General features: G+C 63.1%; 37 protein-coding genes and 1 tRNA gene. 30 read left to right on the plus strand and 8 right to left on the minus strand.

Features of this window, described 5'->3' with window-relative positions:
• Window positions 1–8: 8 nt before the first annotated feature.
• Together DWV48_RS07015 and DWV48_RS07020 are read right to left on the minus strand one after the other, a co-directional pair.
• Window positions 9–947, minus strand: coding sequence for an N-acetylglucosamine kinase (locus tag DWV48_RS07015; protein ID WP_118654105.1), 939 nt, complete (start codon window positions 945–947; stop codon window positions 9–11).
• A complete protein-coding gene (locus DWV48_RS07020; protein ID WP_118654106.1) occupies window positions 944–1,588 on the minus strand; it encodes a hypothetical protein in 645 nt (214 codons plus the stop codon). The genes DWV48_RS07015 and DWV48_RS07020 overlap by 4 nt, the downstream gene beginning before the upstream one ends.
• Before the next feature lie 202 nt (window positions 1,589–1,790).
• Between DWV48_RS07020 and DWV48_RS07025 the strand changes: the two genes are divergently transcribed.
• The 4 genes from DWV48_RS07025 (at window position 1,791) to rplL (ending at window position 6,772) form a co-directional block, all read left to right on the plus strand.
• On the plus strand, window positions 1,791–2,492 hold the full coding sequence (locus DWV48_RS07025) for a histidine phosphatase family protein (RefSeq protein ID WP_118654137.1): 702 nt from the start codon (window positions 1,791–1,793) through the stop codon (window positions 2,490–2,492).
• A 241-nt stretch (window positions 2,493–2,733) separates the two neighbouring features.
• On the plus strand, window positions 2,734–5,160 hold the full coding sequence (gene feoB / locus DWV48_RS07030) for a ferrous iron transport protein B (protein ID WP_233546216.1): 2,427 nt from the start codon (window positions 2,734–2,736) through the stop codon (window positions 5,158–5,160).
• A gap of 606 nt (window positions 5,161–5,766) precedes the next feature.
• Complete coding sequence (gene rplJ / locus DWV48_RS07035; protein WP_118654107.1) at window positions 5,767–6,288, plus strand: 50S ribosomal protein L10; 522 nt, start codon at window positions 5,767–5,769, stop codon at window positions 6,286–6,288.
• 106 nt (window positions 6,289–6,394) lie between these two features.
• On the plus strand, window positions 6,395–6,772 hold the full coding sequence (gene rplL / locus DWV48_RS07040; protein WP_118654108.1) for a 50S ribosomal protein L7/L12: 378 nt from the start codon (window positions 6,395–6,397) through the stop codon (window positions 6,770–6,772).
• A gap of 674 nt (window positions 6,773–7,446) precedes the next feature.
• On the opposite strand, the gene DWV48_RS07045 is transcribed toward rplL, so the two are convergent.
• Both DWV48_RS07045 and DWV48_RS07050 read right to left on the minus strand, forming a co-directional pair.
• Window positions 7,447–8,457 carry a calcium/sodium antiporter gene (locus DWV48_RS07045; RefSeq protein WP_118654109.1) on the minus strand — a complete coding sequence of 337 codons (1,011 nt, stop codon included), beginning with the start codon at window positions 8,455–8,457 and terminating at the stop codon, window positions 7,447–7,449.
• A gap of 237 nt (window positions 8,458–8,694) precedes the next feature.
• Complete coding sequence (locus tag DWV48_RS07050; protein ID WP_118654110.1) at window positions 8,695–10,014, minus strand: homoserine dehydrogenase; 1,320 nt, start codon at window positions 10,012–10,014, stop codon at window positions 8,695–8,697.
• Between the two features lie 339 nt (window positions 10,015–10,353).
• On the opposite strand from DWV48_RS07050, the gene DWV48_RS07055 reads away from it, so the two are divergent.
• The 7 genes from DWV48_RS07055 (at window position 10,354) to DWV48_RS07085 (ending at window position 17,953) form a co-directional block, all read left to right on the plus strand.
• A complete protein-coding gene (locus tag DWV48_RS07055; protein WP_199588920.1) occupies window positions 10,354–11,550 on the plus strand; it encodes an ABC transporter substrate-binding protein in 1,197 nt (398 codons plus the stop codon).
• Window positions 11,551–11,673: 123 nt separating this feature from the next.
• Complete coding sequence (locus DWV48_RS07060) at window positions 11,674–12,555, plus strand: branched-chain amino acid ABC transporter permease (RefSeq protein WP_040360995.1); 882 nt, start codon at window positions 11,674–11,676, stop codon at window positions 12,553–12,555.
• Window positions 12,556–12,559: 4 nt separating this feature from the next.
• Window positions 12,560–13,642 carry a branched-chain amino acid ABC transporter permease gene (locus tag DWV48_RS07065; RefSeq protein ID WP_118654111.1) on the plus strand — a complete coding sequence of 361 codons (1,083 nt, stop codon included), beginning with the start codon at window positions 12,560–12,562 and terminating at the stop codon, window positions 13,640–13,642.
• On the plus strand, window positions 13,635–14,486 hold the full coding sequence (locus tag DWV48_RS07070) for an ABC transporter ATP-binding protein (RefSeq protein ID WP_118654112.1): 852 nt from the start codon (window positions 13,635–13,637) through the stop codon (window positions 14,484–14,486). The genes DWV48_RS07065 and DWV48_RS07070 overlap by 8 nt, the downstream gene beginning before the upstream one ends.
• 5 nt (window positions 14,487–14,491) lie before the next feature.
• Window positions 14,492–15,217, plus strand: coding sequence for an ABC transporter ATP-binding protein (locus tag DWV48_RS07075; RefSeq protein ID WP_118654113.1), 726 nt, complete (start codon window positions 14,492–14,494; stop codon window positions 15,215–15,217).
• Window positions 15,218–15,542: 325 nt separating this feature from the next.
• A complete protein-coding gene (locus DWV48_RS07080) occupies window positions 15,543–16,874 on the plus strand; it encodes a uracil-xanthine permease family protein (RefSeq protein WP_118654114.1) in 1,332 nt (443 codons plus the stop codon).
• A 434-nt stretch (window positions 16,875–17,308) separates the two neighbouring features.
• The gene (locus DWV48_RS07085) at window positions 17,309–17,953 is read left to right on the plus strand and encodes an NTP transferase domain-containing protein (RefSeq protein ID WP_118654115.1); all 645 of its coding nucleotides are present in this window, start codon (window positions 17,309–17,311) and stop codon (window positions 17,951–17,953) included.
• 101 nt (window positions 17,954–18,054) lie between these two features.
• Here DWV48_RS07085 and yqeC read toward each other — a convergent pair whose 3' ends face one another.
• Window positions 18,055–18,756 carry a selenium cofactor biosynthesis protein YqeC gene (gene yqeC / locus DWV48_RS07090; RefSeq protein ID WP_118654116.1) on the minus strand — a complete coding sequence of 234 codons (702 nt, stop codon included), beginning with the start codon at window positions 18,754–18,756 and terminating at the stop codon, window positions 18,055–18,057.
• 73 nt (window positions 18,757–18,829) lie between these two features.
• Here yqeC and yedF point away from each other — a divergent pair, with 73 nt between their 5' ends.
• The 9 genes from yedF to DWV48_RS07135 all read left to right on the plus strand — a co-directional run bounded on the left by yedF (window position 18,830) and on the right by DWV48_RS07135 (window position 28,894).
• Complete coding sequence (gene yedF / locus DWV48_RS07095; protein WP_118654117.1) at window positions 18,830–19,471, plus strand: sulfurtransferase-like selenium metabolism protein YedF; 642 nt, start codon at window positions 18,830–18,832, stop codon at window positions 19,469–19,471.
• 175 nt (window positions 19,472–19,646) lie between these two features.
• On the plus strand, window positions 19,647–20,801 hold the full coding sequence (locus DWV48_RS07100; protein ID WP_118654118.1) for an aminotransferase class V-fold PLP-dependent enzyme: 1,155 nt from the start codon (window positions 19,647–19,649) through the stop codon (window positions 20,799–20,801).
• Window positions 20,798–21,037, plus strand: a complete 240-nt coding sequence (locus DWV48_RS07105; RefSeq protein WP_118654119.1) for a DUF3343 domain-containing protein — start codon at window positions 20,798–20,800, stop codon at window positions 21,035–21,037. The genes DWV48_RS07100 and DWV48_RS07105 overlap by 4 nt, the downstream gene beginning before the upstream one ends.
• An 87-nt stretch (window positions 21,038–21,124) precedes the next feature.
• The gene (gene yqeB / locus DWV48_RS07110; RefSeq protein WP_118654120.1) at window positions 21,125–21,979 is read left to right on the plus strand and encodes a selenium-dependent molybdenum cofactor biosynthesis protein YqeB; all 855 of its coding nucleotides are present in this window, start codon (window positions 21,125–21,127) and stop codon (window positions 21,977–21,979) included.
• Window positions 21,980–21,984: 5 nt separating this feature from the next.
• Window positions 21,985–23,025, plus strand: coding sequence for a selenide, water dikinase SelD (gene selD / locus DWV48_RS07115; protein WP_118654121.1), 1,041 nt, complete (start codon window positions 21,985–21,987; stop codon window positions 23,023–23,025).
• Window positions 23,026–23,123: 98 nt separating this feature from the next.
• Window positions 23,124–24,128: an XdhC family protein gene (locus DWV48_RS07120; protein WP_118654122.1), complete on the plus strand. Its 1,005-nt coding sequence runs from the start codon at window positions 23,124–23,126 to the stop codon at window positions 24,126–24,128.
• A 117-nt stretch (window positions 24,129–24,245) separates the two neighbouring features.
• Window positions 24,246–25,169: a xanthine dehydrogenase family protein subunit M gene (locus DWV48_RS07125; protein ID WP_118654123.1), complete on the plus strand. Its 924-nt coding sequence runs from the start codon at window positions 24,246–24,248 to the stop codon at window positions 25,167–25,169.
• Window positions 25,166–28,021: a molybdopterin cofactor-binding domain-containing protein gene (locus DWV48_RS07130; protein ID WP_199588921.1), complete on the plus strand. Its 2,856-nt coding sequence runs from the start codon at window positions 25,166–25,168 to the stop codon at window positions 28,019–28,021. Before DWV48_RS07125 ends, DWV48_RS07130 begins: the two co-directional genes overlap by 4 nt.
• Window positions 28,022–28,213: 192 nt before the next feature.
• A complete protein-coding gene (locus DWV48_RS07135) occupies window positions 28,214–28,894 on the plus strand; it encodes a copper homeostasis protein CutC (protein ID WP_118654124.1) in 681 nt (226 codons plus the stop codon).
• On the opposite strand, the gene DWV48_RS07140 is transcribed toward DWV48_RS07135, so the two are convergent.
• Window positions 28,881–29,900, minus strand: a complete 1,020-nt coding sequence (locus DWV48_RS07140) for a bile acid:sodium symporter family protein (protein ID WP_118654125.1) — start codon at window positions 29,898–29,900, stop codon at window positions 28,881–28,883. The genes DWV48_RS07135 and DWV48_RS07140 overlap by 14 nt on opposite strands.
• Before the next feature lie 317 nt (window positions 29,901–30,217).
• Here DWV48_RS07140 and recJ point away from each other — a divergent pair, with 317 nt between their 5' ends.
• Both recJ and DWV48_RS07150 read left to right on the plus strand, forming a co-directional pair.
• On the plus strand, window positions 30,218–33,580 hold the full coding sequence (gene recJ, locus DWV48_RS07145) for a single-stranded-DNA-specific exonuclease RecJ (RefSeq protein WP_118654126.1): 3,363 nt from the start codon (window positions 30,218–30,220) through the stop codon (window positions 33,578–33,580).
• 76 nt (window positions 33,581–33,656) lie between these two features.
• Window positions 33,657–35,963, plus strand: a complete 2,307-nt coding sequence (locus tag DWV48_RS07150) for a bifunctional (p)ppGpp synthetase/guanosine-3',5'-bis(diphosphate) 3'-pyrophosphohydrolase (protein ID WP_118654141.1) — start codon at window positions 33,657–33,659, stop codon at window positions 35,961–35,963.
• A 206-nt stretch (window positions 35,964–36,169) separates the two neighbouring features.
• Here DWV48_RS07150 and DWV48_RS07155 read toward each other — a convergent pair whose 3' ends face one another.
• Together DWV48_RS07155 and DWV48_RS07160 are read right to left on the minus strand one after the other, a co-directional pair.
• Complete coding sequence (locus DWV48_RS07155; RefSeq protein WP_158574844.1) at window positions 36,170–36,385, minus strand: hypothetical protein; 216 nt, start codon at window positions 36,383–36,385, stop codon at window positions 36,170–36,172.
• Window positions 36,386–36,516: 131 nt separating this feature from the next.
• Window positions 36,517–37,566, minus strand: a complete 1,050-nt coding sequence (locus tag DWV48_RS07160; protein WP_233546219.1) for a helix-turn-helix transcriptional regulator — start codon at window positions 37,564–37,566, stop codon at window positions 36,517–36,519.
• Between the two features lie 1,006 nt (window positions 37,567–38,572).
• On the opposite strand from DWV48_RS07160, the gene DWV48_RS09215 reads away from it, so the two are divergent.
• The 8 genes from DWV48_RS09215 (at window position 38,573) to rplT (ending at window position 42,923) form a co-directional block, all read left to right on the plus strand.
• Window positions 38,573–38,740 carry a hypothetical protein gene (locus DWV48_RS09215; RefSeq protein WP_158574846.1) on the plus strand — a complete coding sequence of 56 codons (168 nt, stop codon included), beginning with the start codon at window positions 38,573–38,575 and terminating at the stop codon, window positions 38,738–38,740.
• 35 nt (window positions 38,741–38,775) lie between these two features.
• Window positions 38,776–39,204 carry a hypothetical protein gene (locus DWV48_RS07165; RefSeq protein ID WP_118654129.1) on the plus strand — a complete coding sequence of 143 codons (429 nt, stop codon included), beginning with the start codon at window positions 38,776–38,778 and terminating at the stop codon, window positions 39,202–39,204.
• Between the two features lie 128 nt (window positions 39,205–39,332).
• The gene (locus DWV48_RS07170; protein ID WP_118654130.1) at window positions 39,333–40,025 is read left to right on the plus strand and encodes an MBL fold metallo-hydrolase; all 693 of its coding nucleotides are present in this window, start codon (window positions 39,333–39,335) and stop codon (window positions 40,023–40,025) included.
• 127 nt (window positions 40,026–40,152) lie between these two features.
• Window positions 40,153–41,019, plus strand: coding sequence for a class II fructose-1,6-bisphosphate aldolase (gene fba / locus DWV48_RS07175; RefSeq protein WP_118654131.1), 867 nt, complete (start codon window positions 40,153–40,155; stop codon window positions 41,017–41,019).
• Window positions 41,020–41,227: 208 nt separating this feature from the next.
• Window positions 41,228–41,313 (plus strand) — tRNA-Leu (locus DWV48_RS07180).
• 380 nt (window positions 41,314–41,693) lie between these two features.
• Window positions 41,694–42,296, plus strand: a complete 603-nt coding sequence (gene infC / locus DWV48_RS07185; RefSeq protein ID WP_118654132.1) for a translation initiation factor IF-3 — start codon at window positions 41,694–41,696, stop codon at window positions 42,294–42,296.
• Window positions 42,297–42,323: 27 nt separating this feature from the next.
• Window positions 42,324–42,521 (plus strand): 50S ribosomal protein L35, encoded by a 198-nt coding sequence (gene rpmI, locus DWV48_RS07190; protein WP_006720997.1) that lies wholly within the window; start codon window positions 42,324–42,326, stop codon window positions 42,519–42,521.
• 42 nt (window positions 42,522–42,563) lie between these two features.
• On the plus strand, window positions 42,564–42,923 hold the full coding sequence (gene rplT, locus DWV48_RS07195) for a 50S ribosomal protein L20 (RefSeq protein WP_118654133.1): 360 nt from the start codon (window positions 42,564–42,566) through the stop codon (window positions 42,921–42,923).
• The last annotated feature ends 265 nt before the right edge of the window (window positions 42,924–43,188 follow it).

The following is a 43,188-nucleotide window of genomic DNA, read 5'->3' on the forward strand; positions in this document are numbered from 1 at the left end:
CGTTGGGATCAGATGCCGCGGGTTTTGTTTTTGAGGAGGAGGACGGGGCCGAGGTCGGGTTCGTGTGCCGGTGCAACGAGGCGACAACCGGGACCGAGCGCGCGGGCAAGCGGTTCGAGCAGAAGGTCGCCCGCGGCGAAGGTCCCGCCCACATACGTGACGGGGATGGGCGCGCTCTGTGGCCCGCTGCGATGGAATAGCCCCCGGACGATCGCGTCGACCATGTCGGCCTCTTCTCGAGCGGCGCATTCGAGGATGGTGAGAGCGGAGATGTCGCCGGCACGGGCGGCATCCGTGACGATCGGCGCGAGCGCGGACACCGATGAGCGCTCGGCGTAATGACGCTGAGCCCACCTGATTACGTCGAAGTCATCGTCGATACCGAGTCTTTCGCGCACGAGCGTGTACAGGGCACCGCGCGCGTCGCGCCCATCGGCTTGGCGGGTGAACGCTCGCAGGGCCTCCTTGCCCAGCCAGCCGCCGGACCCCTCGTCACCGAGTTCGTAGTCCCATCCGCCGCAGCGCATGCTCTCGCCTTGGCGGACGCCCAGCGCGATGGACCCGGTGCCGGAGATGATGGCGATGCCGTCCGCACAGTCCAGTCCCGCGGCCCAGGCGGCCTCGACGTCGTTGACTAACAGATGGGGCCGTGCGCCGGCGATGCGTTCCACCACTTCGTCCATGCGTCGCGATACATCGGCGCCCTCGCCGTAGCCGCAGAGGGCGAAGCCGATGCCCATGCTGGGAGCACCGGGCTCGATGCACGTGTGGGCGGCTCGATCGAGTCCCCAGCAGACGCCTTCGGAAAGGACGCGCTCCATGCCATCGAAGCCCACTTGCGCGTAATGGCAGGTGCCCAGCACCAGCCGATCGACGAGGGTGATGTCATCGTCATACAGGGAGAAGGCGGTTTTAGTTCCGCCTCCGTCGACGCCGAGCCACATCATGGGCAATGCCTTTCGTAGAAGTTGGTCGCTAAGGGGTAGAGGGGTGCGGGAAGGGGGCATGGGGCGAGCAGGATGCCCGAGGCGGGTCCATCGATCATGTCGTTCACGGCACGGCGTGAGCGGATGGCGGCGATTAGCTGGTCGATGCGCTCGGAGCGTGCGCGGCGCATACGGCCCATACGAGGGCTGCGTGCACACGGCTCGATGAGGGAGCCGCCGCCGCACGCAAGTCCGCCGCCCCAGGGGACGCCGGCCTCGCGACAAGACGCCGCGAGGCGCATGAGCGCGTGTTCGGCGGGAGTGCAGGCATAGGCGTCGGTTGCGGCGAGCGCGTATAGGGGGCGCACGTGGCCGGGAAGCGCCCCGGCGATGCGCGCAGCCTCTTCTGGACCTGCCGATTCGGCCGCGCTTGGGATGGGCGGCACGATGCGTTGGACGCGGATATCCCGCGTTTGGGCGATGCCGTCTAGCTGTTGGGAGGCGAACGTGCGCTCGTAGACGCCGAGGGCCTCCTCGAGGTCGTCCGCAAGGTGGAGCAATGCGGCTCCGAGCTTCCCTGTGCCCGCGTCGAGCAGTGCGAGGCCGATGGTGAACCCGCAAGCGGGATCGGCATCCTCGGAGTGTGGGAATTGAGCGGCCATCACGGGTCCTTGCGGGGTGGAGGGCAAATGAGATTGAGGATTACTCTAACGCGTCCGCGCCGCAACGGAAAGGGCGAAGTTCTCGGTGAAGCTCGATGAGGATGTCGCATGATGTGAGGGCGTAGCGATGGGGAAGGGGCCGTATAATGCCGTACCGTAACGATGCCCGCTCCGCGAGTGAAAGGTCTGGCTCGTGTCCCGCATGATCTACCTCGTCCGCCATGGTCAGACGGTATTCAACACACGCCTGCTGATCCAAGGCCGCTGCGACTCGCCGCTTACCGACCTCGGCCGCGAGCAGGCCCGCGCCGCGGCCGCCTGGCTGCACGGGCGCGGCGTCCAATTCGATGCGGCGTTCTCCTCGCCCGCCGAGCGCGCCTGCTCGACGGCGGAGATACTGTGGGGTGGGCCGTATGCGCGCCTCATGGGCCTGAGCGAGCGCTCTTTCGGTGCGCTCGAGGGGACCGACGTGCTTGCGCTGCCCAAGCCGATGGGCGATTATCCGGTGGCGTTCGGGGGAGAATCCGAACAGGAGCTGACCGAGCGCCTGAACAGGGCCATGCGCGCGATCGCATGTGGGGACCTGGAGCGGGACGCGGCTACCGAGCACACTTCCGCGTCCGCAGCGCTACCCATTCCGGGCCGCAGCGACGCTCCCATCGAGGCGTGCGCGATCGAGCCCCTTCCGACGGGTGCTCCGCGCACGGGAAACGTCCTCGTCGTGAGCCACGGGGCCGCGTGCAAGACGTTTGCACGAGCCTGGAGCGAGTTCGCCCAGGACGAACTCCCCGACCCCTTCCCCAACTGTTGCGTGCTCGTGTATCGATACGACCATGGCCGCTTCACCTTGCTCGAGGCTGCCGACCCCGCCTCGCACCTCGGTGGCGAGGGGCTCCCCATCTAACGCGTCTGCTGGGATGGCGTGTCCCGCGGCTCGCGTGCGGCGCCCCGTGCCTCCAGGCGCTTTGCGCGACGTTCCGCTTTGCCCCTCGGTTCGCTCGTTTCGCGACCGAGATCGAGATTGCGGAAATCTGGCTGCATGGCTCCTGTCGTTGTCGGTCGCGTTATCATCATCACGAATGACAGCCATGGGTAACATGTGCCGCGCCCTCGTGAGACTGGATCGGGCGCGATGGGAGGGCGGAATGGAACACGCAATCGACACGTCATCAGAGCCGACGGGCACGGAGCCCGAAGCTTGCGTATGGCCCCTGCGCCTCGATCATCTGGAGATCGGCAAGGACGCCGTCGTCGCATCGGTTGACTCGGACGACCAGGCGCTTCGTCAGCATATTCTCGACATGGGCCTCACCCCGGGCACCGAGGTGACCATGATGAAGTACGCGCCCATGGGCGATCCGATCGAGATTCGCCTGCGCGGTTACGAGCTCACGTTGCGCCGTGCGGATGCGGCCCGCATCGCGTTGGCGAATATCCACGACGCGCACAAGCTTCAGCGCGAGAACGCCGCGGTCGGTTCGACCGAGCATCCGGCTCTGGGGGAGAAGGCCTATCGCCCCCGTCCCGGTGCCCATTCGATTCCCGCGGGGAATCCCATCGCCTTCGCCCTCGCCGGCAATCAGAACTGCGGCAAGACCACCTTGTTCAACCGGCTCACCGGATCGAACCAGCACGTGGGCAACTTTCCCGGCGTGACGGTCGACCGCAAGGACGGCCAGATCAAGGGGCATCCCGAGGCGACCATCACCGACCTGCCCGGCATCTACTCGCTTTCGCCTTATACGAGCGAGGAGGTCGTGAGCCGCAATTTCATCCTACAGACGAAGCCCGACGCCCTCATCGACATTGTCGACGCCACCAACATCGAGCGCAACCTCTACCTTACGATGCAGCTCATGGAGCTCGATTGCCCCATGGTGCTCGCCCTCAACATGATGGACGAGGTTGCCGCGAACGGCGGCACCATCGACGTCAACCTGCTCGAGAGCATGCTGGGCATTCCGGTCGTGCCCATCTCCGCCGCCAAAAACGAGGGGACGGGGGAGCTCGTGGAACACGCGATGCATGTCGCGCGTTACCGCGAACGTCCGGGTCGTCTCGACTTCTGCGCGCCCAACGGACCCGATGGCGGCGCCCTGCATCGCTGCATCCACAGCGTCGCGCACCTGATCGAGGACCACGCGAAGGCAGCGGGGATTCCCGTGCGCTTCGCTGCGACCAAGCTTGTCGAGGGCGATACTCTGGTGCAGGAGGCGCTCGGCCTCGATCAAAACGAGCTCGATGCGCTTGAGCACATCATAAGCCAGATGGAGGGGGAGTCCGGGAAGGACCGGCTCTCGGCCTTGGCGGACATGCGCTTCGCGTTCATCGGCGAGGTGTGCCGTGCCTGCGTGGTCAAGCCCCGCGAGAGCCGCGAACACAAGCGCTCGGTGGCGATCGACCGCATCCTCACCGGTAGGTTCACGGCGTTTCCCGCGTTCCTGCTCATCATGGCGCTCGTGTTCTGGGTCTCGTTCGGCTCCCTCGGTGCATGGCTGCAGGGCCTGATGGAGGAGGGGGTTTCGTGGCTGACCGGCCTCGCGGCCGGCGCGCTGGCGGCCGCCGGCGTGAACCCCGTGGTCCAGTCGCTCGTTATCGACGGCGTGTTCGCGGGTGTTGGCAGCATGTTGTCGTTCCTGCCGCTTATCGTCGTGCTCTTCCTGCTGCTCTCGATGCTCGAGGACTCCGGCTACATGGCGCGCGTCGCGTTCGTGATGGACAAGGTCCTGCGCCGCTTCGGCCTGTCGGGGCGCAGCTTCGTGCCCATGCTCGTGGGCTTCGGCTGCAGCGTACCGGCGATCATGGCGACGCGCACCCTGCCCTCCGAATACGACCGCAAGATGACCGTCATGCTCACCCCGTTCATGAGCTGCTCTGCTAAGTTGCCCGTGTACGGCCTGCTCACCGCAGCCTTTTTCGCTCGCAACAGCGTGTTGGCAATGGTGTCGCTCTACTTACTGGGCGTCGCCGTCGCCGCCGTGGTGGCGCTCGTGCTCAAACGTACGGCGTTTAAGGGCGAGCCGGTGCCGTTCATCATGGAGCTGCCAAATTACCGCCTACCCTCCGCCAAAACGACGGTGATGCTCGCGTGGGACAAGGCGAAGGACTTCATCCAGCGCGCCTTCACCATCATCTTCGCGGCGAGTATTGTCGTGTGGTTCCTGCAGACCTTCGACGGCCAGCTCAACGTGGTGTCCGACCAGTCGCAGAGCCTCCTTGCGGGCCTCGGCGGCATCATCGCGCCCGTGCTCGCGCCGCTCGGCTTTGGCGATTGGCGCGCCTCGACGGCGCTCGTGACCGGACTGCTCGCCAAGGAGAGCGTGATCTCCACGCTCGCGGTGCTGCTGGGGACGGAGTCCGCCTCGGCGCTTACCTCGCTGTTCACGCCGCTTACCGCCTATGTCTTCCTCGTGTTCACGCTGCTGTACCCGCCGTGCGTGGCGGCAATCGGTGCGGTGAAGAACGAGCTGGGCCCGCGTTGGGCGGTCGCGGTCTTTGCCTTGCAATGCGGGGTGGCGTGGATCGCTGCGTTCGTCGTGCGCATAGTCGGCACCGCCTTGGGCTTTGCCTAGCGGCACTGCGTGTGATTTGGGAGCGGCCGTGCCTTTGACCCGTGCCCTTTGCGCGGCCTTGCCCGGGGCTCTGGCGCCCCCCCTGCCCGGGACCCCAGTTCCGCCTAGCCCGGGGCCCTAGCACCCCCTTGCCCGGGTCTCAAATTCCGCCTAGCCCGGGACCTTTGTGAGGAATCCTATGTTTGAAATAGCCGTTTCGTTTCAAATCCATGATTCCTCACAGAAAAGGGCCTGGTAACGTGATTTATCATGGGTTTGAAACGAACGAGGATGTTTCAACGAGCTCAGGGCCAACGAGCGCACCGTCAATGTGTGCAGCTTGTGCGCGATTAGCGTCGCCACCGTTGCCACTTGACGCCCACTTCCTTACTTGCGATACTACCTAACCGCACACGCACGATTCGCTGCCAGAGACAGCCGGTTCCCGCGTGCCCGCTCAGACGGGTGCAACGGAGTAAAGGGGCAACCCGCCAGCCGAGGTGGTTGAGTAGATATGTCTTCTCACCCCCGTCGCTCTTGCAGCGCGGGGGTTTCTTTTTCGAGACACACCCCCGCCACTCTTAAGGCGGGTCGTGCCCGGGAAAGAACAAGAAGGAGGTGTACCACATGCCAAAGCAGTACAAGATCGATGCAGTTGCCGAGATCGAGTCCAAGCTCGAGTCCAACGCCGGCGTCTTTGTCGTGGCTTACAACGGCCTCACCGTTCTTCAGGCTCAGGAGCTCCGCAAGCAGCTTCGTGAGTGCGGCGCTCAGATGAAGGTGTACAAGAACAACCTCGTCCGCATCGCCCTGGAGAACAAGGAGCAGCCGAACCTCGACGAGATCCTCGCTGGTCCGCTCGCCTACGTGTTCTTCGAGGAGGAGCCTGTCAGCGCCGCCAAGGTGCTCAAGGAGTTCGCCAAGAAGTCCAAGGGCGTTCTCGAGATCAAGGGCGGTATCTCTGACGGTCAGGCTGTTACCGCTGCCGAGGTCGACGCCATCGCCGAGCTCCCCAGCAAGGATCAGCTCCTGGGTCAGATCGCCGGTCTCATCAACGGTTTCGCTCGCGACATTGCTGTTTGCGTCAACGGCGTTTCCTCTGGTCTCGCTCGCACCGTTCAGCAGATCTCCGAGCAGAAGGCGGCCTAGTCGGCGGCCTTCCCGCGGCCGCCTAAGGCCGCACCTCTGGCGCTTTGCGCGCCGTACTTTAGTTTGATCTCCCTGCCAGATGCAGGGAAACCGAAAGGACTTAGAAATGGCTAAGCTTACCACCGATGAGATCATCGAGGCTCTGAAGGAAATGACCCTGCTCGAGGCTTCCGAGCTCGTGAAGGCTATCGAGGAGACCTTCGGCGTTTCCGCCGCCGCTCCTGCCGCCGTCGTGGCCGGCCCTGTTGCCGCTGCCGAGGAGGCCGAGGAGAAGACCGAGTTTGACGTCGTGCTCGAGGGCTTCGGCGACAACAAGATCCAGGTCATCAAGGTCGTCCGTGAGCTCACCTCTCTCGGCCTCAAGGAGGCCAAGGAGGTCGTCGAGAACGCTCCTAAGGCCGTCATCGAGGGTGCCAAGAAGGAGGACGCCGAGGCTGCCAAGGAGAAGCTCGAGGCTGCCGGCGCTGCCGTCACCCTCAAGTAGTTTCCTGCAGGTGCATCGCCTGCAAGCTGCCTGAGCGTACAAGCTCTTTGCAAGGCGGGATCCACTCAAGTGGGTCCCGCCTTTTTTATGGATGAACACCTTAGAATGGGATTTCTGGCTAAAAAATACCGTTTTGTATCGCTGATGGCCTTGTCGAACTCCGCGCAGAGCCTCGATTCTGCTTCCGCATGGGCTTCGGGTTGTATTTCTCCGCTTTGTGAGCCTCTGGGTAGTGCAATATGTGCCCAGGGAAGTCTAAAACCGTGGCGAAAGGGTTGAATGCTCAACAGTCAAGTACAGCTAACGGTACAAAACGGTACTTTTTAGCCATTTTCATTGCCCTTGCGAAATCTGAGACTACAAATAGAGCGGATATGTCAAGAAGTCTGGGAGGGGCGGAGCAGCTAAAGGATCTTGACGCCTAGATATCTGGTGCTTTTTCGTCTATGGAAGTCCTGCGTCCGACCTGCTCTTAAATTAGCTCGAAAACCGTCCAATTAACGGCGCGCACCTTCTTTGTGAGATCGCGCGCGATGAAAAAGTCCCGATGCGCCCAAACAAACCGCCTCCCATCCTTCGAGGTCCGAGAGATGGGAGGCGGTTTGTGTGAAGCGGGCTTTTCGCGTGCAGCTGTGGCGTGCGACGGGAGTGTTTCGCCGCATGATCGCGATGTGTTACAGCACGGCAGAGGCAACAATGTAGACGATATAAATGAACACAAAGAAAACGCCCTCGCGTCGAGTCATGGTGTGCTTGGTGCCCACAAAGGCGAAGCCCACGAGGACGACGGAGAAGATCGCGAGCAGGGCGAAGTCGATGTTGTAGCTGAATGCATACACAATGGGGGAGAACAGCGCGGGCACGCCCATGACAAGCAGGACATTGGTGATGTTCGAGCCCACGACGTTGCCCACGGCGATGTCGGTGTTGCCCTTGAACGCGGCAACGACGCTGGTGACGAGCTCGGGCAGGCAGGTGCCGAGCGCGATGACGGTGAGGCCGATGATGCGCTCGCTGATGCCGAGCGCGGTGGCGATCTCGACGGAGTTGTTCACGACGTAGTCGGCGCCGAACTTGAGCAGGGCGATGCCGAACAGCACTAGGGCGATCGAGACGTGCATGCCACGGGGCTCGCCCTCGTCTTCCTCCTCGGCGACATCGTCGTCTTCGTTCTCGAGTTCATGAGGCATGAGCTGCGTCTCGGGGTCGAGCTCCTCGTGGCCGCTGTCGCCTTCGCGCAGGCCGAGGAACACGGTGTAGCCCATGAACGCCGCGAAGACGGCAAGCAGGATCAGACCCTCGACGGCAGTGAGCTCGCCCCCGGTATTGGAGAGGAGCATGAGCAGGAGCACCGAGGCGACGCTCACGGGGATCTCGAAGCGCTGGGTGTGGCGGGCGAGCGGTAGGCGCGTGATGACCGCGCTCATGCCGAGAATCAGCAGGAGGTTCGCCATGCAGCTTCCGGCGACATTGCCGAACGCCATGTCGGCGTGTCCATCCACGGCGGAGACGACCGAGACCACGAGCTCGGGCATGGCGGTGCCCACGGCGACCACCGTGAGGCCAATGACGCGGTCGGGAAGGCCAACACGTGCGGCGATCTGACTCGACCCGTTTACGAGAAGGTCGGCGCCCCAGACGAGCAGGGCGAATCCAACGATGATGAGGAATAGTTGCAGGAGCATGTCTGCCTTTCGTTAGGAGATGGATGATGCGGACGGCGGTTTTCAAGAAAGAGGGCGCGGAACGCGTGCGCTCCGTGCCCTCTCAGTCGTTTAACTGACACGCTTATCTAGATTACCCAGATTTTTGCAACGGTGGCAAGGATTCAAGCTTCGTATCCGCAGGAAATCTGGGGGTTGCCGAACGAAAGAAGCGACAGAAGACTCATGCGAAGCAAAAGCCGCAGCGTGAAGGCCGTGCTAATTCGCCTCGACGCCTTGTGTCCAATCGGCAATGTCCTCGATGCGGATGACGTTGGCCACCTCGACGGCCGCAGCGGCGCCAGAGAGCGCCCCAAGCGCGGCGAACATGTTTCCCTCACGGCAGGTGTTGGTGAGCAGTGCAAACGATCCGTTCTCACGCGGGATGACGCGTTCGACAGTGACGCCGTGTTGATTGAGAACCTCTGTGGCGCCCGTCGCGACACCGTCCGTGCCGTCAGCGGTCAGGCGCACGTAGTAGCGGGTCTCGAGGTCCGCCACGTTGCGGATGGGAAGCTCGCGTGCGAAGGGCGCGGGTTCGGGCAGGGGCTTCACGCCCGCGGAGATGTCCTCGGCGAGATTCATGACGTCGCCCACGATGGCACTCGCGGTGGGGAAGGCGCCCGCGCCGGCACCGTAGAACATGGTTTCGCCCACGGCATCGCCCACCACGTACACGGCGTTCATGGCGCCGTTCACGCCGGCGAGCGGGTGGCTCGCGGGGATCATGGCGGGGTGCACGCGGATATCCACGCCCTCATCGGTGCGGCGTCCGATGGCGAGCATCTTGATGGCGTAGCCGAGCTCGCGCGCGACCTCGATATCCTCAGCGGAAATCTTGCGGATGCCCTGCATATACACATCGTCGGTGGTGATGCGCGTGGTAAAGCCGATGGAGGAGAGGATGGCGATCTTGCTCGCGGCGTCGAAGCCATCGACGTCTGCGGTGGGATCGGCCTCGGCGTAGCCCAGGCGCTGGGCGTCGGCCAGGACCTCCTCGTAGCCCAGGCCCTCGGTCGTCATGCGCGAGAGGATGTAGTTGGTGGTGCCGTTCACGATACCGGCGATGGCAAGGATGTTGTTGCCGGTGAGGTCGTGCTCGAGCGTGCCCACGATGGGGATGCCGCCGCCGCAGGACGCCTCGCAGCGCAGCTGAACGCCCGCGGCGCTGGCGGCACCCGCAAGTTCGGCCATATGGCGGCCGAGCAGGGCCTTGTTAGCCGAGACGACATGCTTGCCGGCGGCAAAGGCCTCCGTGAAGATCTCGGTCGCGGGATGCTCTCCGCCGATGACCTCGACGACGATGTCGATGCGCGGGTCACTTACGACGTCACGCCAATCGGTGGTGAATTGCTCCGCGGTGACTCCGAGTTCGCGGGCGCGCGACTCGTCGAGGCCGCAGGCGCGGGCGATGCGCAGGTCGATGCCGTAGGCCCGGCGGTATTTCTCGGCATGGGATTCGATCAGCTGGAAGACGCCGCCACCGACGGTACCCAAGCCGATGAGTCCGACGTTGACGGTGCGGGTGCTCTGGTGCATGACGCGCTCCTTTATCTGCTGTCGCGCGAATGCGCGCGACGGGGCTGATTCTTGCATAGCCTGCATTTTACCCGCTTGCATACGGATGCGGCCTCTGTGCTGCGTAACAACTGTGTTACATGGTGCCTTAGATGCAATCAAGTCCCTACCGAGGCTGATACATGCATATTTTCGGAACGACTTCGCATGAATGGGCACGCAATTGTTTCACCGATATTTCGAGGGGATTTTCCTTACTCCGGTATGCTAAAGCGTGTACCCTAGAGCAACCGCGCAAATAAACCCGCGGGCCAGCTCATCGCCGTGCTTTCAGCCGGCCTCGTTTGAAAGGAGAGCCGCATGTCGTGCCTCACCGGTAAGTCATTCAACCCTGTAATGAATCGCAGAAGCGTTATCGCGGGCGTAGCAGGTTTGGGGGCTGTAGGTATTCTAGCCGGCTGCTCCGGCAACGAGTCCGAGGGCGGCTCCACCGCTGCCGCTGACGATGGCTCCGCGTTCAAGATCGGTGCCATCGGCCCGCTGACGGGCTCCGCCGCGTCGTACGGCACTTCCGTGTGCAACGGCGTCGAGCTCGCCTGTAAGGATTTCTCCACCGACGACCTCAAGTTCGTCAGCAAGTCCGAGGACGACGTCGCCGACGGCGAGAAGTCCGTCAACGCCTTCAATAGCCTCGCCGACTGGGGCATGCAGGCACTCGTCGGCCCCACCACTACCGGCGCTTCGCTTGCCGTGGCCGAGGTCGCCAATCAGGACCCGCAGATGTTCATGATCACCCCGTCCGCCTCGAGCCCCGATGTCACTGCCGACAAGACCTGCGTGTTCCAGGCCTGCTTCAACGACCCCAACCAGGGTGCCAACGCCGCCACGAAGCTCGCCGAGATGTTCCCCGACGAGAAGTTCGTCGTGTTCTACAACTCCGGTGACACCTACTCCTCCGGCATCCGCGACGCCTTCGTGGCAAAGGCCGAGGAGCTCAAGCTTAACATCGTGGATGAGGAGACCTTCAAGGACGATTCCGCCACGAGCTTCACCAACCAGCTCACCAAGGCCAAAGACGCCGGCGCCACGATGATCTTCGCCCCTATCTACTACACCCCCGCCTCCGTTCTGCTGGCTAACGCCAACGAGATGGGCTATGACGTGAAGATGATGGGCTGCGACGGCATGGATGGTATCTTGGGCGTCGAGGGCTTCGATACCTCCCTGGCCGAGGGCCTCTACCTCATGACCCCGTTCTCTGCGGACGAGGAGAAGAACGCCGATTTCGTCGCTGCCTACAAGGACGCTTACGACGAGGTGCCCGATCAGTTCGCCGCCGACGCCTACGACGCGGTCCACGCGGTCTCCCTCGCACTCGCCGAGGCCGGTCTGGGTGCCGACGCCGATCCGGCCGACGTCGCCGCCAAGCTGCCCGAGGCAATGACCAAGATCACCGTCGAGGGCCTCACCGGCACCCTCACCTGGAACGACAAGGGTGAGGTCGAGAAGGACCCGATGGTCTACGTAATCAAGGATGGAAAGTACGTAGCGGCCTAAGCGCCGTCCGTCCTGTGCCGCCGCGCGGTGCATCAAGCTACGATGGGGACGGGCCTTTACCGAGGGTCCGTCCCTTTGCCTGTTGCGCCATGCGGCGCGTGAAAGAAGAAAGGGGGAGAGACTATGACGGTCTTTTTGCAGTACCTCGTCAACGGCCTGTCGATGGGAAGCGTCTATGCCATCATCGCCCTGGGCTATACCATGGTGTACGGCATCGCCAAGATGCTCAACTTCGCCCACGGAGACGTCATCATGATCGGCGCCTATATCTCGTTCGTGGTGACCTCGTACATGGGGCTGCCGGCGATCGTGTCGGTCATCGCCGCCGTCGCCGTCTGCACGGCGCTCGGCATTCTCATTGAGGGGCTTGCGTACAAGCCCTTGCGCCAGGCCGGCCCGCTTGCCGTGCTGATCACCGCCATCGGTGTGTCCTATTTCCTGCAGAACGCAGCGCAGCTCATCTGGGGCGCCACGCCCAAGAACTTCACGTCCATCGTGAGCTTCCCGGTACCGGCGTTCCTCAAGGCTTATAACGTCTCGGCGGTCTCGCTCGTCACGGTGATCGCCTGCCTGCTTATCATGGCGGGTCTCATGTGGTTCACCGGAAAGACCAAGATGGGCAAGGCCATGCGTGCGGTCTCCGAGGATAAAGCGGCCGCCCAGCTTATGGGCATCAATGTCAACCGCACCATCTCCATGACCTTCGCCATCGGTTCGGCGCTCGCCGCCATCGCCGGTGTCCTGCTGTGCTCCTACTCCCCGGTGCTCCAGCCCACCACGGGTTCCATGCCCGGCATCAAGGCCTTCACCGCTGCCGTTTTCGGCGGCATCGGCTCGATCCCCGGCGCCTTTGTGGGCGGCATCCTGCTCGGCATCATCGAGGCAATGGCCCAGGCCTATATCTCCACGAGCCTCGCCAACTCCATCGTGTTCGGCGTGCTCATCGTGGTGCTGCTCGTCAAGCCCGCCGGTCTGTTCGGCAAGTACGTCCCCGAGAAGGTGTAGCGCCATGTTTAAGTTCCTCCAGAACAAGAAGACGCGCAGTGACTTTTTGACGTACGCCCTAGTCATCCTCGCGTTCATCGTCGTGTCCTTCCTCAAGGACGCCGGTATGATCCCGCGCATGATCGCGGGCCAGCTCGTGCCCATCTGCGCCTATATTGTCATGGCCATCTCCCTCAACCTCGTCGTCGGTGTCGCGGGCGACCTGTCGCTCGGCCATGCGGGCTTCATGAGCGTGGGCGCATACAGCGGCATCGTCGCCGCGATGAGCCTTTCCGAGGCGATTCCCAATGACACGGTCCGTCTCGTGATCGCGCTCATCGTGGGTGCCGCCTGCGCCGCCCTTGCCGGATTCCTCATTGGCATCCCGGTTTTGCGCCTGTCCGGCGATTACCTCGCCATTGTGACACTCGCGTTTGGCGAGATCATCAAAGAGGTCGTCACCTGTCTGATCGTGGGCGTGGACGAGCGCGGACTCCACGTGCTGTTCAATCTCACGGGCAAGCTCACGGTCGATAACCTCGGCCTTTCCGAGACCGGCGTCGCCATTATCAAGGGCGCGCAGGGAGCTTCGGGCACGGATATGATCTCGACGTTATTCGCCGGCTTCGTGCTGGTCATGGTCGCACTCGTGATCGTGCTCAACCTCGTGCGCAGCCGTACCGGCCGCGCCATCCTAGCCGTGCGCGACAACCGCATCGCCGCGGAGTCCGTGGGCATTTCCACTACTAAGTACCGTATGATCGCCTTTGTGGTCTCCGCCGCCCTCGCAGGTGCCGCGGGTGCGCTGTTCGGCAACAGCTTCTCACAGCTGTCCGCCACCAAGTTCGATTTCAACATGTCCATTCTCATTTTGGTCTTCGTCGTCCTGGGTGGATTGGGCAACATGCGCGGCTCGATCATCGCCGCGACGATCCTCACCATCTTGCCCGAAGCGCTGCGTCAGTTCTCCGACTACCGCATGCTTGTCTACGCCATCGTGCTGATCCTCGTGATGATCGGTACCAACAACGACTCGCTCAAGAACCTGGTGGCCCGCGTTATCCCCAAGCGCAAGACGTCCGAAGAGGAGGTGTCGGCAGATGCCTAAGTTCGAATTCGAGCGCGGCAAGATGGTGCCGGTCCCCAGCCACTCCATCGTGCCTGAGCGCGATGTCGATTCCGCTCCCGTTCTCGAGGCCTTGCACCTGGGCATCGATTTCGGCGGCCTCAAGGCGGTCGAGGACTTCAACCTCACCATTGGCAAGACCGAGATCGCCGGACTCATCGGTCCCAACGGAGCAGGTAAGACCACGGTGTTCAATCTGCTCACCAAGGTGTACGCTCCCACCCGCGGCACCATTCTGCTTAACGGCAACGATACGAGCGGCAAGTCCGTCTACCAGGTCAACCGCATGGGCATCGCCCGCACGTTCCAGAACATCCGCCTGTTCAACACCATGACGGTGGAGGAAAACGTCAAGGTCGGCCTGCACAACACCAAGGCCTACTCCACGCTCTCGGGCATCCTGCGCACGCCGGCGTACTGGCGTCGCGAGGCCGAGGCGCACGAGCGCGCCCTCGAGCTGCTGTCAATCTTCGACATGCAGGATCTCGCCAATCATCAGGCGGGGAGCCTCCCTTACGGTGCCCAGCGCCGCCTGGAGATCGTGCGCGCGCTCGCCACGAACCCGAGCCTGCTGCTGCTCGACGAGCCCGCCGCCGGCATGAACCCCTCCGAGACCGCCGAGCTCATGGAGAATATCGTCAAGATCCGTGATACCTTCAACATTGCGATCATGCTCATCGAGCACGACATGAGCCTCGTCATGAACATCTGCGAGGGCATCTGCGTGCTGAACTTTGGCAAGGTCATCGCCAAGGGCACGCCCGAGGAGATCCAGAGCAACGAGGCGGTCATCGAGGCGTACCTCGGCAAGCAGAAGGAGGCGTAAAGACGATGGCTGCGGACACTGCCAACAAGGTCCTCGAAGTCGAGGACATCAACGTCTACTACGGCGCGATCCACGCCATCAAGGACGTCTCGTTTGAGGTCCATGAGGGCGAGATCGTCGCGCTCATCGGCGCAAACGGCGCCGGCAAGTCCACGACGCTCAAGACGCTCTCGGGCCTGCTGCGCTCGAGTACGGGTTCGATCGAGTTCATGGGCGAGGACATCATGCATGTCCCCGCAGATAAGCTCGTCGAGCGCGGTCTGGCGCATGTGCCCGAGGGCAGGCGCGTCTTCGCCCAGATGAGTGTCGAGGAGAATCTCGAGATGGGCGCCTACACCCGTCCCAACTCCGAGATCGCCCCCGGGCTCGAGCGCGTCTATGCGCACTTCCCGCGCCTCAAGGAGCGCCGCCGCCAGGTCGCAGGCACGCTTTCCGGCGGCGAGCAGCAGATGCTCGCCATGGGTCGCGCGCTCATGAGCGCACCCAAGTTGCTGATGCTCGATGAGCCCTCCATGGGCCTCGCCCCCATCTTGATCGAGCAGATCTTCCAGATCGTGAAGGACCTGCATGCCGCTGGTACCACGATCCTACTCGTTGAGCAGAACGCCCAGATGGCGCTCTCCATCGCCTCGCGCGCCTACGTCATGGAGACGGGCCACGTGACCCTTTCGGGCACCGGTGACGAGCTGCTCCACAACGACGACGTTCGTCGCGCCTACCTTGGAGGGTGACGCCCCCCCATACGGTCCACGCCATCCCGCCCTCGGCGCGAGGGGCCCTGCCCGCCCGCTCGCGCCGAAACCCCATCGCGCGCCCCCCTCATGCCATCCGACGGGGGCGCGCCCATCTGCATCGATGTCCCGCGGACCCTGTCGCCCGGGCGCTTCCCCCGATGTGCGCCGCGGGCCTCGAAAGATCGCCGCACGGGCGAGATTCTCGCAGTTCCATGGCTTGGATTCCAGTAAAGTTGAGGGGTTGGAAATCCGCAGCGTGCCCTAAGGGGGCTCTCGATCTTAAACTCGCGAGGTCGGGGAGTTGCACAGGAAGGAGTCTTGAATGACCGAAAAGGTTTCAACGGGGGAAAAGGGCGAACTTTTCAAACTCGACGGTAAGCCGTCGTTTGGAGAGGCGTTCCCGCAGGCCATGCAGCACGTCCTTGCCATGCTCGTGGGCAACATCACGCCGCCCATGCTCATCGCCGGTACCTGTGGCCTTTCCGCCGCCGACCAGACCATGCTCATGCAGTCCGCGATGATCATCGGCGGGCTTACCACGCTTGTGCAGCTGTTCCCGGTGCTCGGGTTCGGCATGGGGCTGCCGAGCGTCATGGGTGTCGCGTTTGCGTACATGCCCATTCTTACCACGATTGGCATGCAGTACGGTATCGCCGCGATCTTTGGTGCCCAGCTCGTGGCGGCGTTCGTCTCGATTTTCATCGGCATGTTCATCGGCAAGATCCGTAAGTTCTTCCCGCCCATCGTGTGCGGCACGGTCGTGCTCGCCATCGGCCTGTCGCTCTATACCACCGCCATCAATTACTTTGGCGGCGGCGCAGGCGCCAAGGCCGCAGGGACCTTCGGCTCTCCCGAGTTCTGGATCCTCGCGGCGGTCACCCTCGGTGTCACGCTGGCCTGCAGCCTGTTCGGCAAGGGATACATCAAGATCTCCGGCATGGTCATTGGCGTGGGCGTGGGCTACGTGGTCGCGCTCATCATGGGAGGCCTGATCGACTTCACGCCGGTCGCCGAGTCCGCGATCATCTCTGCGCCCATCCCGCTACACTTTGGTCTCGAGTTCCACCCCGACGCGATCATCATGATGATCCTTATGTACATCGTCCAGGCCGTGCAGACCATCGGCGATGTGTCCTCCACCACCATGGGTGGCTTTGGTCGCGACGCGAAGGACACCGAACTTGGCGGCGCCATCAAGGGCCAGGGCATCTGCGGCATGATCGGCGCGCTCATCGGCGGCCTGCCCACCGATCCGTTCAGCCAGAACGTCGGCCTCATCTGCACCACCAAGGTCGTCGCCAAGCGCGTGTTCGCCATCGTGTCCGGCATCATGCTCGTCGCGGGCTTCTGCCCCAAGCTCATGTCGCTCATTGCCACGGTCCCGCAGCCGGTGCTCGGTGGCGCGACCATCACGGTGTTCGCCGCCATTACGCTCTCCGGTATCCAGCTCATTTCCGAGCAGCCGCTCAACTACCGTAACCGCATGATCGTGGGCATCTCGCTCGCGTTGGGCGTCGGCATCGCCAGCGTGCCCGAGATCCTGCAGTTCGCTCCGCAGCTTGTGCAGAACGTCTTTGGCAGCTCGCTCGTGGTTGCCTTCATCGTCGCCTTTGTGCTGAACATGATCGTTCCCGAGGACGATAGCGAGGAATAAATACGCCAAGAGCGCTTCAAACCGATAGCTCCTCGAGTTGAAGGGGCTTCGCGCCTAAGGCGGCTCGCGCGCACGGCGCAGTCAGGGCCCTTCCGCAATGCGCGGGAGGGCCATTCTTGTCATGAATGCGGTTTAATTTCAAACCCCTATACGTTTCGCCGATTGCGCTGATTGCGGTATTTCCCTCTTCGGGAGGGAGCCGAACGGTATTCTTGCGTCGCGGTTATAGCTGTCGGCCTCGGAGACTTCTTGGCTTGAGCCGCTTTACAACGAGATTCGTCATGCGCTGTTGCTGTGGGCCTCTTGGGGGAAGGGAGACCGCGAACCCAGTTCCGAAAATGACGACTTGCGCGCAAACGGTTGGCGTGTGGCGACCCCATCTTTCGTTTTTTGGGAGATACTGGGGCGATGGATAAGAGTTCGAAGGGACTTGCATGAAGCTCGGTTGCATTGTCATGGCGTCAGGGGCGGGCGAACGTTTCCGCATGGCAGGAGGCACGGGCTCCAAGTTGCTCACGTCCATCGACGGACCGCTTGGTGAAGTTCCGCTTGTGGTCCAGACGGCGGCGAGCGTGCCTGATGACCTATTCGAAATTGCGGTTGTTGCCTGGCGGTCTGAGGTCGACTCGGTCGTGCGGTTCGCGGGGCTCAACGTCGCCGTGGTGAGCCCCTGCGTCGATATCCAGCCGCGGAGGAGCGACACGGTTCGTGCCGGCGCCGCCTATGCCGATGCGCGAGGCTGGGACGGCGTTCTGTTTCTTCCGGGTGACCAGCCATTGGTGATGCGTGAGAGTTTCCGTGCCCTTGCGGAGGCGTTCACACGCGATCCCTCGCGAGCATGCCGTTTGAGTTGGCGCGGCGTTCCGGGCTCTCCCGTGCTTTTTCCCGCACGTTGCATTCCGGTGCTTATGGCGTTGCAGGGCTCCGATGGGGGCTCATCGCTCTTCAGGTCGGGGGAGCTCGAGGTGTCGTTGACCGAGGCACGAGAAGCGTGCGAACTTATCGACGTCGATATCCCCGCTGATCTCGAGCGCATCAAGGAAGCATGTCGGCAGCGGCGTCATTTGGAAATCGTATAGGCCGCTTCGGGTGAGCGCCTTTCGTGCGTTGCACTCATGTGAAACGGACGAAAGGCGCTCGCTCGGCGAGGGATCGAGTTCGCAAAGCGCGCTCGCGGGATTCAAATGCGCTGCAGCCGGTCGGTTCGCAGGGATCCGGCGTATATGGAGGCGGGGCACGAGCGACGGAGCTCCGCAGCGAAGGAGCGCGTCTGCCGCGCTGCTCGGTCATCGTCGACTTGGTTGACGATGACGAGGCCGTTCGCGTCCACGAGGCCCTCGGCGGCGATGGCGCGTGCGACGAGTTCGGGTGTTGCGGAAGCCTCCAGCTTCGCCCCGGTGAGCGTGCAGAAGACTTCGGGTCGGTGTACGGTCCGGGCGATTGGTCGCTCGAAGCCACTCGCCCCCACCACGAGGACGGCTAGGGACGCGCGGGCGGGGATAACCGGCTCCCAGGTTGCGTGGGCCTTGAGGGGCAGACATCTCGACCCATCCGCCTCGACGAGCACGTAATCGGCATGCGCGGCGAGCGCATCGATGCCGCACGGGGGCTCGGCGACCTTGCCCGTCGTGGCGTCAAACGCTCCGACCGCCGCGATGCCGTCACGCGCGAGGACGGCATCGAGCCGCTCCACGCCGTCCAGGAGCGACATGTTCGACGGGGGGAGCATATGCGTCGAGGTCGCGAGCACCACGCGCGCCCCTTGGGCGGAGAGCGCGCGTCCGCCGCTGGTGAGCAGTGTCGACTTGCCCCCGCTTCCCACCACGGCGATGATGCCTCGGTGACGTGCGAGCAGGTCGGCGATGCCCCAAGTCGTGTCCATGCATCCTCCGTTCGGTCTTCCGTAACGGTACCATGTAGATGCGCGCCGAGCCTCGCGCGCGAAAGGAGTTCACATGTCCGTTGTAGATGCCCTGGGGAAGACATGCCCCCAGCCCGTGATCATGACGTCCAAGGAGCTCGACGCCCTCGCCGCCGCCGGACGTTCAGCCGAGGCGGTCGAGGTACTCGTCGACAACATGGTCGCGGTCGAGAACCTCAAACGCTTGGCGGGATCGCGCAAGCGCGGGGTCGAGATTGCGCAGGAGGAGCCCGGTGCCCGATGGCGCGTCGTCATCGCCGGTGGAGAGCCGGGTGACGAGACCCCCGCGGAACCGTTCGAGCCCTCATGCGACATCCCGCTGCCCGCGGTTGCCCAAGTTGCCGGCAAGGTCATCGCCGTGGGCAGCGAGTTCATGGGGCGCGGCGACCAGGAGCTCGGCTCGATTCTCATGAAGGGCCTCATCTACGCCTTCGCCAACGCCGACACCCCGCCTGCCAAGATGGTCTTCTTTAACGGGGGCGCCCGCCTCACCTGCGAGGGCTCGGTCTCTCTCGAGGACATCCGCCAACTCGAGGAACGCGGTTGCGAGATCCTCACCTGCGGCACGTGCCTGGACTTCTTTGGCATCAAGGAGAAGCTCGCCGTGGGAGGCGTGACGAACCTGTACGCCCTATCCGAGATTTTCCTCGCCCCCGAGGGCGTCGTATCCCTGTGATGCAGGTATCCCATCGCCCCCGGGGACCTGCGCGCATCATCCCGTGCTCGGACAGTCCTGAGCTCGCGCGGAGGGCACATTAAGTGCCCTCCAGCTCGTGCGGAACTGCGCGCGGGACGATGCGCTCAGGTCCCCGGAGCGATGGGATGGTTGGAGCGAAAGGAAGGCGAATGCGGTGATATATCTCAATTGCGCGGCGACATCGCTCGTGAGGCCGCCGTGCGTAGTCGATGCGGTGGCCACCGCGATGACGGCACTCGGGAGTTCGAGCCGCGGTACGGCTGAGGGCGACCTGGCCGCGGCGCGCACCGCGCTCACGTGCCGCATGGCCGTGGCCGACCTTTTGGGCAGCAGCCATCCCGACCGCGTCATCTTCACCGCCAACGCCACGCAGGCGCTCAACACGGCCATCTTCGGGCTCGTACGCGCGCATGACCGCGTGGTCACCACGGTGACGGAGCACAACTCGGTGCTTCGCCCGCTCAACGTGCTGGCGCGCGACGCCGACGTCGAGATCGAGCACGTGGGCCTCGACGTCGCCCACGTGCTCGATTATCGTGCGCTCGAGCGAGCGGTCACGCCGGCCACGCGCGTGGTGGTGTGCAGCCACGCCTCGAACCTCACGGGAGACGTGGTCGACATCGAGCGTGTCGCCGCCATCGCGCACGCAGCCGGTGCCTTGCTCGTGGTCGACGCGGCGCAGACCGCAGGGCATATCCCCGTGGATATGGAGCGCACGGGCATCGACGTCCTGTGTTTCACGGGTCACAAGGCCTTACTCGGCCCTACGGGGACAGGCGGTCTCATCGCGGCACCCGGCATCGACATCGAGCCTTTGCTCCAAGGCGGCACGGGCGTGCATTCCGCCGATCCGTTCCAGCCCGAGGCCTGGCCCGAGCACCTCGAGGCGGGGACGCTCAACGGCCATGGTCTCGCTGGTCTGGAAGCCGCAGTGCGCTATCTGGATGAACGCGGCGTCGAGGCCGTGGCAGCCTACGAGGAGCGCCTGCGGTCGCGCTTCGCCCGGGCTGCGCGGGCCATCCCGGGCGTCGTGCCCTATGGTGCGGGTGACGCCGCCTTTGGCCACACGCCGGTTGTGGCGCTGAATCTCGTCGGCATGACCAGCTCACAGTTGGCCGACGTCCTCGCCAGCCGGTACGGTATCGCCGCGCGGGCGGGCCTGCATTGCGCCCCGCTCATGCACCGCGCGCTGGGAACGATCGAGACGGGCTCGGTGCGCTTCTCCTTCGGCCAGTTCACGACCGAGGCGGAAGTGGACGTCGCCTTGGCTGCCCTGGCAGAGATCTCGGCTGAGGAGGTGCGCGCATGAGCACTCGTGCGCCCGAGCCCGTCTGCGTGGTCTCGTTTTCCAGCACGCACGATGCCGTGCGCGCGGAGCTCGCCTGCACCCAGGCGGGGGTTCCGGGGCGCATCATCCCCACGCCCGTGCAGATCCACGCCGACTGCGGGTTGGCGTGGAAGATGCCACCCGCCGCGCGCGCGGCGTTCGAGGCGGCCGTCGCTGGCGCCGTCGAGCCGGCGGGGTATCACGACCTGATGTTGTAGTGTTCGGGCCAGGGCCCCACGTATGCGTCATCGCGGTTCGCATCGACGTGCGCGGGTGCCCATCTGGGCTTGATGGGAGGAATGGACATGCTGGTCTACATGAGAGGGGCGGGCGATATCGCCACGGGCATCGCGCTGCGCCTGCATCGTGCCGGCCTCGCCGTGGTGATGGCCGACATCGCCGAGCCTACGTGCATCCGCCGCACCGTGGCGTTTTGCGAGGCCATCCGCCTGGGCGAGGCGTGCGTCGAGGGCGTGTGCGCCCGCCTGGCGCACGATGCGGCGCAGGCACGTGCGATCGCGGATACGAGCGACATCGCCGTCGTCGTGGACCCCGCAGCCGATATGCTGGGCGAGATGGCTCCCGATGTGGTCGTCGATGCGATCCTCGCCAAGAAAAACCTCGGCACGACGATCGACATGGCCCCGGTCGTCATAGGCGTGGGGCCCGGTTTCACCGCGGGCGTGGACTGCCATGCGGCGGTGGAGACCAAGCGCGGCCACTATCTCGGCCGGGCCCTCTATGAGGGAAGCCCCATCGCGAACACGGGCATCCCCGGCATCATCGGCGGGCATGGGTCCGAGCGCGTCCTGCGCGCGCCGGCCGACGGCACCTTCGATCCCCTCGCCGCGATCGGCGACATCGTCCGCACGGGAGACGTGGTCGCGCGCGTCGATGGCGTGCCGATGCCCGCCACGATAGACGGTGTCCTGCGCGGTCTGCTTGCCCCCGGTGTCCACGTGCTGCGTGGCATGAAGTCCGGCGATATCGACCCACGGGGCGATGCGTCGTTCTGCGATACGGTGAGCGACAAGGCGAGTGCCGTGGGCGGCGGCGTGCTTGAGGCGATCTTGCGGCTGAGCGGCGCCCTTGGTCGCCTGACCGCGGCGCCGGCCCCGCGTGTCGAAGTGGCCCCGACGGCGTTTCCGGAAGGGGAGTGACGGCAATGTCCGAAGACGTGAAATTGACTAAGCTCGCCGCATGCGCCGGGTGCGGCGCCAAGGTGGGCGCGGGCGAGCTCGCAAAGCTCTTTGAGGGGTTCGAGCAGCCGCGCGACCCCAACCTGCTCGTGGGCTTCGACCGCGCCGACGACGCCGCGGTCTACCGCGTGAGCGATGACGTCGCCCTGGTCCAGACCCTCGATTTCTTCCCGCCCATCGCCGATGACCCCTTCGTGTTCGGCGCGATCGCCGCCACGAACGCGCTGTCCGACATCTACGCCATGGGAGGGGAGCCCAAGACGGCACTCAACATCATGATGATCCCCGAGGACCTTGATCCGGGCACGGTGCGCGAGATTCTGCGCGGCGGCGCCACTAAGGTCGCCGAGGCCGGTGCCATTGTGTGCGGAGGACACAGCATCTACGATCGCGAGCCCAAGTACGGTATGGCGGTGACCGGTCTCGTGCATCCGCGGTGCATCCTCACCAACGCCGGCGCGCATGTGGGCGACGCGCTCATCTACACCAAACCGCTCGGCATCGGCATCGTGACGACCGCCGCCAAGGCGGGTTTGGTGGGGAGGGCCGCCGCGGACGAGGTCGAATCCCTTATGATGACGCTCAACCGCCCCGCGCGTGACGCGATGGTTCGTTATCGCGTCCACGCGTGCACGGATGTGACGGGTTTCGCCGTTATGGGGCATATGCTCGAGATGGCGCAAGGGGCGGATGCGGCAATCGAACTCGAGGCCGCTGCCTTCGAGCTACTCGATGGGGCGCGCGACCTGGCGGCTATGGGCATCGTACCGGCAGGCGCCTATCGCAACCGCCGGTACGCGGAGGACGCGGCGGACCTCTCGGGTATCCCACTCGACATGGCAGACGTGCTCTTCGACCCGCAGACTTCCGGTGGCCTCATGATCTCGGTCGATCCTGCCGACGCGTCCGCGTTGCTCGCAGATCTCGACCCGGTCGTCCCCGCGGCGCGTCTGGTGGGGCATGTAGTGGAGCGCGAGCCGGGATCGTCCCGCGTCCGCGTGCATTAGGGCACGCCTGACAACACGCAGACGCTCGCTCGGCGGAAGAGGGCCCGTATCGAGCCGCTCGCGCATGCGCAAGAGACCATTCGAGAAAGGAAGTCCCCATGCGCAAGATCGAAACTATCGACAGCTTGATCGGCGCGCTCGACCGGGATGTGCCTGCGGTGCTCGTCATCGTGGTCGAGACGGCAGGCTCCGCCCCGCGCGAGCCGGGTGCCTGGATGGCGGTGTTCGACGACGGCCGCATCGAGGGCACGGTCGGCGGGGGAGCGTTGGAGGCCCGGGCCATCGAGGACGCTCGGTTGCTGCTGGCGTCGGGTGGGTCGAGGCTCGTGCGCTATACCATCGGCGGGGCGCAAAGCGACACCGGCATGGTGTGCGGCGGTGCCGTTGAGCTGCTTTTCATGCGCATGGGCGGGGAGCATCGTCTCATGTTGGAGAAGATGACCGCCATGTTCGGCGCGCGTTCCGAAGGCGTGTTCGCTATTGACCTCGCCGCATTCGGCGGGTCCCTCGGGCCGGGGAAACACGGCCCGGACGCCTCCCGCACGGTGCAGGGCACTCCGCGCATGCGTATCGAGTGCTCTGGCGATGGGGGCGCCCGACCGGGCGTTGTCGGCACGTGGTATCGCGAGCCGATCTTCCACGAGGGTCGTGCGTACGTTTTCGGGTGCGGACATGTGGGTCGTTCCCTCGCCGAGGTCTTGGCGTTCGCGGGATTCGAGGTCGTGGTATGCGATGATCGCGCCGAAGTCCTCGGGCTCGCCCATCTGCCCCGCACCGTGGAGCGCCTCCGCGTCGATTACGGGGACCTCTCTGTGAGCGTCTCGATTGATGCGCGGGACTTCGTGGTGGTCTGCACGGCGGGCCACGCATCGGATTTCGACGTCTTGGCGCAGGTCTTGTCCGCCCGTCCTCGGTACGTGGGGTGTTTGGGCAGCAAGAAGAAGGCGGCGCATACTCGGGCGCGTCTGCGGGAAGCCGGGTTTCCTGCCGACGCGATCGATTCGATCCACATGCCGGTGGGTGTTCCGATCGCCTGCGAGACACCGGAGGAAATCGCCGTCTCCATCGCCGCCCAAGTGGTGGACGTGCGCCGCTCGATGTAGACCGGGGCTTGGCCGGAGCTTCGGAGCCTCGTTCACATCTTCCGGTGGCTCATATCCTCCACTGGTGCCGTCAAGGTAAAATGACGAGGTTGCCTTCAAACGTGAAAAGGGGAGGATATGCTGAAGTTCGCCAAGCGCCTCGTTCCGGCGACGACCGCCGAGGCGCATGAGATGCTGCTCGCCAACCGCGGCGCCCGTGTGCTAGGGGGCGGCCTGTGGCTGCGTCAAGGGCGCCGAGCCATCGCGTGCGCCATCGATCTGTCCGCTTGTGGTCTGGATTATATCGAGGAGAGCGACGATGCCTTCGTCGTCGGCGCCATGACTCCGCTGGCGGACCTCGAGCACGATGCGGCGTTCAACAGCGCGACTTGCGGCGTGTTCGAGCACGCGGTGCACGACATCGTGGGCGTCCAATTCCGCAACCTCGCAACCGTGGGCGGCAGCTTGTACGGCAGATTCGGCTTTTCTGATGTCCTCACGGCGCTCATGGCCCTCGACGCCGGGGTCAAGTTCACCGGCGCCGGCCGCATCGACCTGTCCACCTTTGCCGCGAGTCCCTATGAGCGCGACGTGCTCGAGCACCTCGTGGTCCATCGTCGTCCGTACAAGGCCGCCTACGGCTGCCTTCGTCGTCAGGCGACTGATTTCCCCGTGGTGAACGTGTGCGCCGCCTGGTGGGGCGATGCATGGCACGTGTCGGTGGGCGCCCGACCGCTGCGTGCGCGCCTGCTCGCGGATGAGGAGCTCGGCTGCGGCACGCCCAAGCCTTCTCGCGAGGAGCTCTCCTGCGCCCTCGAGGCCGTTCGCTCACTCGATTACGGCACGAATTACCTTGCCGGTGCCGCCTACCGTCGCCACCTTGCGGGCGTGCTCGCCGTCCGCGCGATCTGCGAAGCGGCCGGTATCGAGGTGCCGCCTTCTCTCGAGGAGCGTTTCGAGCTGGAGGCGCGTGCATTCGAGGGCGATGCTGCCGCGTCCCCGTCGGGCTCTTGCGTCCCAACAGCCCCGATTGATTCCGCTGCCAAGGAGGCCGCTCGATGAAACTCACCCTGAACGGACGGCGCATCGTTGAGGACGTCGCCCCGGACATGACCCTGTTCGACTTCCTGCGCTCGCACGGATGCAAGTCCGTCAAGTGCGGCTGCGAGACCACGAGCTGCGGCTTGTGCACGGTGTGGCTCGACGAGCGCCCCGTCCTCTCGTGCGCCGTGCCCATGGCGCGCGTGGAGGGCCGCGCGGTCACCACGCTCGAGGGGCTGCAGGCGGAGTCCGCCGGTTTGGCGCGCTGCATGGCCGAGGAGGGCGCCGAGCAGTGCGGCTTCTGTTCCCCGGGCCTCATCATGAACGTGCTCGCGCTCGCCCGCGCCGCCGACGACGACCCCTCGCTCGTCGCCACGCGCGAGGACCTCTCCCGCAAACTCTCGGGCAACCTCTGCCGTTGCACCGGCTACGAGAGTCAGCTGCGCGGCATCGTGCGCTACCTGCGCGAGGAGGGCGTGACGGTCGGTTTCAAACTGCCCGTCATCGAGCAGCGTCCGACCTGCGACGAATCCGACGCGCGCACCGGTGACGGCTTTGAGCGCATTGCGCACCCCACGGTCAAGAAGGACGCGGCGGCCCTGCTCGCCGGCAAGCCCGCCTACACGGATGACCTTGCTCCTACGGATGCCCTAGCGGTCAAATTCCTCCGCAGCCCCCACGCCCATGCGCGTATCCGCCGCATCGATACCTCCCGCGCGACGAAGGTCCCCGGGGTCATCGGCGTGTACACGTACGAGGATGTGCCGCGCACGCGCTTCACGCTCGCCGGCCAGTCGTATCCCGAGCCGAGCCCCTATGACGGCCTGATCCTCGAGGACAAGGTGCGCTACGTGGGCGATGAGGTGGCCATCGTCGCCGCGGAGACCGCAGAGGCCGCCGAACGCGCCCTGCGTCTCATCAAGGTCGATTACGAGGTGCTGCCCGCCGTCCTCGACCCGCGCGACGCGCAGGATGCCGCCGCTCACGGCGCCGTCATCCATGACGAGTCCGATTACCATCTCAACTACGACCTCGGCGGCGACCGCATGAGGAACCTCATGGCCCATGGCGAGAACACGGTGGGCGACCTCGATGCCGCCTTTGCCGAAGCCGACGTCGTGGTCGATCGCACGTACGAGACGCAGGCCGCCGCCCAGGCGATGATGGAGCCCTTCTGCGCATTCGCGGCCATCGACGCGTTCGGTCGCATTTCGGTGACGAGTTCCACGCAGGTGCCGTTCCATATCCGCCGCCAGGTCGCCGGAGCACTCGAGATTCCGCAGTCGCAGGTGCGCATCGTCAAGCCGCGCGTCGGCGGTGGCTTCGGCGCCAAGCAGACGGGATGCTGCGAGGTCTTCGCCGCGTTCGTGGCGCAGCGCACCGGCCGCCCCGCCAAGGTCGTCTACACGCGCGAGGAGACGCTGGCCGCTTCGAACTCGCGTCATCAGATGGTGCTCCACGTGCGCGTGGGCGCCAAGAAGGATGGCACCATCACCGCGATCGACCTGCATACCCTCTCCAACGCCGGCGCGTACGGCGAGCACGGTTCCACCACGGTGGGGCTCTCGGGCGCCAAGTCGCTGCCCATCTACAATCATGTACTCGCGAGTCGCTTCACCTACGATGTCGTGTACACGAACACGATGCGCGGCGGGGCCTATCGCGGGTATGGTGCCACGCAGGGCTGCTTCGCCGTCGAATCGGCGGTCAACGAGCTCGCCGACGAGCTGGGCATCGACCCGATCGAGCTGCGCCGCCAAAACCTCGTGCAGGCGGGCGAGATCATGCCCCAGTACCACAACGAGCCGCTCAACAGCTGCAAGCTCGACGACTGCCTGCTGACGGCGCGCGAGATGATCGGCTGGGACGAGAAGGGGCTTGTGCACGACCTCGGCGATCGGGTCCGCGGCCTCGGCGTCGCGGTGACCATGCAGGGGTCGGGTATCTCGAGCATCGACATCGGCTCGGTCGACCTGCGCCTCGAGGAGTCGGGCTTCATCGCCATGCAGATCGGCGCCACCGACGTGGGTACCGGGTGCGACACCATCCTCGCCCAGATCGCCGCCGAGGAACTCGGGTTCGACCCCGATGCCATCGTGGTGCGCGGCGTCGACACGGATGTCTCCCCGTTCGACACGGGCGCCTATGCGTCCTCGGGCACCTACATCTCGGGCATGGCCGCCAAGCGCGCGGCCGCCCAGCTGAGGGAGAAGATCTGCGCCCAGGCCGCCTCCTGGTGGGGCCTCGAGCCCGAGCGGGTCGCCTTCGACGGCGAGCACGTCTACGAGGCCGGTGAAGACGGGGAGCCTGTCGAGGGGGCGCTCGAGGCCGGCCGCGTGCTCGATGTGCGCGCCTTCGCCAACGAATGCGTGCGCGGCGGCGCGGGCGATTGCCTCACCGCCCACGCCGCGGCGAGCTCCCCGGTGTCGCCGCCGCCGTTCATGGCGGGCATCGCCGAGGTCGAGGTCGAGAAGGCGACCGGCAAGGTCAGCCTCGTGGACTACGTCGGCGTGGTCGACTGCGGCACCATCGTCAACAGCGCCCTCGCGCGCGTGCAAGCCGAGGGCGGCATTGCGCAGGGCATCGGCATGGCGCTCACCGAGGAGGTGTCCTACAGCGCGGCGGGCCGTTCACGCGGCCGTTCGTTCATGACGTACCGCCTGCCCACGCGCCTGGACATCCCGCAGATCCGCGTGGCGTTCGAGCCGAGCTACGAGCCGACGGGCCCGTTTGGCGCCAAGTCCATCGGCGAGGTCGTCATCAACACGCCGGCGCCCGCCATCGCGAGCGCTGTGGCCCATGCCACCGGCGCGTACGTGCGCGACCTGCCCATCACGCCCGAGAAGGTGCTCGTCGCCCAACCCGAGTCCTAGTCCCAACCCGAGGCGTGTGCAAGGCGGAGTCGAGGGCGGGAATGTCGAAAAAACGGCCCGCGAGGGTCCCGATTTTCGACATTCCTACCCTTAGGCTCATCGTATCCCTGCCCATGCGCTAGGATGGACGCGCCGATGCCGGGGCCGATGACGACCGGCTGGAACCGAGACACATTTCGAGAGGAAAGCGCCATGCTGTTCGAATACTGCGCCGAGAACTTCACCAACATCGAGGCCGCGCTGCGTGCCGGCGCCGGCCGCATCGAGCTGTGCGACAACCTGGCGCAAGGAGGCACCACGCCGTCGGCGGGCGTGATCGAGCAGGCGGTGGGCATCGTGCATGCCCACGAAGATGCCGAGGTGCGCGTGATCATCCGGCCGCGCAAGGGCAATTTCGACTATTCGAAGGCCGAGATGAAGGCCATGGAGACTGACATCCGCTATGCGGGCGCCAACGGCGTGGACGGCATCGTGATCGGGTGCCTCAAGCGTCGCTCCAAAGGCAAGGGCTTCGAGCTTGACGCAGATGCTACGACGCGCCTCATCAAGGTCGCGCGCGGCGTGGGCGAGATGCGCGGCCGCAGCATGGGCGTCACGTTCCATATGGCGTTCGATGAGCTTTCCGCCTCCGAGCAGCTCGAGGCGATCGACGTCCTCGCCGGCCTCGGCGTCGACCACATCCTCACGCACGGCGGCGCCGCGGGCGCCCCGATCGAGGACAATTTCGATCAGCTCCGCGCCTGCATCGAGCGCGCAGCGGGACGCCTGGTCATCCTGCCAGGAGGCGGCATCACCCACCAGAACGCCGCACGCGTCGCCGAGGCGCTTGGCGTTGACGAGTTGCACGGTACGAAGATCGTCAAGCTCGGCTAGACGGGCCATGCCCCTTCGCCGACGCCCATCCGCGCCGCACGAGCTTGACCTCGGCGGCGCGTTCGCGTTCGGTGAGACGCGTCATGATGCGCCCAAAGATCGCGGCGAGGAGTTGCTGGAAGATGGTCCCGCACATGACGGGGAAGACCGCCTCGCCGGGGAAATACTGCGTCGCTATGACCGCGCCCGATGAGATGTTGCGGAGCCCGCAGTCAAACCCCATGGTCACGAGCGTGGAAAACGGTTGATTCAGCAGGCGCGCGGCGATCATGCCCCACAAAAAGCCTGTGCTTGCGAACAGTAGGATAAACAGGGCGACCCCTGCCCGCTCCCAGGTCATATTCAGGACGTACTCGCTCAGCTCCGTTGAGTTCGCGGTGATGATGACGACGAGCAGAACCTTACACAGCGGGTCGATGACGGGGGAGAGCTTCTCGTGCCCCCAGCCGCGCGAGAGGTCGTTCACCGCCATGCCGGCAAGGGCCGGCAGCGCGATCATGAACACCATGTTGACCATCATGCCGATGGTGTCCATCTGGATGGTCGCGCCCATGAGGACGCTGAGTGTGAACGGGATGGAGAACGGCGAGAGCACCGTCGAGACGAGGATGGCGCTGAGCCCAAGCGCCGTGTTGCCCGAGAACATGCCGACCCACATGAAGCTGACGATGCCGATGGGCACGCTGTATTCCAGCAGAACTCCGGTGATGATCTGCGTGTCCCCGGCGAATAGGATCGACGCCATGCCGAATGCAACAACCGGCATGAACACAAGCGTGACGCCGAGTATGACCAAGAGGGGGAGGGGATGCCGCACCGTCTCGGCGAGTTGGCGGAAGGTGTTGTTGAGCGATCCCTGGAAGGTCATGAAGGCGAAGAGGAACGGGACGACCGTCTCGATGGGGCCGAACACCCCGGGGAACAGGACGCCCGCGGTGACGCAGAGCGGGACAATGAAGGGCATTCGCGCGCCAATCGCCTTCCCCAGTCGTCTCCATGCGCCCATGCTGCTCCTTTCGCCGCCTCCTATGGGTACCCAAGCATAGTCCGTACGCGTTACAGGGTTGTTACGACCCAAGGCGATGCGCATGTCGAATATGCGTCGACGCTTGTCTTTACGGGAGCATCTCCGCCGCCTGCCGGGAAGGAGACGTTTTGTCGAGTCACGCGTGTATACTGGGAGACGTTCAAAACGCACGCCCGCCGCAGCGGGCAATCATCAAGGATTTGATCTTATGTCGAGCGTGATCCGCATCGGCCGCGCATTCGCTGCAAGCGGCCCCACCCATTCGTCCCTCCTTTCTTTGGGAAAGGAGGATGGCCATGGCATCGCTTAAGACGACTCATCACTGGTGCGTGGCGGCAAGCGATCCCGAGCTTGAGGGCGAGCTCGCCGCGGGGCTGGACGTGGCGCCGCTCGTGGCGCGCATCATGGTCGCCCATGGGATCCGCTCGGTTGAGGAGGGTCGCCTGTTCCTCACTCCCTCGCTGGAAAGGGACTGGGCGGATCCCCTTATCATCCCCGGCATGGCCGAGGTGGCGGATCGTGTGGAGCGGGCGGTGCGGAGCAGCGAGCCCATCGCCGTGTTCGGCGACTTCGACGTCGACGGCATCACGTCCACCTGCCTGCTCACCGAGGCTTTGCGCGCGCTCGGTGCGCGTGTCCAGCCCTTCATACCTCATCGATTCGACGAAGGCTACGGCTTGACCTGTCAGGCCCTCGACCGCGTGATCGAGGCGTGCTCGCCATCGCTCGTCATCACGGTCGACAACGGCATTGCCGCTCGTGATGAGGTGGGCTACCTCACGGAGCGAGGCATCGACATCGTGGTGACCGATCATCACGAGCCCGCCGACCTTGTGCCCCAGGGCATTCCCGTCACCGACCCGAAGATTGACGGGCGAGGCCCCAGCCGCGAGCTCGCCGGCGTCGGCGTTGCCCTCAAATTGGTGCAGGTCCTGGGATCGCGGCTGGGCATGCCCGAGCTATGGCGTTCGTTTACCGAGGTCGCCGCCCTCGGAACGGTGAGCGACATGATGCTTCTTACGCCCGAGAACCGCGCGCTGGTGGCAGACGGTATTGCCCACATGCGCACAACGACAAGGCCCGGTTACGTCGCGCTCGCGGCGGTGACCAGAACGGACCTCTCTGCCATCACCGCCGATGGGCTTTCGTTCTCGCTCATTCCGCGCTTGAACGCCGCCGGACGCATGGCCGACCCCACCCTGGCGCTCGACCTGCTTATGGCCCGTGACCCCGATGAAGCGGCGTCGCTTGCCTCGCGCCTTGAGGAGATCAACCAGGAACGCCGCACCATCGAGGCAGAGCTCACCGAGCAGGCTGAGGAGCTCGTCGAGAGGACGTATGACGGCGGCCGTTGCATCATCGTGGGCGGCGAGGGGTGGCATGAGGGCGTGAAGGGCATTGTGGCGAGCAGGCTGGTCAACCGCTACCACGTACCGGCCCTTCTGTTCTCGATTGAAGACGGCATTGCCCGCGGCTCCGGTCGCTCCGTGGGTAACGTGAACCTCTTCGAGGCGGTCGAGAAGTGCTCGGACCTGCTCATTCGTTTTGGCGGTCATGCCGGTGCGGTGGGCGTGACGTGTGTCGCGGAAAATCTCGATGCGCTGCGCGAACGGCTCGATGCGGTGCTCGCGGAACTCCCGCGGGAAGATTTCGAAGACCGCGGCGAGGTGGCGGCGACGGTGCGCCTCTCGGAACTTGATATCGACACCATTCGCCAGATCGGCATGCTCGAGCCATTCGGGCAAGGCAACAAAGTGCCCCTGCTCGCTGCTTGCGGTGTCACCATGTGCGATCGTGCCGTGGTGGGCAAGACGGGCGACCATATGCGGTTCGTGGCGACCGATGGCGCCGCGAGCGTTCCGGCCATCATGTTCCGCGTCGCGCAAGTCGACGCGCTCGTCAACTGCGATACGGTGGTCGATCTCGTCTTCGAGGCGGTCGCCGAGTGCTGGCAGGGCCGCGTCAAGCCCAAGCTCATGGTCAAGGATATCCTCTGCCGGTCGTGCTCCGACGGCGGGCGCGTGGGGCTGCCCGAGCTTCCGCCCCTCTCGTGCGACGCTTCGACGGCCCAAAACCCCCTCACCGACGGCACGCCATGTGCGGCACCCGCCGCCGAGGTGCCCGTACCGGTTGACGCCGACCGTCGCGCCGCCCTGGCTCGACTGCCGTATGACCAGCTCACGCGCTCACTCATCCATACGATGATTGGTTCCGCCACTCCGCATCGCGCGCAGCTCGAGGCCCTCGACGCCCTCAAGGGCGGTCGCAACACCCTTGCCGTCATGGGCACGGGCCGGGGCAAATCGCTCATCTTCCATGTGCATGCCATGCGCGAAGCAATCGCCAATGGCATGGTGAGCGTGTTCGTCTACCCGTTGCGCGCCCTCGTGGCCGACCAGTCGTTTCACCTCACCTCAACGCTCGCCAAACTCGGCGCGCGCGTCGGCGTGCTTACGGGAGAGACCCCATCGGCTGTTCGCGACCGCCTGTTTAACCAGCTTGTCGCTGGCAAAATCGATATCGTCCTCACCACGCCCGAGTTCCTCTCCATTCATCGCGACCGTTTCGCCGTCTCGCGCCGCGTTGGGTTCGTCGTCGTGGACGAGGCACATCACATGGCGGGAGCAAAGGGCGGGGACCGCGCCGCATACCTCGATTTTCCAGCGATTTTGGACCAGTTGGGCGCCCCCCGTGTCCTTGCCGCGACCGCGACGGCATCGACGGACGTCGCGACCGAGATTTGCCGTCTTGCTCGCATCGACAACGTCGTCGTTGACGCCGCCATACGCGACAACCTCGATCTCGATGACGAGCGTGATCTCTCCAGTCGCGAGAACCGTCTGGTCTCCATCGTCGCCACCGGGGAAAAATGCGTGGTGTACGTCAACTCGCGCGACCAGTCCGTCGCGCTTTGCCGTACGCTGCGCCGACGCGTGCCGGAATTGGGGGAGCGCATCGCCTTTTACAACGCCGGTCTCAGCCGGGCCGATCGCGCCGTCGTCGAATCGGCGTTTCGTGACGGTGCACTCACCTGCATCGTCTCCACATCTGCGTTCGGCGAGGGCGTGAACCTGCCCGATATCCGCCACGTGGTGCTGTACCACATGCCCTTTGGTTCTACCGAATTCAACCAGATGAGCGGTCGTGCTGGACGCGATGGTGCCCCGGCTCGCATCCATCTGCTTTACTCGCGTCGCGACGCCCGCATCAACGAGCGGCTGCTCGATGCCGCCGCCCCCGAACGCGGGGAGCTCGTTACGCTGTACCGTGCGCTCCAGACCATGTGGCGTCGCCATCGCGGTGAGGCGTCCGGGGCGCCCCTGAGCGCCAGCGACCTCGATATCGCCCAGATGTGTCTGGCCATCGACGCGCGTACACCGGTGGATGAGCGCGCGGTCCCGCATGGGCTTGCGATCTTCGAGGAGCTCGGCTTTGCCCGCGTGGCCGGCGACGAGCGTTCCCGTCAGGTCGAGATGGTCGAGAATCCCGGGCACGTGGACCTCGATCGCTCGATTAGGTACCTCGAGGGCATCCACGCCCGCATGGAATTCTCCGCATTTAGGGACTGGGCTCTCACCGCCTCCGCCCGTGATATGCTGACACGCGTGAACCGTCCAATAACCCCGCAGGTGAGCGAGGGAGGTACCATCGATGGATAAACAGCCGATTGCAACGCGGCAACCCAAGGCCACGGAATGGAAACAGGGCTCCGAGCCCTTGCGCCCGAGCGCCGAAATGGTGCACTACGCTCATGCCGACGACCTTCCCACCGAGTTCATGGCGGACAATTTCGACAAGCTCGCGAACCTGGTGGGCAGGTACATGGGCAAGGAGGATTGCGACCTGGTCGAGCGGGCGTACTGCTTTGCCGCCGAGAAGCACTGTGCACAGAAGCGCCGCAGCGGCGAGGCGTACATCAATCATCCCGTCGAGGTCGCGATAATCCTGGCGGAACTCAAGATGGATTGCGACGTGGTGTGCGCCGCACTGCTGCACGACACCGTCGAGGACACGACGACGTCTTTGGATGATGTGACCACGTATTTTGGCGAGACGGTCGCGGAGCTCGTCGACGGCGTGACCAAGCTCACCAACATCGACGTGGACACCATGGATGAGAAGCAGGCGCTCAACTTGCGCAAGATGTTCCTCGCCATGAGCCGCGATATCCGCGTGGTCATCGTCAAACTCGCCGACCGCCTGCACAACATGCGCACCTTGGCGGCGCTTCGCGAGGATCGCCGCCTGTTCAAGGCGCGCGAGACCATGGACGTGTATGCCCCGCTCGCCGACCGCTTGGGCATGAGCTCAATTAAATGGGAGCTCGAGGACCTTTCCTTCTTCTACCTGGAGCCCGAGGCCTATCAGCGCATCGCCCGCATGGTGAGCGAGAGCCGCGAGGTTCGCGAGCGCTTTTTGGCCGAGACTATCAAGGCGCTCGATGACGAACTAAGGGGTGTGGGTCTCACCGGGTATCAGATCGCCGGTCGCTCTAAGCATTATTGGTCGATCTATCAGAAGATGAAGCGCAAGGGTAAGGAGTTCTCCGAGATCTACGATTTGGTGGCCCTGCGCGTCATCACCAACTCGATTGCGGACTGCTATTCCGCCCTCGGCGCCGTCCACTCGCTGTGGACGCCCATGCCGGGGCGCTTTAAAGACTATATCAACATGCCCAAGGCGAATAACTACCAGAGCCTTCACACCACGGTCATCGGTCCCACGGCGCGCCCGCTTGAGATTCAGATCCGCACGTACGAGATGCACGAGCAAGCCGAATACGGCATCGCCGCGCACTGGCTCTATAAGCGCTCGGGTGGTTCGAGTGCGGTCAAGGCAACGAGCGCCCAGCGCCTCGACGACCAGATCAACGCCCTCAAGCGCAGCCTCGACTGGGCGGCCAACGACGAGATTGACGATCCCAAGGAGTTTCTCCACTCGCTCAAGGTCGACCTCTACGACCAAGAGATCTTCGTCTTCACCCCCAAGGGCGAGGTCATGAACTTGCGCATGGGATCCACTCCGCTCGACTTTGCCTACTCGGTACATACCGAGGTCGGTAACCATTGCGTGGGCGCCAAGGTCAACGGCGCCGTGGCTCCGCTTACGCACACGCTCGCCATGGGCGATCGCGTCGAGATCCTCACCAATAAAAACGCCAAGCCCTCGCGCGACTGGCTGAACATCGTCAAGACGCCGAGCGCCAAGTCCAAGATCCGCCGTTACTTCGCTGCGGCGACCAAGGACGAGGACGCCACGGCCGGTCGCGAGATGCTCGCCCGCGACCTTCGCAAACGCGGATACGGCATCTCCACGCCGCGTTCGACGCGCGCGCTCAACGCCGTGGCGAGCGACATGAACTACAAGGCGCTTGAGGACCTGTTCGCCGCGGTGGGCGCCGGCAAGGTGCAGCCGCGCGCCGTGGGCAATAAAGTCCAGGCAATCCTCGACCCGCAGCCGCAAAACCCCGCCGAGGCCAAGGCAGAGGCCATCGCCAGCGTAGTGCATCAGCCCCCGCGCACCGGTGGTCAGTCCAAGCGTGCCAAGAAGGGCAGCAACGGCGTGCTCGTGGAGGGCGCCGACGGAGACGGCATGCTCGTTCGCCTAGCGCATTGCTGCAACCCCGTCGCGGGCGACGATATCGTGGGCTTCATCACGCGTGGCCGCGGCGTGTCGGTGCACCGAGCCAACTGCCCCAACGTCAAGGGGCTTATGGAGCATCCCGAGCGCATGATCGGCGTGAGCTGGGATACGGGCGCCGATGCCTTGTTCCAGGTCGAGGTCGTGGTCGAGTGCATCGATCGCATGGGGCTGCTCAAGGACGTCACCATCGCCATCGGCGACGCGGGCGGCAACATCCTCTCCGCCGCCACCTCGACCAGTCGCGAGGGCATCGCGACCCTGCGGTTCCTCATCGAGATTTCCGACGCGAGCCGCCTCGACCCGCTGCTCGCCGCCATCGGCGCGGTCGAGAGCGTCTACGACGCCCGCCGTCTCATGCCGGGTGAGGGCAATAAGACCATGAAGCGCAGGTCGCGCTAACCGCTCTTCGATTACCAAGAGAAGGTGCGAACCCCCGTGCAGGTAACGACTTTACCGTCATTTGTCTTGGAGAAAACAAAGCGGTAGACTCCCGGGCCGACGTTTGTCCATTCGGCTCGGGAATATCCGTTTCGCTTCAACGTGGCCGATCCAATATACGATGTGCCGCGGTAGAGCTTGACGGTGAAGGTGCCACTTGATGGAGATTAGGCTGTGAGTTCAACTCCCATGTTCTGACCCGAGAAGTGCTCGGCGGTAAGGCTCTTGGAAGTCAGGAGTGCGAATGACGTATTGATTCTAAGTGTTTCGACAAGATTGTCCGGGCGTTTCGTCATTGGCGTCTCGTAGATATGGGCTGTCATGGGAATGCTGGCTTGTGCTGCCGCCTGTTGCGGGCATAACCCAAAGACGGATGCTGCCATCAATATGAGTGCTGCTGCATTTGCGACAATGTGTCTCATTGTCCCTCCAAATGTCGAGAGCCGATATTGCTCCAACTATGCCCTTTTGTCCCACAACAGATGTGTAAGCAATGGGGTGCAAATCGTCCTATTTAATGTGTGGGGATATTTATTAATTCTCTCAACTCTTCCACGCTGTGGACACCGAGTTTTTTAAACGTGCGGCGCCTATAAGATTTGACGGTATTCGTCGTGGTGCTTCGCGTTTCGCAAATCTCTTTGACGCTCATTCCTTTTGCCAAGTCGAGAACTATATTCGCTTGAAGGCCTGTAATGCCGTATTCGCTGAGCAGTAGCATTCCGTCTGCTTCCTGTGCCTTCTCTGTTTGCCTGTCGAGCCGGAGTGCCCCATATTGCCTGAAGAAGGTGAGCAGGGCCATGCCACAAACGATGAAATTGAGAATTAAGGGTAGCCCCCAGAGTTCGTAATAGGTCCCGACAATGGGAGAGAGGATTAGCCCTATGCCCGAGTAATAGGGAACCGCGACGAGGGACGTCGCCCTCTCTTTGTTTTTGCCGCACATGTGAAGTAATCCGAAAAGAAGCGCCGTACAAATAAAAAGTGAGCAGACGGTCAATAGACCCAAGTACAGTTGGGCCCCTATCACAACAAAGGCAGAGAGGCTGTAGAGCGATATAGCGATTTCTGTCGGCGTCTTCGCTGGGGCACGGGAAGGAAAGCACTTGGTCGGAGATGACATGAAAGCGAGGCTGTAAACCTGCAGCAATACCCCTGCGCCCCAGATGAAGTAGTAGCTTGCCTGAAATATCTGGTCTCCATTTGGGAGGGTTATGGTGTCCGACAGAGTGGATGTGATGACGATAAGGGCTGCTAGCAGGCTAATCGCCAGACATTTCCAAGAAAGATGATTGTTTGCCGGCGGGTCTGCGGGGTTGTCGAGGTGGATTTTCCCGTCCCGGACAAGCCTCTCAAGATCCGTGTGCGCAGATATATTGAGCTTTTTTCGAGCGCGTGAGCGAAGGGTGGATATCGTTCCTGGTGCAATTCCCATTGCGTCGCTGGTCGAGTGCGTTTTCTCACCCAGTAAGTCGCGAGCGATAACTTCGTTCTCCCTGGCGAGAGCGATGTCGCCGCGTCGCCGGAGAGATGAGGTCGCTGTTCGGTGGGATGCGTCTTGCAACGCCGCTTGCGCAGCTGTATGCGTTGATGGCAGGCGAGCCCCAAAAGGAATGCTGGAGGGAGGACCCAAAACCATACATTTACTTGATTGTCGAACAGGCCGCTGGAAAAACCATAGGTGAGCGCAATGCCGTTTACAAGGAAGCTCGATACTCGATAAACGAGCATTCCGGACATGAGCCACAAGGGTTCAAAGACCAATTGGTTGTCCTCGTGTAGGCTATGTTTGAGCTTGAGGAACAATGCGAGCCCACAGAGGAAGGACAGCACAATCGTCCAAAGCGGATTGTTCTGAGGAAGAAAAAGAGTCGCCTTGTCGTAGAGGAAGAACAAAGCGTAGGCGAGCAGGAATGATCTTGGCCCGCTTGCCGAAGCCGTCTCATGAGAATGTGCCTGCAGGAAGATTGCCCAGCATATCAAAGATGAGGAATAGCTAAATGCTACGCAGAGACTGAGCAGGTTCTCGACCTCAGGGGGGATTGCATATGCTAGAAACGCTTCAGAGCAGAGGATGGACGCGCTTTCGGCGATGACGAAGACTTAAGCAGAAGCGTGGCCCAAGCGGCTTATGAGAGGCTGATATTTGAGATTGGTCTTTATTGCCTTGCTGCAAAAGGGCAATGCGCCAAGTGCGATGCAGAGAGGGACGATTTCTGTGTTGGAGGATGAGATCGAGAGCGTCGGATTATATGCAGCTCTGGGGAAGCAAATAAGAACGGCGGTCCACAAGCTCAGTGAAAGTTTCTCGTTCATTTGAAAGCTCGATTCGTCAAGCGATTCAGCTTATTATTCGAAAAAGTGTATCAGAAGATAGCGAAGCCTAATTTCATATGAATTGCACCCCCATTGTTGACAAATGAAACGCCTCTGGAGTGCAAGGATGTATATGGGTTCAATAAACGGAGCATGGGGAGTTGAGATGCTCGGGGAGAGAAACAAACGTCTTAGAGTCGGGGCGGGTATGCCCGCGAAAATGCCTTGCTTTGTCTTTCGAAGATTGGACGATCATGAGTAATGTCGCCCATCATGCCGACATGTACATCATCATGAAGCATTGGTACTGCGATGTTCCCGAGATGATCACGCGCAAGGACTTCTATCTCTATTCTGACGCCGCTTGCACAAAACTGGTTAAGAGCTGGAGTGTTGAGGCGCCTGTCGGGGTAACTAGGTAAAAGGTACTTGCCCCGAAACGAGGAGGCGATTTCGGATGAAGCCAATGGGCGCTGCAATGAGACGGGTCATCGCCGTTGCTCTTGTCGGCTCAATCGCGTTGTGGGCCGGGTTCATCTACGTGAACTTGTTGTGGCAAGGTGATCGTATGCTGGCTTCAATTGTCGTCTTTGCGGTTTGCGGTGGAGTGAGCGCCCTGCCAATCACCCGCTTTGCCAAGGAAGACGCCAAGGCGGATGCTGGCCGCTTCGTAAACAAGCTGAAGAGTGATGGAAGATACTTCTTCCGAGTGTTTGCCATTTCGGGACTGCTATGCATGGGGGCTTCATTCAGAATCGATGCTCTGGGCGATGAGATATGGCTTTTTCAGCTCGGAATGTGGATTGAGGCAGTGAGTGCTTGGATAAGGGGCTATATCTCTCTTGTGGGTTTCTGGTATACGCCTCGCGGGTATCGAGGGGTGTGAATTTGGTTTTCGCCCACTCGGAGTGTCAGCTCGATTTAGGATGGCGTAGGATAATCGAATGAATGTCGAGGCGGGACTCGAAGTCTCGCCTCGATTGTTTTTACGCATGCCGCGAAGGAGTTGTAGATATGAAGCTCGATCTCGAGAAGAGGGGGTCGCTCGCCATCCATTGCGTGGTGAACGGGCCCATCCAGACGAACACGTACTTCGCCGTGAGCAAGGGCGAGGCTGCCATCATCGATCCCGCATGGGACGGGGAGAAGCTCGCCGAGGTCTTTGCCGAGCGCTGTCCCGATGCTCGCGTGAGCGCCATCATCTGCACGCACGGCCACGCTGACCATATCGGTGGCGTGGCGGGTCTGCGCCGCGCGCTCGGACCGGATGTGCCGTTCATGATCTCCGCGGCAGACAAAGATTTCATGGCGGGGGCGATCGAGAGCATGCGCGAGATGTGGGGGTTCGACCACGAGATGCCGCCCACTCCCGACCGTCTGCTCAACGAGGGGGACACGTTTGAGTTCGGTGACGTTGTCCTGCAGGTCATGGCCACACCGGGCCACACTCCCGGCGGTATCGTGCTTTTCTGCGCGGCGACTACGGGTGACGTGGCGTTTGTGGGTGACACGCTGTTCCCTGGCGCGCATGGCCGCACCGATCTCGAAGGCGGTAATGAGAAACAGGTGATAGACTCGCTCGGCAAGATGGGCACGTTCCTGCCCGCCGATACTTTGTGTCTCATCGGCCACAACGACACGACCACCATTGCGCGTGAGCTCGAGACGAACCTCTTTATGCGCCGCGGCTTGCGCCATTATCGGTGAGCGCGTGGGCTCAACATCGGCTCGATGTGTCGAGCTGGCTAACGTCCCAATGCTCGTTTAGATGAGCCGTTCGCGTGGTAAAATGCAGACGTTTACCGTTCAGAGTATGGACAATGGGAGGTCCAATATGCTCGTCAATGCAGCTCAGATGCTCAAGGATGCCGAGGCCGGTCACTACGCTCTCGGCGCGTTCAACACCAACAACCTCGAGTGGACCCTGGCTATTCTCCAGGCTGCCGAGGAGGCCAAGTCTCCGCTGATCCTTCAGTGCACCGCCGGTGCCGCTAAGTGGATGGGCGGTTTCAAGGTCTGCGCCGACATGGTCAAGGCTGCCGTCGAGGCCACGGGCGTTACCGTTCCCGTCGCCCTTCACCTCGATCACGGTTCTTACGAGGACTGCTTCAAGTGCATCGAGGCCGGCTTCACGTCCATCATGTATGACGGCTCTCACGAGGAGACCTTCCAGCTTAACCTCGACCGCACCAAGGAGCTCGTTGAGCTTGCCCACTCCAAGGGCATGTCCATCGAGGCCGAGGTCGGCGGCATTGGCGGCACCGAGGACGGCGTGACCTCCAACGGCGAGCTCGCTGACCCCGCTGAGTGCAAGCAGATTGCGGACCTGGGCGTTGACTTCCTCGCCTGCGGCATCGGCAACATTCACGGCGTGTACCCCGCCGACTGGGCCGGTCTTTCCTTCGAGCGTCTTGGCGAGATCAAGGCCGAGACCGGCGACCTGCCCCTCGTTCTGCACGGTGGCACCGGCATCCCCGAGGATCAGATCAAGAAGGCCATCTCCCTGGGCATCTCCAAGATCAACGTCAACACCGACCTGCAGCTCGTCTTCGCCAAGGGCGTCCGCGAGTACATCGAGGCTGGCAAGGATCAGCAGGGCAAGGGCTTCGACCCCCGCAAGCTCCTCAAGCCCGGTCGCGACAACATCGTGGTCCGCACCAAGGAGCTCATGGAGGAGTTCGGTTCCGTCAACAAAGCGTAACGTTTTAGGTCACTGACCAGTTGGGGCGCCCGGCTTCTTTCCACGCAAACGTCCTCGGGGAATCTCTTGTCGATTCCCCTGCGGAATGTTTGCTTAGGGAAGAAGCCGGGCGCCCCTTTCGTAGCCAGACCAGTTGCGCAAGCGCTTTAGTCGGAATCTCGCAACATGGGTGTGATTGCTGTGGTACCATAGCTGAGCGTGATTACGTGCCCGAGTGGCGGAACGGCAGACGCAGGGGACTCAAAATCCTCCGCTGGCGACAGCGTGTGAGTTCGAATCTCACCTCGGGCACCATGCATGGCACGTGATACGTGGATGCAGAGCGCAGTTCAGCAATGAGCCGAACTCACGCGAGTGTCCGAGCGTTAAGCAAACAGGCCCGTGGCCTGTTTGTAGCGAGGCCGCGAAGGCTTTGGCCTGAGCGGATGTGGACGCCGCAAGGCGGCCGCTTCGAATCTCACCTCGGGCACCACATCCATTGCTCGTGAGGAAAGCATGGAGTAGACGCTCCCGTGCTATCATTCTCGAGTCGCTGGTTTTCCAGCAGGAAAGCGGGATCTGAGGGTCCCCACCTTTCGGCACCATTGGGTAGCTGTCTGGTCGCACAACCGAACGCTTGCACTCACGCTACAATTTGCGTGAAATCGAGCAAAAGCTGTCGACCCGGATACCACATGGTTCCGGGTTTATTTGTACGAGTGCAAGAAGGAGGTATCGAGATAGCTAAGTCTGATGACACCCGCATCAACGATGAGATTCGCGCTCCGCGCGTTCGTCTTATCGGCGTCGATGGATCGCAGCTCGGTCTGTTCGACACACGTGATGCGCAGCGCATCGCCGATGACCAGAACCTCGACCTGGTGGAGATCGCTCCCAACGCGGATCCGCCGGTTTGCAAGGTCATGGATTACGGCAAGTTCAAGTACCAGCAGGCCATGAAGGCCAAGCAGGCTCGTAAGAACCAGTCCAAGATCGAGGTCAAGGAAATGAAGTTCCGACCCAAGATCGACGTGGGCGATTACGAGACCAAGAAGGGTCACGTCCTGCGCTTCCTCAAGAAGGGCGCGCGCGTCAAGATCACCATCATGTTCCGAGGCCGCGAGATGGCGCATCCGGAGCAGGGTCTGAACGTGCTCGAGCGTCTTGCCGAGGATCTCAAACCGTTCGCTACGGTCGAGTCCCAGCCCAAGCTGGAAGGCCGTAACATGCTCATGCTGCTCGCCCCCATCAAGGGCGCCTTCGATAACGAGGGCGAATCCGAGCCGAGCGATAAGTAGTCAACCAGGTATCAGAAGGAGAGTTCCATGCCTAAGATGAAGACCCACAGCGGCAGCAAAAAGCGTTTCCGCCGCAGCGGCACGGGCAAGATCATGCGCGCCAAGGCCTACAAGAGCCACATCCTGACCAAGAAGTCCACCAAGCGCAAGCGCGGCTTCCGTCAGGAGACCGAGCTCGCCGCCGCCGACGCCAAGGTCATCAACGCCCGCCTCGCCGGCCGTTAATCCATCCTTTCCGCTGTTATCTCATTTAGGAGTTGATTAGATATGGCACGTGTCAAGCGCGCTGTGAACGCCAAGAAGAAGCGTCGTACCGTCCTTAACCGCGCAAAGGGTTATTACGGTCAGGCATCCCGTTCCTATAAGTACGCCAAGGAGCAGGTGCAGCACTCCCTCCAGTACCAGTACCGCGATCGCCGCAACAAGAAGCGTGAGATCCGCAGCCTCTGGATCACCCGTATCAACGCCGCCGCCCGCATGAACGACATCTCCTACTCCCAGTTCATGCACGGCCTGAAGCTCGCCGGCATCGAGCTCGACCGCAAGGTCCTCGCTCAGATGGCCTACGAGGACATCGAGTCCTTCAACGAGCTCGCCACCATCGCCAAGAAGGCTCTTGAGGCCTAAGTGCGTTTCTACGGGATGTCCCATGGGGCATCCCGTTTCTTTTTACGATGGATACCCGATCGAAACAGGGTATATATCCCGTACAGATGACCGCCGCATACATGTAATAGAACCGAATGGTCGTCATCTATATAGGGCGGAAGATCGCCCAAAGCTCCTTTTCATATAGGAGGTTAAGAGTTCCTGTTATGGAGGAAATGTGAAGTAGCGATTCTCGCTTCACAGCCCCTCCGACTCTGGCAATATATCTCCTTGCCGCGCGGGT

This window comes from Collinsella sp. AF08-23, assembly GCF_003479805.1.
Taxonomy (GTDB): Bacteria; Actinomycetota; Coriobacteriia; order Coriobacteriales; family Coriobacteriaceae; genus Collinsella.

Coding starts and splice junctions, on each gene's coding strand:
- DWV48_RS07015 (WP_118654105.1), bottom strand. CDS start 947: ATGATGTGGCTCGGCGTCGACGGAGGCGGAACTAAAACCGCCTTCTCC.
- DWV48_RS07020 (WP_118654106.1), bottom strand. CDS start 1,588: ATGGCCGCTCAATTCCCACACTCCGAGGATGCCGATCCCGCTTGCGGG.
- DWV48_RS07025 (WP_118654137.1), top strand. CDS start 1,791: ATGATCTACCTCGTCCGCCATGGTCAGACGGTATTCAACACACGCCTG.
- feoB (WP_233546216.1), top strand. CDS start 2,734: ATGGAACACGCAATCGACACGTCATCAGAGCCGACGGGCACGGAGCCC.
- rplJ (WP_118654107.1), top strand. CDS start 5,767: ATGCCAAAGCAGTACAAGATCGATGCAGTTGCCGAGATCGAGTCCAAG.
- rplL (WP_118654108.1), top strand. CDS start 6,395: ATGGCTAAGCTTACCACCGATGAGATCATCGAGGCTCTGAAGGAAATG.
- DWV48_RS07045 (WP_118654109.1), bottom strand. CDS start 8,457: ATGCTCCTGCAACTATTCCTCATCATCGTTGGATTCGCCCTGCTCGTC.
- DWV48_RS07050 (WP_118654110.1), bottom strand. CDS start 10,014: ATGCACCAGAGCACCCGCACCGTCAACGTCGGACTCATCGGCTTGGGT.
- DWV48_RS07055 (WP_199588920.1), top strand. CDS start 10,354: ATGTCGTGCCTCACCGGTAAGTCATTCAACCCTGTAATGAATCGCAGA.
- DWV48_RS07060 (WP_040360995.1), top strand. CDS start 11,674: ATGACGGTCTTTTTGCAGTACCTCGTCAACGGCCTGTCGATGGGAAGC.
- DWV48_RS07065 (WP_118654111.1), top strand. CDS start 12,560: ATGTTTAAGTTCCTCCAGAACAAGAAGACGCGCAGTGACTTTTTGACG.
- DWV48_RS07070 (WP_118654112.1), top strand. CDS start 13,635: ATGCCTAAGTTCGAATTCGAGCGCGGCAAGATGGTGCCGGTCCCCAGC.
- DWV48_RS07075 (WP_118654113.1), top strand. CDS start 14,492: ATGGCTGCGGACACTGCCAACAAGGTCCTCGAAGTCGAGGACATCAAC.
- DWV48_RS07080 (WP_118654114.1), top strand. CDS start 15,543: ATGACCGAAAAGGTTTCAACGGGGGAAAAGGGCGAACTTTTCAAACTC.
- DWV48_RS07085 (WP_118654115.1), top strand. CDS start 17,309: ATGAAGCTCGGTTGCATTGTCATGGCGTCAGGGGCGGGCGAACGTTTC.
- yqeC (WP_118654116.1), bottom strand. CDS start 18,756: ATGGACACGACTTGGGGCATCGCCGACCTGCTCGCACGTCACCGAGGC.
- yedF (WP_118654117.1), top strand. CDS start 18,830: ATGTCCGTTGTAGATGCCCTGGGGAAGACATGCCCCCAGCCCGTGATC.
- DWV48_RS07105 (WP_118654119.1), top strand. CDS start 20,798: ATGAGCACTCGTGCGCCCGAGCCCGTCTGCGTGGTCTCGTTTTCCAGC.
- yqeB (WP_118654120.1), top strand. CDS start 21,125: ATGCTGGTCTACATGAGAGGGGCGGGCGATATCGCCACGGGCATCGCG.
- selD (WP_118654121.1), top strand. CDS start 21,985: ATGTCCGAAGACGTGAAATTGACTAAGCTCGCCGCATGCGCCGGGTGC.
- DWV48_RS07120 (WP_118654122.1), top strand. CDS start 23,124: ATGCGCAAGATCGAAACTATCGACAGCTTGATCGGCGCGCTCGACCGG.
- DWV48_RS07125 (WP_118654123.1), top strand. CDS start 24,246: ATGCTGAAGTTCGCCAAGCGCCTCGTTCCGGCGACGACCGCCGAGGCG.
- DWV48_RS07130 (WP_199588921.1), top strand. CDS start 25,166: ATGAAACTCACCCTGAACGGACGGCGCATCGTTGAGGACGTCGCCCCG.
- DWV48_RS07135 (WP_118654124.1), top strand. CDS start 28,214: ATGCTGTTCGAATACTGCGCCGAGAACTTCACCAACATCGAGGCCGCG.
- DWV48_RS07140 (WP_118654125.1), bottom strand. CDS start 29,900: ATGGGCGCATGGAGACGACTGGGGAAGGCGATTGGCGCGCGAATGCCC.
- recJ (WP_118654126.1), top strand. CDS start 30,218: ATGGCATCGCTTAAGACGACTCATCACTGGTGCGTGGCGGCAAGCGAT.
- DWV48_RS07150 (WP_118654141.1), top strand. CDS start 33,657: ATGGTGCACTACGCTCATGCCGACGACCTTCCCACCGAGTTCATGGCG.
- DWV48_RS07155 (WP_158574844.1), bottom strand. CDS start 36,385: ATGGCAGCATCCGTCTTTGGGTTATGCCCGCAACAGGCGGCAGCACAA.
- DWV48_RS09215 (WP_158574846.1), top strand. CDS start 38,573: ATGAGTAATGTCGCCCATCATGCCGACATGTACATCATCATGAAGCAT.
- DWV48_RS07165 (WP_118654129.1), top strand. CDS start 38,776: ATGAAGCCAATGGGCGCTGCAATGAGACGGGTCATCGCCGTTGCTCTT.
- DWV48_RS07170 (WP_118654130.1), top strand. CDS start 39,333: ATGAAGCTCGATCTCGAGAAGAGGGGGTCGCTCGCCATCCATTGCGTG.
- fba (WP_118654131.1), top strand. CDS start 40,153: ATGCTCGTCAATGCAGCTCAGATGCTCAAGGATGCCGAGGCCGGTCAC.
- infC (WP_118654132.1), top strand. CDS start 41,694: ATGGTTCCGGGTTTATTTGTACGAGTGCAAGAAGGAGGTATCGAGATA.
- rpmI (WP_006720997.1), top strand. CDS start 42,324: ATGCCTAAGATGAAGACCCACAGCGGCAGCAAAAAGCGTTTCCGCCGC.
- rplT (WP_118654133.1), top strand. CDS start 42,564: ATGGCACGTGTCAAGCGCGCTGTGAACGCCAAGAAGAAGCGTCGTACC.